The 53,284-nt window shown below is 71.3% G+C and carries 52 protein-coding genes and 2 pseudogenes; 29 read left to right on the plus strand and 25 right to left on the minus strand.

Features of this window, described 5'->3' with window-relative positions; genetic code table 11:
• The first annotated feature begins 183 nt into the window (after positions 1-183).
• A complete protein-coding gene (locus AB0G28_RS39285) occupies positions 184-1,314 on the plus strand; it encodes a hypothetical protein (protein WP_361101726.1) in 1,131 nt (376 codons plus the stop codon).
• 69 nt (positions 1,315-1,383) lie between these two features.
• Here AB0G28_RS39285 and AB0G28_RS39290 read toward each other — a convergent pair whose 3' ends face one another.
• Positions 1,384-2,352 (minus strand): R2-like ligand-binding oxidase, encoded by a 969-nt coding sequence (locus tag AB0G28_RS39290; protein ID WP_361101729.1) that lies wholly within the window; start codon positions 2,350-2,352, stop codon positions 1,384-1,386.
• Positions 2,349-2,948 (minus strand): TetR family transcriptional regulator, encoded by a 600-nt coding sequence (locus AB0G28_RS39295; protein WP_361101732.1) that lies wholly within the window; start codon positions 2,946-2,948, stop codon positions 2,349-2,351. The genes AB0G28_RS39290 and AB0G28_RS39295 overlap by 4 nt, the downstream gene beginning before the upstream one ends.
• 95 nt (positions 2,949-3,043) lie before the next feature.
• Here AB0G28_RS39295 and AB0G28_RS39300 point away from each other — a divergent pair.
• Positions 3,044-3,658: pseudogene (locus AB0G28_RS39300) on the plus strand (HAD family hydrolase); the annotation flags it as partial.
• Here AB0G28_RS39300 and AB0G28_RS39305 read toward each other — a convergent pair.
• Entirely contained in the window at positions 3,658-3,894 is a 237-nt protein-coding gene (locus AB0G28_RS39305; protein ID WP_361101735.1) for a hypothetical protein, read from the minus strand. The pseudogene AB0G28_RS39300 and the gene AB0G28_RS39305 sit on opposite strands and share 1 nt — an antisense overlap.
• Before the next feature lie 131 nt (positions 3,895-4,025).
• Between AB0G28_RS39305 and AB0G28_RS39310 the strand changes: the two genes are divergently transcribed.
• Positions 4,026-4,412: a cold-shock protein gene (locus tag AB0G28_RS39310; protein ID WP_007033367.1), complete on the plus strand. Its 387-nt coding sequence runs from the start codon at positions 4,026-4,028 to the stop codon at positions 4,410-4,412.
• Between the two features lie 263 nt (positions 4,413-4,675).
• On the opposite strand, the gene AB0G28_RS39315 is transcribed toward AB0G28_RS39310, so the two are convergent.
• From AB0G28_RS39315 to AB0G28_RS39325, 3 genes are read right to left on the minus strand one after another with little or no spacing between them, the layout of a single operon-like run.
• Positions 4,676-5,152, minus strand: coding sequence for a DUF2771 family protein (locus AB0G28_RS39315; RefSeq protein WP_361101738.1), 477 nt, complete (start codon positions 5,150-5,152; stop codon positions 4,676-4,678).
• A 9-nt stretch (positions 5,153-5,161) separates the two neighbouring features.
• The gene (locus AB0G28_RS39320; protein WP_361101741.1) at positions 5,162-7,030 is read right to left on the minus strand and encodes an MFS transporter; all 1,869 of its coding nucleotides are present in this window, start codon (positions 7,028-7,030) and stop codon (positions 5,162-5,164) included.
• A gap of 50 nt (positions 7,031-7,080) precedes the next feature.
• Positions 7,081-7,848 carry a glutaminyl-peptide cyclotransferase gene (locus tag AB0G28_RS39325; protein ID WP_361101744.1) on the minus strand — a complete coding sequence of 256 codons (768 nt, stop codon included), beginning with the start codon at positions 7,846-7,848 and terminating at the stop codon, positions 7,081-7,083.
• A gap of 51 nt (positions 7,849-7,899) precedes the next feature.
• Between AB0G28_RS39325 and AB0G28_RS39330 the strand changes: the two genes are divergently transcribed.
• Both AB0G28_RS39330 and AB0G28_RS39335 read left to right on the plus strand, forming a co-directional pair.
• The gene (locus AB0G28_RS39330) at positions 7,900-9,984 is read left to right on the plus strand and encodes a DUF3027 domain-containing protein (RefSeq protein ID WP_361101747.1); all 2,085 of its coding nucleotides are present in this window, start codon (positions 7,900-7,902) and stop codon (positions 9,982-9,984) included.
• Positions 9,965-12,787 (plus strand): molecular chaperone Hsp90, encoded by a 2,823-nt coding sequence (locus AB0G28_RS39335; protein ID WP_361101750.1) that lies wholly within the window; start codon positions 9,965-9,967, stop codon positions 12,785-12,787. The genes AB0G28_RS39330 and AB0G28_RS39335 overlap by 20 nt, the downstream gene beginning before the upstream one ends.
• Here the strand turns inward: AB0G28_RS39335 and AB0G28_RS39340 are convergent.
• Positions 12,784-13,011: a DUF2530 domain-containing protein gene (locus AB0G28_RS39340; RefSeq protein WP_361101856.1), complete on the minus strand. Its 228-nt coding sequence runs from the start codon at positions 13,009-13,011 to the stop codon at positions 12,784-12,786. The two genes, AB0G28_RS39335 and AB0G28_RS39340, sit on opposite strands and share 4 nt — an antisense overlap.
• Before the next feature lie 82 nt (positions 13,012-13,093).
• Between AB0G28_RS39340 and AB0G28_RS39345 the strand changes: the two genes are divergently transcribed.
• Positions 13,094-14,563 carry an NCS2 family permease gene (locus tag AB0G28_RS39345; RefSeq protein ID WP_361101859.1) on the plus strand — a complete coding sequence of 490 codons (1,470 nt, stop codon included), beginning with the start codon at positions 13,094-13,096 and terminating at the stop codon, positions 14,561-14,563.
• Here the strand turns inward: AB0G28_RS39345 and AB0G28_RS39350 are convergent, their stop codons facing one another.
• On the minus strand, positions 14,564-15,130 hold the full coding sequence (locus AB0G28_RS39350) for a hypothetical protein (RefSeq protein WP_361101753.1): 567 nt from the start codon (positions 15,128-15,130) through the stop codon (positions 14,564-14,566). It lies immediately after the preceding gene.
• 105 nt (positions 15,131-15,235) lie between these two features.
• Here AB0G28_RS39350 and AB0G28_RS39355 point away from each other — a divergent pair, with 105 nt between their 5' ends.
• Positions 15,236-15,667, plus strand: coding sequence for a MarR family transcriptional regulator (locus AB0G28_RS39355; protein WP_361101756.1), 432 nt, complete (start codon positions 15,236-15,238; stop codon positions 15,665-15,667).
• 116 nt (positions 15,668-15,783) lie between these two features.
• Positions 15,784-17,040 carry an MFS transporter gene (locus AB0G28_RS39360; protein WP_361101759.1) on the plus strand — a complete coding sequence of 419 codons (1,257 nt, stop codon included), beginning with the start codon at positions 15,784-15,786 and terminating at the stop codon, positions 17,038-17,040.
• 237 nt (positions 17,041-17,277) lie between these two features.
• Here AB0G28_RS39360 and AB0G28_RS39365 read toward each other — a convergent pair whose 3' ends face one another.
• From AB0G28_RS39365 to AB0G28_RS39385, 5 genes are all read right to left on the minus strand, one after another.
• Positions 17,278-18,090: an arylamine N-acetyltransferase gene (locus AB0G28_RS39365; RefSeq protein ID WP_361101862.1), complete on the minus strand. Its 813-nt coding sequence runs from the start codon at positions 18,088-18,090 to the stop codon at positions 17,278-17,280.
• 105 nt (positions 18,091-18,195) lie between these two features.
• Entirely contained in the window at positions 18,196-18,819 is a 624-nt protein-coding gene (locus AB0G28_RS39370; RefSeq protein WP_361101762.1) for a superoxide dismutase, read from the minus strand.
• 193 nt (positions 18,820-19,012) lie between these two features.
• Entirely contained in the window at positions 19,013-19,678 is a 666-nt protein-coding gene (locus tag AB0G28_RS39375; protein WP_361101765.1) for a biliverdin-producing heme oxygenase, read from the minus strand.
• Between the two features lie 63 nt (positions 19,679-19,741).
• Positions 19,742-20,341 (minus strand): TetR/AcrR family transcriptional regulator, encoded by a 600-nt coding sequence (locus AB0G28_RS39380; RefSeq protein ID WP_361101768.1) that lies wholly within the window; start codon positions 20,339-20,341, stop codon positions 19,742-19,744.
• Between the two features lie 16 nt (positions 20,342-20,357).
• Positions 20,358-21,857, minus strand: coding sequence for a glutamate--cysteine ligase (locus AB0G28_RS39385; protein ID WP_361101771.1), 1,500 nt, complete (start codon positions 21,855-21,857; stop codon positions 20,358-20,360).
• Between the two features lie 207 nt (positions 21,858-22,064).
• Here AB0G28_RS39385 and AB0G28_RS39390 point away from each other — a divergent pair, with 207 nt between their 5' ends.
• Genes AB0G28_RS39390 through AB0G28_RS39400 form a run of 3 tightly spaced genes read left to right on the plus strand, consistent with a single transcriptional unit; the run spans position 22,065 to position 23,907 of the window.
• Positions 22,065-22,871, plus strand: a complete 807-nt coding sequence (locus AB0G28_RS39390) for an RNA methyltransferase (protein WP_361101774.1) — start codon at positions 22,065-22,067, stop codon at positions 22,869-22,871.
• 30 nt (positions 22,872-22,901) lie between these two features.
• Entirely contained in the window at positions 22,902-23,522 is a 621-nt protein-coding gene (locus AB0G28_RS39395; RefSeq protein ID WP_361101777.1) for a DUF2537 domain-containing protein, read from the plus strand.
• A gap of 34 nt (positions 23,523-23,556) precedes the next feature.
• Entirely contained in the window at positions 23,557-23,907 is a 351-nt protein-coding gene (locus AB0G28_RS39400) for an MmcQ/YjbR family DNA-binding protein (protein ID WP_361101779.1), read from the plus strand.
• Between the two features lie 93 nt (positions 23,908-24,000).
• On the opposite strand, the gene sepH is transcribed toward AB0G28_RS39400, so the two are convergent.
• The 3 genes from sepH to AB0G28_RS39415 all read right to left on the minus strand — a co-directional run bounded on the left by sepH (position 24,001) and on the right by AB0G28_RS39415 (position 26,846).
• Positions 24,001-24,846, minus strand: a complete 846-nt coding sequence (gene sepH / locus AB0G28_RS39405; RefSeq protein ID WP_361101866.1) for a septation protein SepH — start codon at positions 24,844-24,846, stop codon at positions 24,001-24,003.
• 192 nt (positions 24,847-25,038) lie between these two features.
• Positions 25,039-26,187 carry an ATP-binding protein gene (locus AB0G28_RS39410; protein WP_361101782.1) on the minus strand — a complete coding sequence of 383 codons (1,149 nt, stop codon included), beginning with the start codon at positions 26,185-26,187 and terminating at the stop codon, positions 25,039-25,041.
• Entirely contained in the window at positions 26,184-26,846 is a 663-nt protein-coding gene (locus AB0G28_RS39415) for a response regulator transcription factor (RefSeq protein WP_361101785.1), read from the minus strand. The genes AB0G28_RS39410 and AB0G28_RS39415 overlap by 4 nt, the downstream gene beginning before the upstream one ends.
• Before the next feature lie 112 nt (positions 26,847-26,958).
• Here AB0G28_RS39415 and AB0G28_RS39420 point away from each other — a divergent pair, with 112 nt between their 5' ends.
• The 6 genes from AB0G28_RS39420 to AB0G28_RS39445 all read left to right on the plus strand — a co-directional run bounded on the left by AB0G28_RS39420 (position 26,959) and on the right by AB0G28_RS39445 (position 33,394).
• Positions 26,959-27,498: a hypothetical protein gene (locus AB0G28_RS39420; RefSeq protein WP_361101788.1), complete on the plus strand. Its 540-nt coding sequence runs from the start codon at positions 26,959-26,961 to the stop codon at positions 27,496-27,498.
• A complete protein-coding gene (locus AB0G28_RS39425) occupies positions 27,495-28,589 on the plus strand; it encodes a peptidoglycan-binding protein (protein WP_361101791.1) in 1,095 nt (364 codons plus the stop codon). The genes AB0G28_RS39420 and AB0G28_RS39425 overlap by 4 nt, the downstream gene beginning before the upstream one ends.
• A complete protein-coding gene (locus AB0G28_RS39430; RefSeq protein ID WP_361101795.1) occupies positions 28,586-29,272 on the plus strand; it encodes an ABC transporter ATP-binding protein in 687 nt (228 codons plus the stop codon). The genes AB0G28_RS39425 and AB0G28_RS39430 overlap by 4 nt, the downstream gene beginning before the upstream one ends.
• Positions 29,269-30,474, plus strand: coding sequence for an ABC transporter permease (locus AB0G28_RS39435; protein ID WP_361101798.1), 1,206 nt, complete (start codon positions 29,269-29,271; stop codon positions 30,472-30,474). The genes AB0G28_RS39430 and AB0G28_RS39435 overlap by 4 nt, the downstream gene beginning before the upstream one ends.
• Before the next feature lie 125 nt (positions 30,475-30,599).
• Positions 30,600-32,126 (plus strand): amidohydrolase family protein, encoded by a 1,527-nt coding sequence (locus AB0G28_RS39440; RefSeq protein ID WP_361101801.1) that lies wholly within the window; start codon positions 30,600-30,602, stop codon positions 32,124-32,126.
• A gap of 47 nt (positions 32,127-32,173) precedes the next feature.
• Positions 32,174-33,394, plus strand: a complete 1,221-nt coding sequence (locus AB0G28_RS39445; RefSeq protein ID WP_361101804.1) for a glycosyltransferase 87 family protein — start codon at positions 32,174-32,176, stop codon at positions 33,392-33,394.
• Between the two features lies 1 nt (position 33,395).
• Here the strand turns inward: AB0G28_RS39445 and serC are convergent, their stop codons facing one another.
• Positions 33,396-34,520: a phosphoserine transaminase gene (serC, locus tag AB0G28_RS39450; RefSeq protein ID WP_361101807.1), complete on the minus strand. Its 1,125-nt coding sequence runs from the start codon at positions 34,518-34,520 to the stop codon at positions 33,396-33,398.
• Positions 34,521-34,645: 125 nt separating this feature from the next.
• On the opposite strand from serC, the gene AB0G28_RS39455 reads away from it, so the two are divergent.
• Both AB0G28_RS39455 and AB0G28_RS39460 read left to right on the plus strand, forming a co-directional pair.
• Complete coding sequence (locus AB0G28_RS39455) at positions 34,646-35,533, plus strand: hypothetical protein (RefSeq protein ID WP_361101810.1); 888 nt, start codon at positions 34,646-34,648, stop codon at positions 35,531-35,533.
• Complete coding sequence (locus tag AB0G28_RS39460; RefSeq protein ID WP_361101813.1) at positions 35,530-35,847, plus strand: hypothetical protein; 318 nt, start codon at positions 35,530-35,532, stop codon at positions 35,845-35,847. Before AB0G28_RS39455 ends, AB0G28_RS39460 begins: the two co-directional genes overlap by 4 nt.
• A gap of 44 nt (positions 35,848-35,891) precedes the next feature.
• Here AB0G28_RS39460 and AB0G28_RS39465 read toward each other — a convergent pair whose 3' ends face one another.
• The 5 genes from AB0G28_RS39465 to AB0G28_RS39485 form a co-directional block, all read right to left on the minus strand.
• Positions 35,892-37,232 (minus strand): serine hydrolase domain-containing protein, encoded by a 1,341-nt coding sequence (locus AB0G28_RS39465; RefSeq protein WP_361101816.1) that lies wholly within the window; start codon positions 37,230-37,232, stop codon positions 35,892-35,894.
• Between the two features lie 211 nt (positions 37,233-37,443).
• Positions 37,444-38,064, minus strand: coding sequence for a response regulator transcription factor (locus AB0G28_RS39470; RefSeq protein WP_361101819.1), 621 nt, complete (start codon positions 38,062-38,064; stop codon positions 37,444-37,446).
• On the minus strand, positions 38,061-39,221 hold the full coding sequence (locus tag AB0G28_RS39475) for a sensor histidine kinase (protein WP_361101869.1): 1,161 nt from the start codon (positions 39,219-39,221) through the stop codon (positions 38,061-38,063). The genes AB0G28_RS39470 and AB0G28_RS39475 overlap by 4 nt, the downstream gene beginning before the upstream one ends.
• Positions 39,218-40,027 (minus strand): ABC transporter permease, encoded by an 810-nt coding sequence (locus AB0G28_RS39480; RefSeq protein WP_361101822.1) that lies wholly within the window; start codon positions 40,025-40,027, stop codon positions 39,218-39,220. Before AB0G28_RS39480 ends, AB0G28_RS39475 begins: the two co-directional genes overlap by 4 nt.
• On the minus strand, positions 40,024-40,863 hold the full coding sequence (locus AB0G28_RS39485; protein ID WP_361101825.1) for an ABC transporter ATP-binding protein: 840 nt from the start codon (positions 40,861-40,863) through the stop codon (positions 40,024-40,026). The genes AB0G28_RS39480 and AB0G28_RS39485 overlap by 4 nt, the downstream gene beginning before the upstream one ends.
• 215 nt (positions 40,864-41,078) lie before the next feature.
• Between AB0G28_RS39485 and AB0G28_RS39490 the strand changes: the two are divergent.
• Together AB0G28_RS39490 and AB0G28_RS39495 are read left to right on the plus strand one after the other, a co-directional pair.
• Positions 41,079-41,915, plus strand: a pseudogene (locus tag AB0G28_RS39490) (alpha/beta fold hydrolase); the annotation flags it as partial.
• A 29-nt stretch (positions 41,916-41,944) separates the two neighbouring features.
• Positions 41,945-42,532, plus strand: coding sequence for a TetR/AcrR family transcriptional regulator (locus tag AB0G28_RS39495; RefSeq protein WP_361101872.1), 588 nt, complete (start codon positions 41,945-41,947; stop codon positions 42,530-42,532).
• A 21-nt stretch (positions 42,533-42,553) separates the two neighbouring features.
• Here AB0G28_RS39495 and AB0G28_RS39500 read toward each other — a convergent pair whose 3' ends face one another.
• Complete coding sequence (locus AB0G28_RS39500) at positions 42,554-43,702, minus strand: citrate synthase 2 (protein ID WP_361101828.1); 1,149 nt, start codon at positions 43,700-43,702, stop codon at positions 42,554-42,556.
• Positions 43,703-43,990: 288 nt separating this feature from the next.
• Here AB0G28_RS39500 and AB0G28_RS39505 point away from each other — a divergent pair, with 288 nt between their 5' ends.
• Genes AB0G28_RS39505 through AB0G28_RS39530 form a run of 6 tightly spaced genes read left to right on the plus strand, consistent with a single transcriptional unit; the run spans position 43,991 to position 48,365 of the window.
• Positions 43,991-44,293: an urease subunit gamma gene (locus AB0G28_RS39505; protein WP_020641633.1), complete on the plus strand. Its 303-nt coding sequence runs from the start codon at positions 43,991-43,993 to the stop codon at positions 44,291-44,293.
• Between the two features lie 10 nt (positions 44,294-44,303).
• Complete coding sequence (locus tag AB0G28_RS39510; protein WP_020641632.1) at positions 44,304-44,609, plus strand: urease subunit beta; 306 nt, start codon at positions 44,304-44,306, stop codon at positions 44,607-44,609.
• Position 44,610: 1 nt separating this feature from the next.
• A complete protein-coding gene (locus AB0G28_RS39515) occupies positions 44,611-46,326 on the plus strand; it encodes an urease subunit alpha (RefSeq protein WP_361101833.1) in 1,716 nt (571 codons plus the stop codon).
• A complete protein-coding gene (locus tag AB0G28_RS39520; protein WP_361101836.1) occupies positions 46,326-46,997 on the plus strand; it encodes an urease accessory UreF family protein in 672 nt (223 codons plus the stop codon). Before AB0G28_RS39515 ends, AB0G28_RS39520 begins: the two co-directional genes overlap by 1 nt.
• Positions 46,987-47,676 (plus strand): urease accessory protein UreG, encoded by a 690-nt coding sequence (gene ureG / locus AB0G28_RS39525; RefSeq protein ID WP_361101839.1) that lies wholly within the window; start codon positions 46,987-46,989, stop codon positions 47,674-47,676. Before AB0G28_RS39520 ends, ureG begins: the two co-directional genes overlap by 11 nt.
• Positions 47,673-48,365 carry an urease accessory protein UreD gene (locus AB0G28_RS39530; protein WP_361101842.1) on the plus strand — a complete coding sequence of 231 codons (693 nt, stop codon included), beginning with the start codon at positions 47,673-47,675 and terminating at the stop codon, positions 48,363-48,365. The genes ureG and AB0G28_RS39530 overlap by 4 nt, the downstream gene beginning before the upstream one ends.
• A 106-nt stretch (positions 48,366-48,471) precedes the next feature.
• On the opposite strand, the gene AB0G28_RS39535 is transcribed toward AB0G28_RS39530, so the two are convergent.
• On the minus strand, positions 48,472-49,572 hold the full coding sequence (locus tag AB0G28_RS39535) for a lipase family protein (protein ID WP_361101845.1): 1,101 nt from the start codon (positions 49,570-49,572) through the stop codon (positions 48,472-48,474).
• Positions 49,573-49,664: 92 nt separating this feature from the next.
• Between AB0G28_RS39535 and AB0G28_RS39540 the strand changes: the two genes are divergently transcribed.
• Positions 49,665-50,375, plus strand: a complete 711-nt coding sequence (locus AB0G28_RS39540; RefSeq protein WP_361101847.1) for a TetR/AcrR family transcriptional regulator — start codon at positions 49,665-49,667, stop codon at positions 50,373-50,375.
• A gap of 42 nt (positions 50,376-50,417) precedes the next feature.
• Here AB0G28_RS39540 and AB0G28_RS39545 read toward each other — a convergent pair whose 3' ends face one another.
• Positions 50,418-52,088, minus strand: coding sequence for a hypothetical protein (locus tag AB0G28_RS39545; protein ID WP_361101850.1), 1,671 nt, complete (start codon positions 52,086-52,088; stop codon positions 50,418-50,420).
• A gap of 217 nt (positions 52,089-52,305) precedes the next feature.
• Between AB0G28_RS39545 and pdxH the strand changes: the two genes are divergently transcribed.
• Positions 52,306-52,983, plus strand: coding sequence for a pyridoxamine 5'-phosphate oxidase (gene pdxH / locus AB0G28_RS39550; protein WP_361101853.1), 678 nt, complete (start codon positions 52,306-52,308; stop codon positions 52,981-52,983).
• The last annotated feature ends 301 nt before the right edge of the window (positions 52,984-53,284 follow it).

Genomic DNA, 53,284 nt, shown 5'->3' on the forward strand with positions numbered 1-53,284 from the left:
CGACAAGTACGCCCTCACCTTCCTCGGCGGAATCCTCCTCGCCGCCGCGATCATGGTCACCCGCACCGCATCCCGCAATTAGGAGACACGCCCTAAACCGTCCGGCGGGTTCGGGCGTGGTCCTCTGGCGGCCGAGGGGGCGCTTCCACCCGGAAGCGACGGGGAGCCGCCGGAGGGGGAGTCATGCCGTCCTGCCTGAAGAAATCGCTCATCGTGGGGACGCTGCTCGCGTCGGCCGCGGTGGGACTGCCGGGGGTCGCGACCGCGACCACCGTCGCGCCGGTCGACCTGGGCACCCTGCCGGGTGACCAGTACAGCAGCGTGACCGCGATCAACGCCGGCGGCACCATGGTCGGCGACTCGTACCCGCGGGACGCGCGCCTGCGGTACCACCCGGTGAAGTGGGACCGCCAGGGCCGGATCAGCGCCCTGCCGACGCTGGGCGGCGAGCTGGGCGATGCGGTCGCCGTCAACGACGCCGGGGTAGCCGTGGGCTGGGCTTACGACGCGAACGACGACGTCCGTGCGGTCCGGTGGGCCCCGGACGGCTCGGTCTCCGCGCTGCCGTGGGCCGGGCCGTCCGACGCGGCCGTGATCAGCCGGACCGGCGTGGTCGCCGGCGGGGGGATCGGCCCGCAGGGCACCCGTGTTTCGATCCGCTGGTCCGAAACCGGCGTGGCCACCCGGCTCGCGGCGCTGCCCGGCGGCGGGCAGACCACCGTCACCGGGATCACTGGCGATGGCGCGCTGATCAGCGGAAACGCCTGGGACTCGGCAGGCAACCAGCACGCGGTCCGGTGGACCGCCACCGGCGCGATCACCGATCTCTCGCCGGGCAACCCCGGCGCTTCGGCTGTCGCGATCAACGACTTCGGGGTGATCGCCGGGACCGTCACCGAGGCCGGCTGGGCGGTCCCGGTCGCGTGGCAGCGGGACGGACGGCAGGTGCGGCTCGGCTGGCCGGCGCCACCGGCTTCCGCGAGCCCGCGCGCGATCAACCGCGTCGGGGTGGTCGTCGGCAGCGGGTACGTCGACTTCGCCGAAAACCGAGCCGTGCGGTGGACCGCGCGCGGGACCACCGTGCTGGAGAGCGCGCGGCGTTCGGAAGCGCTGGCGCTCAACGCGTCGGGCACGGCCGTCGGCAACGTCGAAGGGGTGGCGGCCCGCTGGGCCGCCGACGGTACCGAAACGATCCTCGGCACCCTGCCCGGCGGTGAGTACAGCTGGGCGACCGGGATCGCCCCGGACGGGACGATCGTCGGCCAGTCCGACCTGGAAAACGGCTGGCACGCGGTCTACTGGCCGGCGAGCTGACCGGGCGCAGGTCCGTGAAGGCCTCCTTACCGGCTCTTATGGCCGGGAAGGAGGCCTTCACGGATCACGTCAGGCGACCGCGGCGGCGGCCTCCGCGATCGCCTTGGCGTCCTCCTCACCGAACGTCTCCTCGAGGTGCTCGGGCGAGTAGTCGAGGTCGATCTGCTCCACCGGCATCCCGCGCGCCGACTCGATCGCGCCCAGCCGCCGCTGCGCGCGGTCGGCCGCGTACTGGACGATCTCCTGCGGGTCGTTGTCGAACGGCAGTTCCTCGAACTGGTCCTGCACCCACTGGATCATGTTGAGCGCGTGCGGCAGCAGCTCGCCCATCCGCTGCTGCACCGCGTCCCACAGGGAGTCGTCCGCGGCGACGTGCCGGCGGCACGTGAACGTGCCCCAGGCCATGTGGCGGCGCTCGTCGTCGCCGATGCGGCGGACCAGTTCCTGCATGCCCGGCAGGATGTCGTGCTGGGTGCAGATCAGCTGCCACGAGTAGTAGCCGGTCAGCGCGAGGCTGCCCTCGATGACGTGGTTGTACGTCACGCTCGCGCGGATCTGGTTGAGCGGGCTGGGATCGTCCTCAAGCGCCCGCAGCGACTGCGGCAGTTCTTCGTAGAACAGCTTGCGGTAGTGCGGGTTCTCGGCGACGAACGGGTGCAGGTCCTCGGTCAGCCCGACCGCGTCCATCCAGCGCCGGAACACCTCCGTGTGCTTGGCCTCCTCGAAGCAGAACTGCGTGAGGTACATCTCGTCGCCGAACCGGCCGGTCGCCGACATCGCCCGCATGAACGGCTGGATGTCCTCGGTGACGGCCTCTTCGCCGGCGATGAACTGCGCGACCAGGTACGTCGTGCTGCGTTGCTGTTCGGGGTTGAGCTTGTCCCAGCCCTCGCGTTCGTGGCTGAAGTCGATGTCGGCCGGGTTCCAGAACTTCTTGTTGCCCTTGACGAACAGCCGCAGCGGGAACGAGTCCCAGTTCAGCCCGCCCTTGCGCAGCGAGGAAAAGCCGGTCCGGAGCTCCGGGAGCGTGTCGGTCATCGTGTCACTCCATTGTGGACGAATTGGCGGATGGCGGGTGCGACGACCGCGGTGACGGCGTCCGCCGCCTCCGCCGCCGAGTGCGTCGGCAGGACCAGGTGCGACAGCGAAAGCCGCACGACGGTCTCCGCGAGCAGCGCGGCCGCCTCGGCGGGCAGGCCCGGTTCGAGCTCCCGGTACTGCTCGGCGGCGAGGTCCGCGGCCGCGGTGAGGATCGGCTCGCCCTTGGTCGTGAGCAGCGGCAGCAGGTCCTCGGCGGCTTCGGTGCCGAGCGCCGCCGCGACCAGGCGGTTCTCCCGCGCGTGCTCGATCGTGTAGACGACGGCGTGGTGGATGCCCGCCAGGAGCCCGTCCGCCGTTTCGAACCGCTGCCGGATCCCGTCGAGGAACTCCGACGCGGTGCGCAGCGCCACCGCCTGGGTCAGCGCCGCCTTGTTCCCGAACTCGTTGTAGACGGTCTGCCTGCTCACCCCGGCCCTGGCCGCGACGTCGGCCATCCGCAGGCCCGCGTGACCCCGGTCCGGCAGCAGGTCGGCGGCGGCGTCGAGCAGGGCTTCCCGGAGGGACGCCTTCGTCCGGTCAGTGAAGCTGGTCACACTCTCACCTTGACATAATTCGTCCCACTGTCAAGGCGCTGTACATGATCGGTTTACGTGTAAAACTGTCGGTGGTGGCCAGTAGCGTGTCAGGCGTGGGCATCACCGTGGGGTTCGACCTCGACATGACACTGATCGACGCCCGGCCGGGCATGGCCGCGGCGATGAACGCGCTGGGTGTCGAATCCGGCCTGCCGCTGGACGGCGAGGCCTTCGCGGCCAACCTCGGGCCGCCGCTCGACGACATCCTGCGCGGCTTCGAAGCGCCCGAGGAACGCATCCCCGGGCTCGTCGACCGGTTCCGCGCGATGTACCCCGAGGTGGTCGTGCCGAGCGCGGTCGCGCTGCCGGGCGCGGCCGAGTCACTCCGCGCGGTCCACCAGGCGGGCGGGCGCACGCTGGTCGTCACCGGAAAGTACGGGCCCAACGCCCAGCTGCACGTGGACGCGCTCGGCCTGGAGGTCGACGAGGTCATCGGCGAGCTGTGGTCGACGCAGAAGGCGGAGGCACTCCTGGCGCACGGCGCGCGGGTGTATGTCGGAGATCACGCGGGCGATGTCCGGGGCGCGCTCGCCGCCGGAGCGATCGCCGTCGGCGTCACCACCGGGCCGTGCGATCGCACGCTCCTGCTGAGCGAAGGAGCGGAGGTGGTGTTCGACTCGCTGACGGAGTTCCCGGAGTGGTTCGAGAAAACGTTCGCAGCCGTGCCCTAGTTCTTGGCCCGCGCTTCGAGGACCAGGGCGATCAAGCCGAGCAGCAGGCCCAGCGGCGTGATGACCCCGGCGGCGACCGACAGCCAGATCGGCAGGTTCTCCAGACCGGCGGCGAACATGATGAACACCGCCAGCACGGCGAGCATGCCGAGGCCGAACAACCCGATGCCGACGCGCATCAGGAACGGTTTGCCGGGAGCGGCCACGCCGGCCTCCTTCGTCGTGCTCTTCATGACGTATGAGGGTATCCGCCGGTATCGACTTCTCCCCAGGGCCTGTGGCGAGATACCCTTTCAGGAGCGCGCCCTGGGTACGCCCCGGGCGCGTTCGTCGTGAGCGGACAGCAGAAGGACTGGTGAGGGAAGTGCCGACCGGCAAGGTCAAGTGGTACGACGCGGAGAAGGGGTTCGGGTTCGTCACGCAGGACGGTGGCGCCGACGTCTACATTCGCAAGGCCGCGCTGCCGCAGGGCGTCGAGGGGCTCAAGGCCGGCCAGCGGCTGGAGTTCGGCGTCGCTGACGGCCGCCGCGGGCCGCAAGCGCTCTCCGTCCGGCTGCTCGACCCGCCGCCGTCCGTCGCCGAGGCGCGCCGCCGCCCGGCCGAGGAGCTGCACGGCCTGATCGAGGACATGATCAAGCTCCTGGAACTGAAGGTGCAGCCGGACCTGCGACGCAACCGCTATCCGGACCGCAAGCACACCAAGCAGATCGCCGAGATCATGCGCGCGGTCGCCCGGGACCTCGACCCCTGAGCCTGCGGGCTTCACATCGACGAGCGGCGGCCGGACGGCTCATGGCCGCGGCTGTCCCACGCCCGCACGAGCCAGGCCCCATACGCCCCAATGTGGCGTTCGGTGCGTTCAGCGCACCCAATGTGGCGTTCGGTGCGTTCAACGCACCCAATGTGGCGTTCGGTGCTCCTCCCATGCCCCCACCGCCACCCTCAATGGAGGTGCTTCGCGCCGCAGTGCCTATTCATGCAACCAACGCCACATTGGGGCGCTCGTGAGCCGGCCTAAGCCTCCAGCCGGAGGCCCCAGACGTCGCTGGGCAGCAGGCCGGACTCGCCGGTGTCGGCGTTGAGCACGGCCGTGTACTTCTGCACGTCCACCGCCGAGATGCGGTCGGCGGGCGTCGGCGGGGTGACCGTGTAGGCGTAGCGGTCCAGCGACGTGAACGGGATCGGGTCGCTCTGCTTGAACTCGCCCTGCGGGGTGACGTACTCGTAGACGATCTGCCACGGCGCGTCCGCGACCTCGCCGGGCACCGAGATCTGCACCGGCTTGCCCGGGCGGACCTTCAGCGTCTGCGTCGTGCCCGTCGCGCTGCACGGCTTCGCGAGCTTCTGCGAGTAGTCGCACGTGAGCACGGGCGTGGTGTTGATCGTGTGGCCGTCGGCGTAGAACGTGACCTCGGCCGGGCCGGGGGCCGAGCAGCCGGCCACCGCGAACCCACCGGCCGCAAGCAGGGCCACCACCCGGGAACGTCGCATGGCCGGAGCCTACCGGCGGGGTGCCGGGTCCCTGGGCAGGCCCTGGGCCGGGAAGCTGCCGGTCGGCTCGGGGCGCAGCGGCCGGTCGCCGCCGAGGCCCGGCACGAGCGAGCCGCCGCGGCGCACCAGGTACGTCTGCGTGAGGCCGACGGCCAGCAGGACCGTGATCACGAGGAAGCCGATCCAGTACGTCGGCGGCAGCAGCAGGCCCACCGCCCCGCCGAGGCACCAGGCCAGCTGCAGCACGGTTTCCGAGCGCCCGAACGCCGAAGCGCGCGACTCCTCGGGCAGGTCCTCCTGGATGACGGCGTCGAGGCTGATCTTCGCCAGCGCGCTGGCCGTCGCGCCGATCAGGCCGACGATCGCGGCCGTGGCCAGGCCGGGCAGGACCGTCGCGACCAGCGCGGCGAGCACGCAGCCCGCCACGCAGCCGACGATCACCTGGTCGGGACTGCCGAAGTGCAGGCGCGAGCCCAGCGCGTTCCCGAGGAACCCGCCGGCGCCGGCCGCGGCGCCGATCACGCCGAGCAGCAGCAGCTGCACGAACGGCGACTGCCCGCTGCCCTCGGTCTGCGCCTTGACCGCGAACGCGGCGAACATCATGAGGAAGCCGGTGAGCACGCGCACCGAGCCGTTGCCCCACAGCGCGACGACGATGTGGCGCCCCAGCGGCTGGCGGCGTTTCTTCTCCTTCGGGTGCGCCGAAAGCGACGTCGGGACCTCGCCCTCGGTCGCCTCCACCCAGGCCGGGATCCGCATCGACTGCACGGCGGCGGCGACGCAGATCAGCGCCGTGAACCACAGCGCGCCCGCCGAGCCGGTGATCGCGTTGACGCCGCTGGCCAGCGCGCCGAACACGCCCGCCGCGACCAGGCCGAACGTGGTCAGCCGGGCGTTCGTCTTGGAGAGCGTGATCTCCGACGGCAGCACCCGGGGCGTCACCGCGGCCTTGAGCACGGTGAACGACTTCGACAGCACCATCATCCCGAGCGCGGCCGGGTAGAGCAGCCAGTCGTCGAAGTGCAGCGCCATCACGACGGCCATCAGGCCCTGGCCGATCGACGACGCGCACATCGCCAGCCGCCTGCCGCGCTGCACCTTGTCGAGCGCGGGCCCGATCACCGGCGCGACCAGCGCGAACGGCGCGATCGTGATGAGCAGGTAGAGCGCCACCTTGCCCTTGCTCTCGCCGCTGGTCGCGGCGAAGAAGAGGGTGTTGGCCAGCGCGATCGCCATCGCCGCGTCGCTGGCGTAGTTCAGCATCACGGCGTACGTCAGCGAGGTGAGGCCGGACTTCTCGGCGCCGTCGGCCTTCGTCGCGCGCTGGAAGGCGTCGACGGCCTGGCCGGTCAGCTGACGGCTGCGCATCGCGGCGACCCGCGTGACGGTGATCTTCTTCGGCATCTTCGGCGTGCCACCCGGCGTCCGCGGTTCCTCCCGCGGCGGCGGCTCGGGCTCCGGCGGCCGCGGCTCGCCCGCGTAGCCGGCGGTGTCGTAGTGCTCGTACTCGCCGCTGCCGGGATGGCGTTCGCCCCGGTAGAAGCCGGGTGGCTCGCGGCGGACGGGTTCGGTGCGGTGCGGGTCGTAGGGCCGTGCCCCGCGCGGGGGCGGCGGCGGACGGTGCCCCATCGGCGCGGCGGCGGTCGGTGCCTCGTTCGCGTCCGGCCCCCGGTAGCGCGGGGCGGGCCGTTCGACGCGGGTCGGGGGCGGCGCGCTGTGGTGCTCGACGCGGGTGTGCTCCGGGCGTGGCGGCGCGGCGGCGTCCTGCCAGGACCTGGCCTGGGCCGCCCCGGGGTCCGGGGTCCAGCGCCGCTTGGACTTCCGGCCGCGCGGCTGACCCGGCGGGGTGCCGTCGGAGCGGGAGCCGAAGAGTGCCACGTCTCAATCCTGCCTTACCGAGGGCCGGTTCCGCCTGCTCATCCGTGCTTTCACGCCGGTGCCGGGACGAACCTCACGCGGAACGTGACCGGCCACTGCTTCCCCGTGAGGAGGAAATCACCGGTTCCGGGGATCGCGGCGATACCGTTGAGCACGTCCTCGGCGCCGGTCGCGTTCACCCGGGCACGCAGCTGACCAGCGTCGATGGTGCCGGTGACGCGTCCGGTCGCGGCGTCGACACGCAGGATGGTGTCGGTGTGCCAAACGTTTGCGTAGACGTCGCCGCCGACGCACTCGAGCTCGTTGAGCTGGTCGCGGCCGACGTCGACGCCACCGGTGACGGCGAAGGTCTTCGGGTCGCGGAAGGTCAGCCGCGCGGAGCCGTTGCTCATCACGAGCCGTCCATCGGCCTGGTGGCACAGCCCCCAGCCTTCGCCCTGGTAGGGCACGCGGCGGAGCTCGGCGAGGGTCTTCGAGTCGCGTTCGATGGCGAAGCCGTCCTGCCAGGTGAGCTGCCACAGTGTCGGCCCGAGCACGGTGACGCCCTCGCCGAAGACGGGTGAGGGCAGCGTGGCTTTCGCCGTCGGCGGCCCGCCGGCGGGGCCCGCGGTGAGCGTCGACTGCCCGGCGAGCCCGGTGCTCTCGTAGAGGGCGTCACCGGCGAATTCGAGGCCTTCGGTGAACGCGGCGGGGTCGTGCGGCAGGGTCGAGAGCACCTGGACGGTGAGGCGTTCGGGGCCGGGATCCGGCGCGGGGGCTGCGGCGCAGCCGCCGAGCGCGGCGGCCAGCAGCAGCGAGGTGATGATCGGCGTGCGCACGATGAACAGCCTGGCACGGGCGCCGCGGATGCGTGCGGCACAATTGGCCGCATGACTCTGCTGCTGACCCTGGACGACGGTTCCGTGCAGCGCAAACTCGCCGACGCGGTGGAGTTCGCGCGAGCCGCGGTGCTGGAGGACGCACCCGAGGAGCAGCTCGGCGCGCACGTGGGGGTCACCCGCGAGGACGCGGTCACGGCGAGTCACCTGTTCGAGGCCCAGGTGCCGGGTTACGGCGGCTGGCGCTGGTCGGTGACGGTGGCCCTGGCGGGCGACGACGAGCCGGTGACGGTCAGCGAGGTCGTGCTGGTGCCGGGCCCGGACGCGCTGATCGCGCCGCCGTGGGTGCCGTGGGAGCGCCGGGTGCGGGCGGGCGACCTGGGCGTCGGTGACATCTTCCCGACGGACGAGAACGACCCTCGGCTGGCCCCGGCGTACCTCCAGTCGGACGACCCGGCGGTGGAGGAGGTGGCGCAGGAGGCCGGTCTGGGCCGAGTCCACGTGCTGTCCCGCTTCGGCCGCACGGAAGCGGCGGCCCGCTGGCACGGCGGCGAGTTCGGGCCGAGGTCGGACATGGCCCGCAGCGCACCGGACGTGTGCGGGACGTGCGGGTTCTTCGTGCCACTGGCGGGTTCCCTGCGCGGGATGTTCGGGGTGTGCAGCAACGACATAGCCCCGGCGGACGGCCACGTGGTCGACGTGGAGTACGGCTGCGGAGCGCACTCGGAGGTGGAGGTCGAGCTGACGTCCTCGGTCCCGGTGGCAGAGCTGGTGTACGACGACTCCCTGCTCGACTTCGCCCCGGCCCCGGAGGTGGTGGAGACGGCGGCGGCCGAGCCGGAGACGGGGATCGCGGAGTCGGACGTGTTGCCGGCGGAGGTCGCGGAGCCGGAGATCGAGACGGCGGAGGTCGCCGAGCCGGTGGTGGAGCAGGCCGAGGTTGCGGAGCCGGTGGCAGCGGAGGTTGCGGAGCAGGCCGAGCCGGTGACGGCCGAGGCTGTTGAGGCGGCTGGTTTGGTGGCCGAGCCGCAGGTGGTGGAGACCGATGTGGCCGCCGAGCCGGTGGGGGCCGAGGCTGTTGAGGCGGCTGGTTTGGTGGCCGAGCCGCAGGTGGTGGAGACCGATGCGGCTGCCGAGCCGGTGGCGGCCGAGGTCGCTGAGTCGGCTGACTTGGCGGCCGAGCGGCACGTAGTGGAGACCGATGCGGTCGCCGAGCCGGTGGCGGCCGAGGCTGTTGAGGCGGCTGCGGTGGCGGAGCCTGCGCCGGGTGAGGCGGCCGGGGTGGTCGCCGAGCCGCGTGCGGTGGAGGCCGCTGAGCAGGTTGCGGCCGAGGTACCCGAGCCCGCGGAAGCGGAGCCGACGCAGGCCGAGGTGACCGACTCGCCCTTGGGGGCGCAGACCGAGCCTGTGTCGCCCGACGAGCCGGTGACCGCGGAGTCGGATGCGACGGAGGTCGATCCGGTTCCGGCCGAGGTGACCGACGTGGTGACTGAGCCGCGGGAAGCCGAGGCTGAGGTGTCCGCGCCTGCGGAGGCGGAGCCTGCAGAGGCCGAGGTGACCCGGCCGGAGGTTGCCGGGCCTGCGGAGCCTGCTCAGGCCGAGCCGACGCAGGCCGAGGTGGCCGAGCCACAGGAGGCCGCTGCTGCGGAGGTTGAGCCCGCTCAGGCCGAGGTGGTCCAGCCGGAGGAGGCCGAGGTCGCTGCGGCTGAGGTGCCGGAGCCTGCTGAGGCCGAGCCGACTCAGGCCGAGGTGACCGATGCGGTGGCTGAGCCGCAGGACGCTGAGGCTGACCTTTCCGCTCCCGAGGCGGAGCCCGAGTCGCGGGAAGCTGAAGGCGAGGTGGAGCCCGCTCAGGCCGAGACGGCCGAGCCGGAGGAGGCCGAGGTTGCCGCGGCCGAACCTGCCGCGGTGGAGCCGACCTCTTCGGTTACCCCGTCCGCCGAGGCGGAGGTGCCCGAAGCTGTCCTCACCGACAACGTGGTGACCGGCGCCGCGGACCTGCCGGCCGCGGACGAGGCGCCCGAGCCCGCCCAGGCCGAGCCCACTCAAGCCGAGGTGACCGATGCCGCTCCCAGTCACGCCGATGAGGCGCAGGCCCAAGTCGACGAAGTGACCGGTGACCAGCGCGACGCCTGAGCCGTCCGTGGCCGCCGATCCCTTCGGCACCGCGCGGCTCCGTGAGGCGACCCTGCGCTCCTGGCAGGACTCGCCCACCCGGCTCACCGAGGACACCAACGTCGAGCGCGATCTGCGCGTCGGCGCCTATCGGGATCGGCTTTTCGTCGAGCTCGCGCAGAATGCCGCCGATGCCGCTATGGCCGGCGGGGCGCCCGGGCGGGTTCGGGTGTCCCTTGTGGACTCCGAGCTCAGGTTCGCCAACACCGGCGCGCCGCTCGATGCGCGTGGGGTCGCGTCGCTCGCTTCGCTTCGGGCTTCCGGCAAGACCGGTGAGGCCGTCGGGCGGTTCGGGGTCGGGTTCGCCGCCGTGCGGACCGTTTCCGATGAACCCCGCGTCGTCTCCACCAGCGGTGGTGTCGTCTTTTCCGCTGAGCGCACCCGCCGAGCCGCCGGCATCGACGGGGAAGTTCCCGTTCTCCGGCTTCCGTGGCCCGTGCCCGCCGACGTTCCGGACGGCTTCGACACCGAAGTCCGGCTGCCGCTGCGGGACGACGTCGACGGTCCTTCTCTGCTTGACGAACTCGCGCGTGACGTCGCCGACCTCCTTCTCGCCCTTCCGTGGCTGGGCGAATTCGACGTCGACGGTCGTGTGTGGACACGGACGACCGACGGTGACGTCGTCGAAATCCGGGGTCCGCAAACGGAAACCCGCTGGCTGACCTATCGTGGCGACGTCGTGTGGGCCATCCCGGTCGGCGCCGATGGCTCGCCTAAACCGCTCGAAGAAGACGTCCTGCACGCGCCGACACCGACCGACGACGGGCTTTCGCTGCCCGCCCGGCTTCTTGCTTCGGTGCCCGTCGAGCCTTCGCGCCGTCGTGCGCTGCCCGGGCCCGAGTTGGCGAAAGCGCTTGAAGACGCCGCGAAGGAGTACGTCGGGCTCGTCCGGCTGCTGCCGCCGGAGCACCGGTTCGCGCTGGTTCCCGTGCCCGGGTTCCCGAAGTCTACTGTGGACGCGAAGCTGCGCGAAGAAGTGCTTGCCGGGCTGAGTGCCGAGCCTTGGTTGTCCACTCAGGACGGTAAGGAAGTCGCGGGTCGGCAGGCGAAGGTGCTCGACGTCGATGTCCCCGGCCTGTCGGAGCTTCTCGTCGATCTCATTCCCGGCCTGCTCGAAGGTTCCGCGCCCGCGCAAGTGCTGAAAGCCGTTGCGGCGCAGGTGATCGGCATCGAAGAGGTGTTGGAAACCCTCACCGGCGTTACTCGTGACCCCGGCTGGTGGCGAGACGTCTACGCGGCCCTGGCGATCGCCGTCGAGTCGCACGCGCTCGCCGCGGAACGGCTCGACGGTCTTCCCGTCCCGCTGTCGGACGGCCGGACGCTGCCGGGCGCCCGGGGCTGCCTGCTCGTCGAAGGGTCGGCCGAGCTGCTCGAGTTGCTGTCCGATGTGGACATCCCGGGGTTGCGTCTGGTGCATCCCGCCGCGTCGCATCCGCTCTTGGAACGCTTGGGCGCCAAGCATGCCGACGCTCGTGAGCTGCTCAACGCCGACCAGCTGCGTGACGCCGTCGAGCGCAGCGTCGAAGACGTCCGGTCCGGATTGGACGGTACGACGCTCGCCGGTGCGGTGCTGCGGCTGATCGCCGACTGCGGGGACGACGCTCCGGGCTGGGTGGGCGCGCTCGCCCTGCCTGGCACCGATACCTGGCGCCGCGCCGACGAACTCGTCCTGCCGGCGTCACCTTTGCTCGACATCTTCGACGAAGAGGTCTTCGAGGAAGACGGCGCGATGGACGTCCTCGACGAGGACTTCGCCGAGGACTGGCCGCAAAGCACGCTCCAAGCCGCCGGGGTGCTCGACTCGTTCGCGCTCGTCGTCGACGACGAACCGCACGAGCCCGACCACGACCTGCCCGACGAGGAAACCTGGTGGGACTCGCTGCCGGAGCCGCCGTCGACACTCGTCGCGATCCGGGACCTCGACCTCGTCGCCGACGACGCCTGGCCCGCGGCCCTGCGCCTGCTCGCCGCGCGACCCGAGACCTGGCACGCCCTGCGCGCGCCGCACGGCCACGCGGCCTGGTGGATCGCCCAGTACGCCGTCCTCGAAGGCGCCGCGCCGAACGAGTGGCGGCTGCCGGACGCCGATCTCGCCGGTCTCTTCGATGAGGTCCCCGATGTCGGTCTGAGCGAGGAGCTGCTCAAGGTGGCCGGAGTCCGGACCGACCTCAGCTTGTCCACAGTGGAGGAAGCGAACGACCTCCTCGGCCGGCTCGCCGATCCGGAACGCACGGTCTCGCCAGGGCTGGCGACGCGTGCTTACGACGCCGTCGTGGAGTCCGGGTTCGAGCCGCGTGCGCCCCGCGCCGTCCGGGCCGCGGACGGGTCCGTTGTGGACGACGCGCTGGTCCTCGACGTGCCGTGGGCGGCGGGTGCGCTCGAGCCGGCGGAGTACGTCGTCGCGCCCGAGGAGCCGGAACGCCTCGCGGAGCTGCTCGACCTGCCGCTCGCGAGCACCGAACCCGCCGAGGTGACCAGCGAAGGCGAGTACGCGCCCTGGGCCGAGCTGCCCGCGCTGAAGCTCGTCGCGGACCAGCTCGGCATCCGGCTGCCCGAGGGTGGCGTCCTGGTGCACGACCCGCTCACCGTGCGCATCCAGGACACCGAACACGACGTCCAGTGGTGGTCCGACGGCCGGCTGCACGCGGCCGACACCTCGGAAGGCCTGGCGCGCGCGTTCGCTTGGGCGACCGGGCGCTGGCCCGACCGCCATCTGATCACGGCCCTGCTCGACGATCCCTCGCCGCGGACGTTGCTCGCCTAAAGCCGCTGCGCGGACTTCGAGCCACGGCGGGCGGCGGCGCGCTGCCAGGCGATGATCGCCATGCCGACGAAGCCGAGCGCGAAACCGGACAGCGCCGTCTGCACCCACAGCCCCGAAGTCGTGAAGAACAGCACCACCAGCGCGACAGCCCAGGCCGAGGTGCCTACGATCACCACCGGTGTCAGGTCGGTCAGCCTCTTGGGCAGCTCCGGCGTGTGCCGCAACGAGCCCGTAACCTCCGGTGGATTGATCGGTTCACTCACGTGGTGAAGGGTACTCCGCAGCAGCGACAGAATGGGCAGGCGAATGGCGGAGCAGGAGACGACCCGCACCGGGACGTCCACACTGGACCGGTTCTTCAAGATCACCGAGCGGGGTTCGACCGTGTCGCGCGAGCTGCGCGGCGGGCTGGTCACCTTCGTCACGATGGCCTACATCGTGGTGCTGAACCCGCTGATCATCGGCAGCTTCTCGGTCGACGACGCGGGCGCGCACAAGGACGTCCTCGGCGGCATCCTGCCGGTGCCGCAGGTCGCCGCCGTGACCGCGCTCGTCGCCGGCGTGATGACCATCCTCATGGGCCTGATCGCGAACTACCCGTTCGCCATCGCGACCGGCCTGGGCATCAACAGCCTGGTCGCGGTCACCATCGCCCCGCAGATGACCTGGCCCGAGGCGATGGGCCTGGTGGTCATCGAGGGCGTGATCATCGTGCTGCTCGTGCTCACCGGGTTCCGTACCGCGGTGTTCCGGGCGGTGCCGGCCGCGCTGAAGTCCGCGATCGCCGTCGGCATCGGCGTGTTCATCTGCCTGATCGGCCTGGTCGACGCCGGGTTCGTGCGCCGGCTGCCGGACGCCGCGCACACCACCGTCCCGGTCGGCCTTGGCATCAACGGCTCGATCGCGTCCTGGCCGACCGCTGTGTTCGTCGTCGGCCTGCTCGTCACCGGCATCCTGGTCGCGCGCAAGGTCAAGGGCGCCATCCTGATCGGCGTGCTGGCGTCGACCGTGCTGGCCATCGTCGTCGAGGCGATCGTCAAGGCCGGGCCGTCGCAGGGCACGAACCCGAAGGGCTGGAACCTCGGCTACCCGGCCCTGCCGGACCAGGTGCTCGGCCTGCCGAACCTCTCGCTGGTCGGCGACGTCTCGTTCGGCGCCTGGACGCGGCTGCCGATCATCACCGTCTGCCTGCTGGTGTTCACGCTGGTGCTCGCCGACTTCTTCGACGCGATGGGCACCATGACCGGCCTCGCGAAGGAAGCCGACCTGCTCCCGAAGGACGGCCAGCTGCCCAACGTCGGCAAGGCGCTGTTCGTCGAGGGCCTCGCGGGCGCGGCCGGCGGGTTCGGCTCGGCCAGCTCGAACACGGTGTTCGTCGAGTCGGCGTCGGGCATCGCCGAGGGCGCGCGGACCGGCCTGGCGAACATCGTCACCGGCCTGCTCTTCATCGCCGCGATGTTCCTGACCCCGCTGTACCAGGTCGTGCCGGTCGAGGCGGCCGCCCCGGCGCTGGTCGTCGTCGGCGCGATGCTGATGTCGCAGGTCCGCGAGATCGACTTCACCGACTTCTCGATCGCGCTGCCGGCGTTCCTGACCATCGTCGTCATGCCGTTCACGTACTCGATCGCGAACGGCATCGGTGCCGGCTTCGTCAGCTACGTCGTCATCCGTGCGGCGACCGGCAAGGCGCGCCAGGTGCACCCGCTGATGTGGGTCATCGCGGTGGCCTTCGTCGCCTACTTCGCGGTCGGGCCGATCCAGGCGGCGTTCAAGTGATCAGCCGGGGGCGCTGACGTTCAACGCGGCGTCCAGCACACCGCGGTTGCGGTCGAACTCGGCGGGCGGCGCCTCGAAGCGGATCGTGACGAGGCTGTCGCCCGCCCCGAGCCCGACCACGGCGGCGCGGGTCGGGATGCCCTCGCGCAGGTACGTGTAGTCCCACTCCGCCGCGTCGTCGATCTCCTCGACGTGGACCGGCTTGACGTCCGACGGGTCGTGGTGCGCCTTCGCGGCGATGGCCGCCAAGCCGCTTCGCGCGTCTTCCTGCTCGATCGGCACGCGGTCGGTCTCCAGCAGGAGCTCGCCGTGGCGGTAGGTCGCGCGATCCCGCTCCTGATGCACGGCCCAGTCCGCCGGGACCGGGATCTCGATCGCCCAGCCGCGGCCGTTCGCCACGTCCGGGAACTGGTACGTCTGGAGCTTGCCCTCGATGATCGACGGCGAGGGCCGCGGAGGCGGCGGGGCGGCCGCCGGGGCGGCGTCGGAACCGCCCCACACCTGTGCCGCCACGATGGCCAGGACCGCCACGCCGACCACGGCGGTGCCCACCAGCTTCTTGTTCATCCGACCCCCAAGCTCTGTCCTCCGGAAGGACGCGCAGGGGTATTCCGGGTTGCCGGTTGATGAAGATCACCGTGCGGAAGAAGTTTCGTAAGGTATGCTAACTATATGTCCGGCGACACGCACGAACGCTCGTTGGCGAGCCGTCTGCGTCTCGCGGTGGTCCGGCTCAACCGCCGGCTGCGGGCACAGCGCATCGGGGACGACCTCACGCTGACGCAGGTCGCCGCGCTGTCCACCCTCCACAAGTGCGGTGCGCTGACCCCGGGTCAGCTCGCCGCGAAGGAAGGCGTCCAGCCACCTTCGATGACGAGGGTGATCGCCGCGCTCGAGGAGATGGGGTTCGTCGAGCGGCGCCCGCACCCGACCGATGGCAGGCAAGCCATCGTCGAGCTGTCCGAGAGCGGGCTGGCCTACGTTCGGAAGGCCATTTCCGTCCGGGAGGCGTGGCTGGACCGGCAATTGGCGGAACTCGGCGAGGAGGAGCGCGAAGTGCTCTCCAAAGCCGCCGAAATCATCGACAGGATGGCGGGGAACTAACCACGGTGACGGCCACGGGTAGCGAAACGAAGCGTTCGATCGAGACCACTGCTACCCGGGACACGGCACCACCGCCGTCCTCCTCGCCACCGTCTTCACCGAAGCCCCGCAGCGGGATGTTCGCCTCCCTCCGGGTCCGCAACTACCGGCTGTTCTTCACCGGTCAGGTCATCTCGAACATCGGCACCTGGATGCAGCGCATCGCCCAGGACTGGCTGGTGTTCACCCTCAGCGGCAACAACCCGATCGCCCTCGGGGTCGCGGTCGCGCTGCAGTTCACGCCGACGCTGTTCCTCTCGCTGTGGGCCGGCGTCCTGGCCGACCGCGTCGACAAGCGGCGGCTGCTGACCTGGATCCAGGCCGCGTCCTGTTCGCAGGCGGTCATCCTCGGCGTGCTCGACCTGAGCGGGATCGCCGCGCTGTGGCAGGTCTACGTCCTTTGCTTCACGCTCGGCGTGACGGCGGCGTTGGAAGTGCCGACGCGGCAGTCGTTCGTCGCCGAGATGGTGGGCCGCGACCAGGTCGCGAACGCCGTCGCGCTGAACTCGTCGATCTTCAACATGGCGCGGATCGTCGGCCCGGCGATCGCCGGGTTCGCGATCACCTGGATCGGTACCGGCTGGCTGTTCATCGCCAACGCGCTCAGCACGGTCGCGGTGATCGCCGGGCTGGTCCTGATGAACCCGGACAAGCTGTTCCGCGTCGCGGCCGTGCCGCGCGAGAAGGGCCAGCTGGCCGAGGGGCTGCGGTACGTGCGCCGCCGGTCGGACCTGATGACGGTGATGGTGCTGGTCCTGTTCGTCAGCACGTTCGGCATCACGTACTTCAGCTCGCTCCCGATCGTCGCGGCGAACGTCTTCCACACCGCGGCCGACGGCTACGGGCTGCTGTCGACGCTGGTCGCGGTCGGCACCTTCACCGGCGCCGTGATGTCGGCCCGCCGTGGCACCAAGGGGCGCCCGCGGGTCCGGCTGATGCTGGTGTCGGCCTTCTTCCTCGGCGTGTTCGAGCTGATCACGGCGTTCATGCCGACGTACCTGACGTTCGGCCTCGGCCTGATCCCGCTCGGCTTCGCCACGATGACGTTCCTCAACACGGCGAACGCGCTGGTGCAGACGTCGGTCAGCCCCGAGATGCGCGGCCGGGTGATGGGCCTGTACGTGCTCGTGCTGATCGGTGGCAACCCGATCGGCGGGCCGATGGTGGGGTGGATGGCCCAGGCGTTCGGGGGGCGGTCTCCGTTCGCCATCGGCGGGGCGGTTTCGGCGCTGGCCGCGGTCGTGTGCGCGGTCGTGCTGATCCGGCGCGGTGGTGTGTCGTGGCCGGTGCGGCGGAGGCTCGGGCTTCGGGTGCTGAAGCGTTCGAAGGTCTGACGAAGAGTAGTGGTTCGAGGCCATGGTGTGACCGTATCCCCGGGCACCGACAAAAAACGGCGATCCAAGGCGTTGGTGTCCCCCGGAAGAGTGAGATCGGAGTCTCCGCGACCCCGCTCTTGCCGAGGAAGGTGAGGTTAGGCTAACCTCATACACGTCCGCTTCGTGGTGGGAGCGGCAGTCAGTTCGGGAACGGACGGAGCCCCGGCCCTGGGAACCCCCAGGCCGGGGCTTCGTTCACGTCAGCGCAGTGTCCGGCTGGGGCGCGCCCCGAGTCAAGGGACTCTCACCCGGTGGAGTCGGCAGGCGCGTCAACGCGATCCCGAAGTACACGAGGTAGGCCGTGCGGATCGCCTCCGGGGTCGGCAGCAGAACCTCGTTCCGGACGCCGTCGACCGTCTCGACCAGCTTGTCGCCCGACAGCGTCACCCAGCCCTGGGACGTCGGGCGAGAGCACGTCAACGAGCGCGTGAAGTGCGATGACGGCGAGGTCGCCTGCCACCACGCCATCGGGACGAAGTCAGTCAGCGGGCGCGGCCGGCGCTCCAGGCGGTACTGCGGCTTGCCGTCCATGAGGACGTCGATGTCGCCGTGAGGCGCGTCCAGCAGCAGGAACTCGCCCTCGGGGTCGAGCTGGACGTCCACTCCGGACAGGCGCAGCGGGTGCCGGGAAAACCGGCCGAAGCCGACGTCCACCAGCCACTGCTCGTCCGCCAGGGAGACGACGATCGCCGCGTGGTCCAGGGGCGGGCCCGGGGTGCCGTCCGCGTGGAACACCTGCGCCGCGCGCAGGGAAGCGTCGTACCCCAGCGCGCGCAGCAGCGCCGCGAACAGGCCGTTCAGCTCGTAGCAGAATCCGCCGCGCCGCCGGCGGACGATCTTGTCGAAGAGGGCGTCCTCGTCCAGCGCGACGTGCTCGCCCAGGTGGATGCTCAGGTTCTCGAACGGGACCGCGGCCAGGTGGCGTTCCTGCAGGTGACGCAGGGTCGCGAGGTCGGCCGCCGCGGGCCGTGCCACGCCGAGCCGGGTCAGGTACTCGTCGACGTCCATGGGATCCACTCAAACACCTCGACCGCACTCGAGGTCAAGCTGTTTCCCCCGCTGACGAAAACGGGGCCCTCCCTGGGAGGGAGAGCCCCGTTGAACGCGAAAAGCTCAGCCGAGCAGCAGGCCGTTGCCGCCCGCGACGGCGTTGTCGAAGCGCTTGCTGATCTCCGCCCAGTTGAAGATGTTCCACAGGGCCTTGACGTAGTCCGGCTTCACGTTCTTGTAGTCCAGGTAGAACGCGTGCTCCCAGACGTCGACCAGCAGGATCGGCACGGTCGGCAGGATCAGGTTGTTGTGGTGGTCGCGCAGCTGCTGGGTGATCAGGGTCTTGCCGATCGGGTCCCAGGACAGCGCGCCCCAGCCGTTGCCCTGGATCGTGGTCGAGACGGCGGTGAACTGCGCCTTGAACTTGTCGAAGGAGCCGAACGCGTCGTCGATCGCCGCGGCCAGCTCGCCGGTCGGCTTGTCGCCACCTTCCGGCGACAGGATCTTCCACCACACGACGTGGTTGGCGTGGCCGGCCAGGTTGAAGGCCAGCGTGGTCTCCAGGCCGACGATCGAGCCGAAGTCGTTCGCTTCGCGGGCGGCTTCGAGCTTGTCGAGCGTGTCGTTCGCGCCCTTGACGTAGGTCGCGTGGTGCTTGCTGTGGTGCAGCTCGTTGATCTCGCCGGAGATGTGCGGCGCGAGGGCGCCGTAGTCGTAGTCGAGATCGGGCAGCTCGTAGCGGGCCATTGGCCCTCCTTCTGTCTTCGACACAAGTTTCCGGTACCGAACCTAGTAGCACACGCCCCTTCGCGGCGAGCGGGGGCGGGTGGCCGTCACACCGTGAGACGGCGGTCCGTCAGTGGCGTACCCCGTGGGCGCACCACCCGAAACCGAGCTTGCAACTTGAACTTAAGTCGAGGTCAACGAGCTGTGACGACGATCATTCCGCCACGCGGAACTCGTCGAGCCGCAGGGCCAGCTCGTCGAAGACGGCGACGTTGCATTCGAACGCCACCAGCGCCTCGCCGATCACCCGCGCGCGCTCGGCTTCGTCCCACGGCGCGGTGTCCAGCTTGGCGCGGTAGGCATCGCGGAAGCGAGGGGCGCTGCCGATCCCGTCGAAGTGGTAGAAGAGCGCGCCCGCCTCGGCGACGTCGTAGTTCTTCTCGAGCGTCCGCCGGATGGCCTGGCCGCCGGCGATGTCGCCGAGGTAGCGCGTGTAGTGGTGGGCGACGTACCCGCCCGCCCACGACGACGCTTCGCGGATCCGGTCGACGTATTCGCGAGTGGAGGCGAGCGGCGAGATCGTCGAGCGCCAGTCCGGGCCGACGAGGTGGGCGAGATCGCGCTCGAGGTTGGGCAGCCGCCGCAGCTCTTCGAAGACGAACTCGCCGCCGACCGGGTGACCGGCCATCGCGTCGCTCGCCGCCTCGATCGCGCCGTAGACGAAGTAGTACTGGACGGCCAGCTGCGTGTAGCCCTCCTGCGTCAGCTCCCCGCCGAGCAGGGCGCGCATGTACGCGGAGTAGTTCGCCCGGTCGTGGACTTCGAGCGTCGACGCCCGCAGCGCCGCCGAGAAGGGACGGGTGTCCGTGGTCACCGACATGGGCAGGCCTCCCGGCGATCGTTCTGACACGCTGTCAGAACGATGGTAGGGCACGAACCGGGTTCAGGCCACGGACGCCCCGACCGCCCGCAGCACGAACCGCACCGCCGCCTCGACGACCTCGCCGAGCTGGTCGGCGGGCCCGTCGACCAGGGTGCGGTTGCCCAGCGCCGCGGTGATCATCGGGATGAGGACGTCCGGGTCCTCGGCGGGCCAGCGCCCGAGGTCGACGCCGTCGGCGAGGATCGCGCGCAGCCGTCCGGTGATCGGGTCGGCGTGCGCGCTGATCCGCCGGTACGCCGCGGGCGCCAGTGCCGACGCGAGTGCCGTGCCCGGCGGCAGGTGGTACTCGGCCAGCACACGCAGCTGCAGCCGGACGAAGGTGGCCAGCTGGTCGACCGGATCTGTCTGGGCCTCGACGGCTTCGGTCAGCCGCGTGACGTACCGGGCGGCCTCGTCCTCGACGAAGGCGACGAGCAGGCTTTCCTTGTCGGGGAAGTGGTTGTAGAGCGCGGTCCGGCCCACGCCGGCCGCCGACGCGACGCCGGCGAGCGTGATCGCGTCGAAGCCGCGCTCGTACAGCTGGGCGCGCAGGACGTCGAAGACCCTGGCCCGCACCTCGCGCCGGTGCGCCTCGAGCGACTCACCGAGAATCTTCGGCATCCACCCAGGCTAGCCGTCAATCATCGACCGGCCAGGTGTGCACCGGTTCACCCGCCTCCGACAGCTCCAGGTAGCGCCCGAGCATCACGGCGAGCGCGGCTTCGCGGTCCATCCCGCGCTCCTGCGCGCGCAGGACGCAGTCGCGCTGCCAGGTCGCCCCGGTCCGCCGCGCGAGGCAGCGGCGCTCGATGATCCCGAGGTAGCGCTCGCGGGCCTCGTCGGAGACGTCGGAGCGGCGCAGCCCCTCGTGGGCGAGCGGCAGCAGCACGCGCAGCGCCAGCTCGTCGGGCGGGATCCAGCCGATGCCCGGCCAGTACAGCTGCGCGTCGAAGCCCCGGCGCGCGCCCGCGTAAAGGTTTTCCTCCGCGGCCTGGAAGGACATCTGGCTCCACACCGGGCGTTCCGCGTCGGCGAGCGCGCGCTGGGCGCCGTAGAAGAACGCCGCGTTCGCCACCGTGTCCACGACCGTCGGGCCCGCCGGCAGCACCCGGTTCTCCACGCGCAGGTGCGGCAGGCCGTCGACGACGTCGTACACCGGCCGGTTCCACCGCCAGATCGTGCCGTTGTGCATGCGCAGCTCGGTGAGCTTCGGCGCCTGGCCCCCGTCGAGTGCTTCGATCGGGTCCTCGGTGTCGGTTTCCGGGAGCAGGCCGGGGAAGTACCGGACGTTCTCCTCGAACAGGTCGAAGATCGACGTGATCCACCGCTCGCCGAACCACACCCGCGGCCGCACGCCCTGGTTCTTCAGCTCTTCCGGCCGGGTGTCGGTCGCCTGCAGGAACAGCGGGATGCGCGTCTCGTGCCAGAGCGCCTTTCCCAGCAGGAACGGCGAATTCGACGCGAGCGCGATCTGTGGCCCGGCCAGGCACTGCGCCGCGTTCCAGTGCGCGGCGAACTCTTCCGGCGCGACCTGCAGGTGCAGCTGGACGCTGGTGCACGCGGCCTCCGGCAGGATGGATTCCGCGTAGCTGCGCAGGCGTTCGGGGTGCTGCCCCGGCAGCGGCGCGCCTTCCATGGCGAGGACCGTGCGTTCCCCGCGTGCGGCGAAGATCTGGTCGTTCAGGGTCGCGTAGCGGGCCTTGTTGGTGAGCCACTTCTGGTCGAAGTGCTCGTGCTTCAACGTCGGCAGGATGCCGATCATGGCCAGCGACGACCCGGTGTCGCGGGCCTTCGCCGCCGCGGTGTCGAGGTACGCGCGAAGATCGGTTTCGAGCTGGAGGGCCGAATCGCCCGCGAGCGGCCGCGGCGGGACGTTCAGCTCGATGTTGTGCTGGCCCAGCTCGGTGGTGAACGACGGGTCGTCCAGCGCCTCCAGCACCGCGGTGTTCGTCATCGACGGGCGCAGGTCCCGGTCGACCAGGTTGAGTTCGACTTCGAGCCCGATGTTCTTGCGGGGAAACGAGAAACTGCCGTCGGTGAGCATGCGGGCCAACGTGTCCAGGCAACGCTGCACCTTGCGGCGGTACCGTCCTCGGTCCAGCGTGTTGAACGGCTGAGCCGCGAGGTCCATCCCCATGACCATCCCTGCTTTACGTCGGCGTGGACAGGACGTGTTCAGGCCCCGGCGGACAACCGTGTCACAGCCGGTGACCCCGGGCTAGCGGCCAAACTGGTGCTCTCCGTCACGGGTGGTTAACCGAAAGCAAAATGGCCCGTTCGCACTACCGCTCGGTCGACGTTCGGACCAGCCGGGCGACCGGCAAGCGGGTGACAGACTGGGCGGATGGGCGTGATCCACATCGATGACTCCGGCGACCCCCGGGTCGACGATTTCCGCGACCTGTCCACAGCGGACCGCCGTCCCGACCGGCCCGGCGGCCGGGGGCTCGTCGTCGCCGAGGGCACCGTCGTGGTGTCCCGGCTGCTGGCGTCCCGCTACCCGGTACGCGCGCTGCTGGGCGTCGAACGGCGGTTCGCCGAGCTGGCGGACGAGCTCGCCGGGATCGACGCGCCGCAGTACGTCGCTTCCGCGGAGACCATGGCCGACGTGGTCGGGTTCCACCTGAACCGGGGCATCCTGGCGGTCGCCGGCCGGCCGGCGCCGCTGACGGTGTCCGAGGTCGTGGCCGGCACCGGCCCGGTGGCCGTGCTGGAGGGCGTGGGGGACCACGAAAACCTCGGTGCGCTCTTCCGCAACGCGGCCGCGCTCGGCGTCGGCGGTGTGCTGCTCGGGCCCGGCTGTTCCGACCCGCTGTACCGGCGCAGCGTGCGCGTGTCGATGGGCCACGTCCTGCGCGTGCCGTTCGGACACCTGGCGGACTGGCCGGGCGGGCTCGACGACCTGCGGGCGCGCGGGTTCTCGGTCGCGGCGTTCACCCCGCGGCCGGGCTCGGTCCCGCTGCCCGAGCTGCGGCAGCTCGCGCCCGGACGGGTGGCGTTGCTCTTCGGCGCCGAAGGTCCCGGGCTGACCGAAACGGCGCTCGCGGCGGCTGATCACGCCGTCCGGATACCCATGCCGGCCGGAGTCGATTCACTGAACATCGCGACGGCCGCCGCCGTGGCCTTCTACGAACTGGCCCGGGGCGGCTAAGGTTCGGAGTTCCAGGCGAGAAAGGACACCATGGAGCTGCGGATCCGCGGCGAGCGCGCCGTGCTGGCCGGTCCCGGCGGGGAGCACGCGCGCGAGGTGGACCCGCACAAGCTCGCGATCGGCGCCGAGCTGGCGCAGGCCCTGCACGAATGGGCGCGCGTGGCGTCCGCCGTCTCGGCGGATTCCGCCGGCTCCGGCGGGGAAGCCGCCGCGGTGGTCTCGCAGCGCGGCCGTCAGCTGGCCGGCAGGCTGGCCTCGGTGATGGGCACGGCCGTGCGGTTCGTGGACCCGGTGACCGGCGCCGACACGGTCGTCGAGCCGCCCCCGCGCGCGGCGAAGGCGGCCCACCGGTTCGTCCGGACGGTCCTCGGGCCGCCCGGCCCGCCCGGCGAGCCGACCCCGTGGCTGACCGGCCTGACGGTGTCGGCGTTCATCGCGGCCGTGGTGGTCGTGGCGATGCTGGCACTGGCGACGTCGCTGGCCCGCGAGACCAACGGCTGGCTGGCGCTGGTCGGTTCGGTGATCGTGACGGCCGGGATCGCGCCGTCGCTCTGGCTGATCCGCCGCACCCCGATCCTGCGCTGGGCCGCGTATGGCGCGGCGGGCGGTGTCGTGCTCGCGTGGTTCGGCGTGCTGGTGATCGCTTTCTAGCGTTCTTTTCGGCGTGACGCCGTAACCTTGCCGGATGCGGCAGCTGGACGCGTTGCGGAAGTTGTGCCTGGCGTTGCCCGAAACGACCGAGCGGCTCAGCCACGGCGAGCCGGCGTGGTTCGTCCGCGGCAAGAAGACCTTCGTGATGTTCGCCGACCGCCACCACGACGACATGCTCGCCTTCTGGTGCCCCGCGCCGCCCGGTGCGCAGGAGGAGCTGGTGCGCACCGAGCCGGAGCGGTTCTTCCGGCCACCGTACGTCGGGCACCGCGGGTGGCTCGGCGTGCGGCTGGACGTCGACGTCGACTGGGCCGAAATCGACCGGATCGTCCGCGAGGCCTATCGGCAGGTGGCGCCGAAGACCCTGGCCGCGCTGGTGGACTAGCGCGCCCCAATGTGGCGTTCGGTGCGTCCAACGCACCCAATGTGGCGTTCGGTGCGTTGGACGCAACCAACGCCACATTGGGGCGTTTGGGACTCAGCCGCGCTGGGAGCGGACGCCGAGCAGCACGTCCTCCCAGGACGGCACGATCGGGTGGTTCTTCTTGGTCTTCGGCCGCGGCTCGGGTACCGCCGTGTCCTCGTCCGGGTCCGCCGGGACGCGCGGGATCTCGCGCGTGTCGTCGTCGGGATCCGGCTCGGCCGACGGCAGCTGCGCGCGCTCCGGTTCCACCGAGTCCAGCGTCGGCTGGAACTCCGTTTCGCGGGCCGGGTCGAGGGCGCGGACCGTGCGGGGCGGGCGGTAGGCGTTGGGGTCGAGGAGGACCTCGGCGTTCTCGTCCAGCGCCGTCACCGTGCCGCCGTGCGCGCCCGGCGAGAACGCCCAGTGCGCGCGGTTGTCCGACCGGCCGGCCTTCCACTGCAGCACGACGACCCAGCGGCCGTCGTCGCCCTTCCAGGAGTCCCAGGTGGCCTGGGAGTAGTCGTGGCCGCGGACGCCGAAGCCGTACGCGACGACCTCGCCGAGCGTCTGGACGTCGGGGCCGTCCTCGCGGACCGGGTGGGCGCTCTGCGCGAGCTCCGCGGTGCGCGAACGCTCCAGCAGCACCGGGTACGCGAAGCGTTCGACGCGCTGCACCGAGACACCGGCGCTGCTCGCGACCTGCTCGACGGACTCGCCGGCGCGGATTCGCGCCTGGATCTCGCGTGGCCGCATCTGGCTCTCCAACTCGATTTCGATCTGGCCGAGGCGGGTGATGTCACCCCGCGCCGCCGCGCGCAGTCGCTCATCAGCCGGGAGCAGGAAGCGAGTACGGCTCGCCGGGTCTTCGAGCACGATGGACTTCCCGTCCTCGTGCAGTCCGACCACTCGCAGCGCCCGCATTGTTCTCGCCTCCCCGATCTTCTTCACCGTTGTGGGTACCCACGTTAGAACGGCGCGTCGGCTTGACGTGCGAGGCGCGCCGAGTCCGCGTCGAACTGCCCACTGTTCACTTAGCGACCCGCAAACTATCGACCTCGCAGGTCGGCGGCAATGGGGTGACACGCCGGATACGCAACGTCACGATCGAGTGGATCAAGCGGGCGGCAGCCGGATGGTCACGACGAGTCCCCCGCGCCGCCCCGGCTGGGCTTCGGCGACACCACCGTGGGCCTGGGCCACCGAGCGGACGATCGACAGCCCGAGGCCGGCGTTGCGGGTGTCCCCGGTCCGCTCCGCGCCGCCCACCCGCCGGAACGGCTCGAACAACGTCGGCACTGCTTCCGGCGGTACCACCGGACCCGAGTTCCGCACCTCCACCGCCGGGTCCCCGCGCACTTCGACGTAGACCCAGCCCCCGGAAGCGTTGTAGGTGATGGCGTTGACGACGAGGTTGGTCAGCAGCCGTTCGAGGAGCACGGGGTCGCCGGTCACCGTGCGCCGCCGCAGCCGCGTCTCGACCGTCACCCCGGCCGACGAAGCCTGCGCCGCGGTGGCCCGGACGACCGCCGCGGCGACCTCGTCGAGGCGCACCGGCGTGCGCGAGGTCAGCCCGCGGTCGCTGCGGGCCAGGACCAGCAGCCCCTCGATCATCCGTTCGCTGCGTTCGTTGGTGTGCAGCAGGTGCGTGCCGAGCTTGCGCAGCTCGGGGGAGACGTCGGGGTCGGCCATCGCGACCTCGATCAGCGTCCGCTGCACCGCCAGCGGCGTCCGCAGCTCGTGGGACGCGTTGGCGACGAACCGCTTCTGGCTGTCGAACGACTCCGCCAGCCGGTCGAGCATGCCGTCGAACGTGTCCGCCAGCTCCTTCAGCTCGTCCGGCGGGCCTTCGAGGTTGATCCGCCGGTCGAGCTTGCCCGCCTCCAGCCGGCGCGCGGCCGAGGTGATGTCGTGCAGCGGCCGCAGCGCGCGGCCCGCCATCAGCCAGCCGAACAGCACCGCCAGCGCCGCCGTGGCCACCAGCGCGATCGCCGAGCCGACCAGCAGCGTCGACAGCGTCGAGGAGCGGTACTCGACCAAGGATCCGCTGACCAGCTGTATCGCCGGCGCGGGCGAGAGGGTGTCCAACCGCTGCGCGACCCCGAAGGCCGCGTCGCCGGCCACCGTCGTCGAGGCGAACCGGGCTGGGTCCGGCAGCGTGCTCTGCACCAGCAGGTAGTTGATCACCACGAGGACCAGCCCGGCGAGCAGGAACAGCCCGCCGTACCAGGCCGTCAGCTTCGTCCGGACGGACAGGCCGTTCACGGCGTGCCGAACCGGTAGCCGGCGCCGGGCACGGTCTCGATCACCGGCGGGTCGCCCAGCTTGCGCCGCAACGTCATCACCGCGACGCGCACGGCGTTGGTGAACGGGTCCGCGTGCTCGTCCCACGCCTTTTCCAGCAGGTCCTCGGCGCTGACCACCGCGCCTTCGGCCCGCATGAGCACCTCCAGCACGGCGAACTCCTTCGGCGAGAGCAGCAGGAACCGGCCGTCGCGGGCGGCCTGGTGCCGCGGGAGGTCGAGCACGACGCCGTCGCGTTCGAGCACCGGCGGCAACGCGGGCCGCGCGCGCCGGGACAGCGCCTGGACCCGGGCGACCAGTTCGGCGAACGCGAACGGCTTCGTCAGGTAGTCGTCGGCGCCGAGACCGAGGCCGGCCACGCGGTCGGTGACGTCGGCCGCCGCGGTGAGCATCAGCACCCGCGCCTCGCCGCCCGCCTTCACCACGGCCGCGCAGACCTCGTCGCCGTGCACCTTCGGCAGGTCGCGGTCGAGGACCACGACGTCGTAGCCGTGCACGCCGACCCGTTCCAGGGCCTGCGCGCCGTCGTAACAGACGTCGACGGCCATCGAGAAGCGCCGCAGCCCCTCCGCGACCGAGTCGGCCAGCAACCGCTCGTCCTCCACCACCAGCACCCGCACCGGCCCAGTCTGCGCCGGAGGGTCATAAGGACGGCATAAGCGACTTCGCTTAGCGCGCCGGAATCCCCCGATCCGTAGACCTGACACCCAACCGGAGGAAAGGAGCGAGCCGATGCGGATACGGATGGTCGTCGCGGCGCTCGGGACGGCCCTGCTGCTCGGGGGCTGCGGCGCGAAGGCGGACGACGGGGCGAAGGTCGCCTCGATCTCGACGCCGTCGAAGACGGGCGGGCCCACCGCGGCCGACAACAGCGGCAAGAGCGACGAGGACAAGATCCGCGACTTCGCCAAGTGCATGCGCGAGCACGGCGTCGACATGCCTGACCCCAAGCCGGCCGGTGACGGCGGGGGCATGGCGATCACCTTGGGTGGCAAGGACGGTGACACCGTGAAGCTCGACGGCGCGCAGCAGGCGTGCAAGCACCTCCTGCCCAACGGCGGCGAGATGAAGCCGATGAGCGCCGAGCAGCTCGACAAGGCCCGCAAGCAGGCGAAGTGCATGCGCGAGCACGGCATCGACATGCCGGACCCGGATCCGAGCGGCAAGGGCGCGACGCGGATCGGCGGCCCGGGTGACGACCCGAAGAAGTTCGAAGAGGCCGCCAAGGCGTGCGGCATGGGCATCTCGGGCCGCGTCGAGGCGGGCAAGTGAACGAAGTGACGCATCTCAAGCCCCGCCGCCGGGGCCGGACGCGCTGGTTCGTCGCGGCCGCCGTCCTCGTCGTTGTGCTGGGCACCAGTTCCGTCGTGATCCTGACGCGGGTGTCGAGCGCGACGCCCGTGCAGGAGGCGGCGCCACCGCCGGTCGAGACCACCGAGGTCGTCAAGACCGACCTCAGCGAAGAGGAGGAGGCCGACGGCACGCTCGGCTACGGCGACGAATCGACCGTCGCGGGCCGCAAGCCCGGCACGATCACGTCGCTGCCCGAGGCCGGCGCCACGATCACGCGCTGCAAGCCGGTGTACGGGGTGGACGCGAAGCCGGTGCCGCTGTTCTACGGCACGCTGCCGTTCTACCGCGACCTCGCCGAGGGCGCGGCCGACGGCGCCGACGTCAAGCAGCTGGAGGAGAACCTCAAGGCGTGCGGCTTCGGCGGCTTCGGCACGCCGGACAAGAAGTTCACGTCCGCGACGGCGGCCGCGCTGAAGAAGTGGCAGAAGTCGCTGGGGCTGGAGCAGACCGGCACCTTCGGCCAGGGTGACGTCGTGCTCGCGGCGGGCGAGCTGCGGGTGTCGGCGCTGGGCGCCAAGCTCGGCTCACCCGCACAGGGCGAGGTGCTCAAGACGACGGGGACCGTCCGTTCGGTGCAGGTCAAGCTGGACGCGGCCAAGCAGAACCTCGCCCAGCAGGGCGCGCGGGCGTCGGTGACGATCAACGGCAAGACGACGACCGGCACCATCACCGACGTCGGGCGGACCGCCGTCGACGGCAAGGACGCGGCGGGCCAGGACGACGGCAAGCCCAAGATCACCGTGACCGTCCGGCTCGACGACCCGGCCGCGGCCGGCACGCTCGACTCGGCGCCGGCGACCGTCCGGTTCACCAAGGACGTCCACAAGGGCGTGCTCGCGGTGCCGGTCGGAGCGCTGCTCGCGCTCGCCGAAGGCGGATACGCGGTCGAGGTCGACGAGAACGGCAAGCGCCGGTACGTCGCTGTCCAAACCGGACTGTTCAGCGGCGGGAAGGTCGAGGTCACCGGGTCCGGCCTGACCGAGGGCATGCGGGTGGTGACGACGTCGTGACACCGGTGCTGCGCGTGCACGAGGTCACGCGCACCTACCCCGGAGGCGTCGCCGCGCTCGACGGCGTCTCGCTCGCCCTGGAAGACGGCGAGATGGTGGCGATCGTCGGGCCGTCCGGCTCCGGCAAGTCCACCCTGCTGCACCTGATGGGCACGCTCGACCGGCCGTCGTCGGGACGGGTGGAGCTGCGCGGCCACGACGTCGCCACGCTGCCCGACCGCAAGGTCTCGGCGCTGCGGTCCCGCTGGATCGGGTTCGTGTTCCAGCAGTTCTTCCTCGACGAAGGGATGAGTGCGGTGGACAACGTGTGCACCGGCCTGCTCTACGCCGGGGTGCCGCGGCGACGGCGGCGCGCGCGGGCGCTGGCGGCGCTCGACCGGGTCAAGCTCGGGCACCGGGCGTGGCACCGGCCCGGCGAGCTGTCCGGCGGCGAACGCCAGCGCGTCGCGATCGCCAGGGCGGTGGTCAACGACCCGGCGATCCTGCTGGCCGACGAGCCGACCGGCAACCTCGACACCGGCACCGGCGCGTCCGTGCTCTCGCTGCTCGGCGAGCTGTCGGCGGACGGGACCACGATCGTGGTGATCACCCACGACCGGGAGATCGCCGCGGGCATGCCGCGCCGGATCGAGCTGCTCGACGGGCACCTCCGGCTGGACACCGGCCTGGTGGGTGCGCGATGACCATGGTGAAGCTGCCCGAGCCGGCCCGGCTCAAGCCACCGGACGTCGTCGCGCTCGGCGCCCACGGCATGCGCACGCGGCCGGTGCGCGCGGTGCTGTCGGCGCTGGGCATCGCGATCGGCGTCGCGGCGATGGTGGCGGTGCTGGCGATCCCGGCGTCGGGCGCGCAGGCCCTGCACGACCGGCTGGCCGCGCTCGGCACCAACCTGCTCACCGCCGGGCCCGGGAAGACGTTGTTCGGGGACAACGCGACCCTGCCGGACGCGGCCGTGCCGATGGCCAAGCGGATCGGGCCGGTGCAGGCGGCCGCCGGTACCGGGACGACGTCGGCCAGCGTGCGGCGCAGCGACAAGATCGCGGCGGACGACACGTCCGGGCTCGCCGTGTACGCGGCTCGCCCGGACCTGCTGGGCGTGCTGGGCGGGCGGGTGCGCGTCGGTGCCTTCCTCGCGACGGGCAACCAGGACTACCCGGTGACGGTGCTCGGCTCGCAGGCCGCGGCCCGGCTCGGCATCGACCACATCGACCCGGCGCACCCGCCGCAGGTCCTGATCGGGACGCAGTGGTTCACGGTGACCGGGATCCTCCCGCCGATGCCCCTCGCCCCGGAGATCGAGCGGTCGGCGCTGGTCGGCTGGGACGTCGCGAAGCGGCTGCTCGGGTTCGACGGCCATCCGTCCACTGTGTACGTACGCGCGGAGGAATCCAAAGTGGACAGCGTGCGGTCGGTGCTGGCCGCGACGCTGAACCCGCAGGCGCCGAACGAGGTCGAGGTGCGCCGCCCGTCCGACGCGCTCGCCGCGCAGAAGCTGACGGACACGACCTACAGCGCGTTGTTCCTCGGCCTCGGCGGAGTCGCGTTGCTGGTCGGCGGGGTCGGGGTGGCGAACACGATGGTGATCTCGGTCCTGGAACGACGGCGTGAGATCGGCCTGCGCCGCGCGCTCGGGGCGACGAAACGCCAGGTCCGCGGGCAGTTCCTGGCCGAGTCGGTGCTGCTGTCGGGGCTCGGCGGGCTGGCGGGGGTGCTGGCCGGGGTGCTGGTGACGGCGGGGTACGCGCTGAGCCAGGGGTGGCCGGCGGTGCTGCCGTGGCCGGCGCTGGCCGGCGGCGTCGGCGTGGCGGCGCTGGTCGGGGCGGTCGCCGGGGCCTACCCGGCGATGCGCGCGGCCCGGCTCGCACCCACGCAAGCGCTCGCCTGAGGGGCCGGCTGCCGGGTGGGGGCCCGGCAGCTTGGCCGCATGGCAGCCCGGCACTCTGGGAGATCCGCCACCACCCGGGCTCCGGTTGAATGGACGGACGGATCCTCACCGGAAGGGCTGCCGTCGTGGTTCGAGTCGAGGCGAACAGGCGTGACTTCCTTCGCTGGCTGGCCACGGCCGGTGCGGGGCTCGCCGCCGCCGGGATCGTCCCGGCCTGCTTCGCGCAGGAGGCCGCCGCGGCCGGCACGGACGTCGTCGTGGTGCTCGGGGCGACCGTCGTCGACGGCACGGACGGGCCGCCCCGGCCACACTCCGCGGTCGTGCTCACCGGGGACCGGATCGCCTGGGTCGGCCCGGCCGCCGACCTGCCGCCCCTGGACGGCGCCCGGGTCGTCGACGGCCGGGGCCGGCACCTCGTCCCCGGGCTCTGGGACACGCACACCCACGGCATCGACTACGAACAGCTGTGGCCGCCGATGTTCCTGGCCAACGGCGTCACCGGCATCCGCGAGATGCAGGGGTACGCCGAGAACCGCGTCACCCGCGGCAAGATCGCCCGCGGCGAGCTGCTCGGCCCGCGGGTGGTGCTGGCCAGCTCGATCGTCGACGGCCCGGTGTCGCTGCTCGGCCCGCCGGTCACCCGGGTCGCGAACGCCGAGGAGGCCCGGGCGGCGGTCCGGACCGCCGCGGCCCAGGGGTCGGACTTCGTCAAGGTGTACTTCTACCTGCCGCGGGACGCCTTCGCCGCGATCGCCGACGAGTGCCGCCGCCTCGCCCTGCCGTTCGCCGGGCACTGGCCGTACCGGATCCGCCAGCTCGACGCCGCCCGGGCCGGGCAGCGCAGCTTCGAGCACCTCTTCGGCTCGCCGATCGCGACGTCCGGCCGCCGCGACGAGTTCCTCGCCCGCCTCGACGCGACGCCGTTCGACCCGAAGGCCCCACGCGACTTCTTCAACCTCGCGCGCGAGCTCGACCGGCAGGCCACGCTGGCCTACGACCCGGCGACCGCGGACCACTACTTCGCGGGTCTCAAGGCTTTCGGCAGCCGGCTGAGCCCGACGTTCGCCGTGAACCGGGTGATTTCGCGGCCGGCCGAGACGTACGCGCACGATCCCCGGCTCAAGTACCTCTCCGCGGACATCCGCGCCTACTGGGCCGACCGGCTCCCGTTGTTCGCCCCCGGCACACCGGAGCAGATCGCGCAGCAGGATGCCTACTTCGACGCGCAGCTGCGGCTCGTCGGGGAGGCCCACCGCGCCGGGGTCGGGATCCTCGGCGGGACCGACTGCCAGAATCCGTACGTCTTCCCTGGGTTCAGCCTGCACGACGAGCTGGACTTCCTGGTCGAGGCCGGGCTGAGCCCGCGGCGGGCGCTGCGGGCGGTCACCCGCGACGCGGCCGCGTTCCTCGGCCGCGCGGACACCGACGGCACGATCGCCGCCGGCAAGGTCGCCGACCTGGTGCTGCTGGACGCCGACCCGCTCGCCGACATCCGCGCGGTCCGGCGGATCGACACCGTCGTCACCGCGGGCCGCGTCCTCGACCGGGCCACGCTCGACCGCATGCTGGCCGACGTCGAAGCCGCGGCGAACCGGCCGGTGGCGGCCGCGAACGCCAGGTCACCGCGGTTGCCGGTGCACGGCTGCTGCTGAGCGCCCGGTAATCTCGGCCGGTCGAAGACCTGGTTCGAGGGGGACGCGTGGGGTTTTTCAGGGGCCGGAGACTCGCGTGGTCGCTCGCGGTGCTCGAAGTCGCCGCCGTCGTCACGGTCCTCGTGCTGAAGCGGTTCGACGGCCTCGACCTCGAGGTCTACCTGGGTGGCGCGAAGGCGCTGGCGGAGCAGGGTTCGCCGTACGACGCCTGGGTGCCGACCACGCACCAGATCCTGCTGCCGTTCACGTACACGCCGTTCGCCGCCGCGGTGTTCCTGCCCGGCACGCTGCTGCCGTTCGCGGTGACGATGAAGCTGCTCAGCATCGCGTCGATCGTCGCGACCGGCGTCGTCGCCTACCTCTACGTCGCCACGCTCAACGGTTCGCTGACCGACCCGGCGAACGTCCGCGGCCGGGCGGTGGCCGCGCTCGTCGCCATCGGCGCGCAGCTCGCCGGGGCCCTGCTGGAACCGGTGCGCTCGACGCTGGGCTTCGGGCAGATCAACGCGTTGCTGATGGTGCTGGTGGTGCTCGACGTCCTGCTGCCCGGCGAGCGGAAGCGGACGAAGGGCCTGCTCATCGGCGTGGCCGCGGCGATCAAGCTGACGCCGGCCGTCTTCGTCGTGTACTTCCTGGTTCGCCGCGACTTCCGGGCGGCCGCGCGGGTGGTGGGCGGGTTCGTCGCGGCCGGGGCGCTGCTGTGGCTGATCCGGCCGTCGGCGTCGTTCACCTACTGGACGAAGCTCGTGTTCGACGCCGGCCGGATCGGCGGGGTCGACTACGTCGGCAACCAGTCGCTGCACGGGCTGACCACGCGTGCGGGCCTGCCGGAAATCGTGTGGGTGCTGGCGGCGCTCGCCGTGATGGCCGTGGTCGCGGTGGTCGTCGTGCGGGCCGAGCCGGTGCTCGCGCTCACCGCGTGCGCGCTCGGCGGGCTGCTGGTGTCGCCGATTTCGTGGACCCACCACTGGACGTGGTGCGTGCCGATCCTGGTCCTCGCCGGCTGGTACGCGTGGCGCTTCGACGGGGCGGTCCGGTGGGTGGCGGCCGCGGTCGTCGTCGCGGGACTGGCGTTGTTCATCGCCGGCCCGATGTGGTTCGCCCCGCGCCCGGCGCCGTCGCCGGGCTGGTGGCTGGCGACGGAGTCCTACGAGCTGTTCGGCCTGGCCCTGCTGGTCCTCGCCGCCTTCGCCGCACCCCGCCTGAAAGCCGTGAAGGCCTCCTTACCGGCCATAAGAGCCGGTAAGGAGGCCTTCACGGACGTCTGACTCAGCCCAGGCGCTCGACGACGTACTCGATGGCCTGCGTGAGCTTCGAGACGTCGTCCGGGTCGATGGCCGGGAACAGGCCGACGCGCAGCTGGTTGCGGCCCAGCTTGCGGTACGGCTCGGTGTCGACGATCCCGTTGGCGCGCAGCACCTTCGCGACCGCGGCGGCGTCCACCTCGTCGCTGAAGTCCACCGTGCCGACGACCTGCGAGCGCAGGTCCGGGTCCTTCACAAACGGCGTGGTGTAGCTCGTCTTCTCGGCCCACTCGTACAGCCGCGACGACGAGTCCTTCGTGCGCGAGGTCGTCCACTCGAGACCGCCCTGGCCGTTCATCCACTCGATCTGCTCGGCGAGCAGGAACAGCGTGGCCACGGCCGGGGTGTTGTACGTCTGGTCCTTGCGGGAGTTGTCCAGCGCGGTGGTCAGCGACAGGAACTCGGGGATCCAGCGGTCGCCGCCGCCGATCTCGCCGATCCGCTCGACCGCGGCCGGGGAGGCCAGCGCGATCCACAGCCCGCCGTCCGCCGCGAACGACTTCTGCGGCGCGAAGTAGTAGACGTCGAAGTCCTCGGCCTTGACGGGCAGGCCGCCGGCGCCGGAGGTGGCGTCGATCGCGACCAGCGCGCCCTCGCTGCCTTCGGGACGGCGGACCGGCACGGCCACGCCGGTGGACGTCTCATTGTGCGCCCAGCCGACCAGGTCCGCGCCGGCTTCGTAGGCGATGTCCGGGGCGCTGCCCGGCTCGGCCTTGACGACGATCGGGTCGGCCAGGAACGGCGCGCCCTTGGTCACCGTGGCGAACTTCGAGGAGAACTCGCCGTAGGTGAAGTGCTGCGCGCGCTCGCGGACCAGGCCGAAGGCGGCCGCGTCCCAGAACGCCGTGGTGCCGCCGTTGCCGAGGATCACCTCGTAGCCCTCGGGCAGGGAGAACAGCTCGGACAGACCGGCCCGGACGCGCCCGACGAGGGACTTGACCGGCTTCTGCCGGTGCGACGTGCCGAGGTAGGTGGAGCCGGACTCCGCCAGCGCACTCAGCTGTTCGGCGCGGACCTTCGACGGGCCGCAGCCGAAGCGGCCGTCGGCCGGCTTGAGGTCGGCGGGGATGGTCAACTCAGCGTCGGTCATGTGGCCAGTCTCTCAGGTCGGGACGCGGCTGGTGAAGGTGGTGCTGACCTGTCCGGTATGTGGAACTGACGACACGGAAACCCGCTGGCGCCCCTGGGTAGGTTCTTTCCGGGGAGGGAGATCCGATGTCCGACGAACGGTGGCGGCCGCGCTGGTGGCTGCTGGGCAACTACGGCGTGATCGTCGTCGTGCACCTGGTCGCGAGCGGCGGCTGGACGATGACCACCACCGTCATGGCGCCGATCTCGCTGGCGCTCACCCTGGTCATGGTGTTCGTCCGGCGGCTGCCGTGGTGGCTCACCGGCGACGCGTTCAAGGGCGGCCGGATCCTGCGCCTGGCCGGCATCGCGGGCCTGCTCCTGCTGGACGCCGTGATCGTGGCCGCGCTGGTGGTGCACCCGCCGCACGGCGACGACGTCTTCAACGCCGGGGTGGTCGTCGCGATCTTCTTCGGCGGGACGGCCGTCGGCTTGTACTGGCTCCTGCCGAAGCGGCCGATGACGCGGCGCTCGGCGCTGCGGTGGCGGTACCGGATCGCCACCGCGTCGATGTGGGCGACCGCCGTCCTGACGCTCGGTGGCGAGGTGGCGGCCATCGTCACGGTCGGCGGCTGGCTGCCGTGGGTGCTGCCGGTGGCGGGCCTGGTGGCCGTGCCGGCGATCGCGGCGTGGCGCTCGGACCTCGGCGTCGCGGCTCGCTGCCTCGCGAGCGACTCCTGGACGCCGGTCGCGGCCGCCGCGTTCGACGTGCGTCCCGGCGAACCGGTGAACGGCTGGGCGGTGCTGCCCGGGGACGTGCGGATCCGGTTCCACCTGCCCTCGGTGCCCGCCGACATCGCCGCCGAGCTGGCCGGCCGTCGCCGCCTCTGGCTGGCCGGGTGGCCGTCGGAGGACCTCGTGACCGGCCTTCCGGAGGGCACCAGCTACGCCGTCGGGCTCATCGGGGTGCACCGCCGTGGGGGTAAAAACACGGTTACGCACGGGCCCGCGGCGTCGGTATCTTCGCCGTCGTGACGACTCTGCAGCAGAGCTTCCCGGTGCCGCCCGACGCGCTGTGGACCGCGCTGCCCGCGGGGATCCAGGCGATCGGCGGGAAGACGCCGTTCTACGACCCGCAGCGCGGAACCGTCATGTGCCGCACGGGGATGAGCTTCCTGAGCTGGGGCCAGATCGTCAACGTGACGGTTTCGCACGCGCCGTCCGGCTCGGCGCTCACGATCGTGACGACGCTGAAGCTCGGCGTCTTCGACTGGGGTGAGGGCAAGCGCCTCGCCCGCCGGTTCGCGGCCGCCGTCGCCCACGCGGCCGGCACCGCCGCCCTGACCTGAGGGCCCCGCTCACCACCCTGGGGGTGTGAGCGGGGCCCCCTTGGTCATCGCCAGCCTTCGACGCCGCCCGGCACCGGCGCGGCCGGGTCGTACGGCGTCCGGGTGAAGAGGAACGTCGCCAGGTCGAGGTGGGTGGCGACGCCCTCGGCGTTCCGGCCCACTTCGAGCGTCTCGCCGGCGTAGTAGCCGTCGAGGCCGCGGTAGGTGTCCTGTCCGGTCGCGGCGAAGCGCGAACCGCGGCCGCCGCCCTCGACCGGCGCCAGCAGGAGCAGCCCGTCGCCCTGGATCCGCAGGTGGTACGGCGTCGGGCCCCAGTGCCAGAGCCCGGTCAGCGCGAGCAGCCCGGGGTCGACCGCGGACGGCAGCCACTCGGCGGGCACCCGCGGCTCCAGCTCGTCGGTCATGGTGATGAGGTCGAGGCAGAGCTGCGTGATGCCGACGCCGGCCGTCGAGTTGACGAGCACCAGCGCGCCGGTTCCCGCGGCCGGGTCGGCGAGGGTGACGGCGAGGAACCCCGGCATCGAGCCGGTGTGCCCGGCCAGCCGCCGTCCCTGGTAGCGGACGAGCATCAGGCCGAGGCCGAACCCGGTCGTCCAGACCTCGCCGTCGTCGACGGTGACCATGGTCCGCATCTCCTCGAGCGTCGACGGCGCGAGCACCTCACCGGTCGCGCCGCCGAGGAACGCCGTCCAGCGGCCGAGGTCGTTCGCCGTCGACCACAGCTGCCCGGCCGGGGCCATCGCGCCCGCGTCCGGGCTCGGCTCCGGCAGCAGGACGTCGGCGAACGGGTGCACCGCGAAGCCCTCGGCGTGCGAGCCGGCCGGGTGCGGGGTGGTGCGGGACATCCCGAGCGGGCCGAGGACCTCCTCCTCGAGCACGGCGAGCCAGCTCTTGCCGCGGTGGCGAGCGAGCAGTTCGCCGAGGACGCCGTAGCCGACGTTCGAGTAGTGGAACCGCGCGCCCGGCCGGTGCTTGGTCGCGCCGACGTCGAGGCTGCTCACCAGCGCGTCCCAGTCGGCGCCGGGCGTCCGCTCCCACCACTGGCCGGGCGACTCGGCCGTCAGGCCGGAGGTGTGGGACAGCAGCTGGGCGACGGTGACGCTGCCGAAGGGCGTGCCGGGGACGTGCTTTTCGAGGGGGTCGTTGAGGTCGAGGCGGCCTTCGTCGCGCAGCCGCATGACGGCGGTGGCGACGAGGGTCTTGGTGATCGAGCCCAGCCGGTACTGGACGTCGGTCCCGGGCGTCTCCCCGCCGACGCGCCCGCGGCCCCCGGACCAGACGATCTCCCCGTCCCGCACGACGGCGGCGACCAGCGACGGAGCCCGGCAGGCCGCCTGCTCGCGGGCGATCCGGCGGAACAGGGCGTGTTCGGTCGACTCAAGCATGGACGCATTCTGCCGCGCACCCCCACACCTCCCCGACGACGGCGTGCGCAAAGCGGCATCACCCGTGATCGAGAAGGCATCACTCGTGATTGAAGGGGCATCACGCGTGTCTGGAGGGGCATCGCGGCGATGCCCCTGGAATCACACGTGATGCCCGTGGAATCACGGGTGATGCCCCTCCGATCACGCGTGGTTCCCCTCCGGGCACGGGTCAGGTGAGGAGGTTTCGGGCCATGGCCGTGGTCACCGCGGCCGTGCGGTCGGAGACGCCGAGTTTGCCGAAGACCCGCAGCAGGTGGGTTTTCACCGTGGCTTCGCTGATGTGCAGGGCTCGGCCGATGTCGGCGTTGGTGCTGCCCTTCGCGACCAGCCGCAGCACTTCCACTTCGCGCGCCGAGAGCGGTTGCGGCTCAGGGTTGCGGACCCGGTTGACCAGCTTCCCGGCCACCGACGGTGCCAGGACCGTCTCCCCGCGCGCCGCCGCGCGGATCGCGTTCGCCAGTTCCGTGCGGGACGCGTCCTTCAGCAAGTAGCCCGACGCGCCGGCTTCCACCGCGCGGAGGATGTCGGCGTCCGTCTCGTACGTCGTGAGCACGACGATCCGGCGTCCCGGCCGGTCACGCAGGATCCGTTTGGTGGCGCCGACGCCGTCGAGGCCCGGCATGCGCAGGTCCATCAGCACGACGTCGGGCTCGGCGACGCGGTCGAGGGCGACGGCCTCGTCGCCGGAACCCGCTTCGCCGACGACCGTCAGGTCGGCTTCGGCTTCGAGCATGCCGCGGAGTCCTTCGCGGACGACGGGGTGGTCGTCGACGAGCATGACGCGGATCAAGCCGGCACCTCCAGGGTGAGTTCGGTGCCGCTGGGGCCACTCCGGACGCTCAGTCTGCCACCCACCTGCTCGGCGCGGGACCGCATGCCCCGCAACCCGAAGCCGGTGACGTCGTCGGGGTCGAAGCCGTCGCCGTCGTCCCGTACGGACAGCCGCACCGCACCGTCCACAACGGACAATCGCACCGACACCGCCGACGCGGCCGCGTGACGGCGGACGTTGTTCAGCGCTTCCTGTGCCCCGCGCAGCAGGACGACTTCCGCCGCCGTGCCGAGCGTGGGCAGCGAACCGTCCACTTCGTACCGGACCGCGATGCCGGCCGAATCGGCGAGCCGGTCGGCCTGCCGCCGCACGGCGTCGACGAGCGACCCCGACGTGAGATCCGCCGGGGCCAGCGCGGCGACCATCGCGCGTGCCTCGGCGAGGTTCTCCCGCGCCGTGCGCGCGGCCAGTTCGACGTGCTGCCGCGCCGCGGCCGGGTCGGTGTCCAGTTCGGACTCGATGGCCTGGGCGAGCGTGACGATGCTGGTGAAGCCCTGCGCCAGGGTGTCGTGGATCTCCCGCGCGAGGCGTTCGCGCTCGGCCGCGGTGCCCGCTTCCCGGGAGAGCCGGGCGACTTCCGCTTGGCTGGCCTCCAGCTTGGCGATCAGGTCGGCGCGCCCCCGGCTCTCTTCGATGACGTGCCCGATGAACTTGCCGCACAGCACACCGAACACGACGAGGATCGCCGTCATCGGCAGCAGGATGTGCAGTGTGGGGCCACGGAATCCGTTGTTCACGATGGTCGACGCGGGGTTGAGCAGGATCGCCACCGTGGTGAAGACCGCCGCCGGCCGGAACTCGAGCGTCGAGAACAGCAGCGGGCAGGCCATGAACAGGATGAAGCCCGACGAACTCGCGGCGAACAGGGCGATGGCCACCAGCACCAGCACGATGACCGCGAACACCCACCGCGGCCCGGCCGGCGAGTCGTCGTCCCGGACGACCCGCCGGCCCCACAGCAGGTAGGACAGCGCGAGGGCGGTGAGTGCCCCGACCGCGACCGCCGCCCGGACCGGGTCCTCGTCGTCGAGGATCACCAACGTCGTCGTGGCCACGTAGGCCACCGCGAAGAGGATCTCCCAGAGCCAGTTGAACCGGTCCCAGGCGTCCTTCACTTCGCGTCGGTCCACCGGAACGTCAGCCGGGCCAGCACCGCCCCCACCACGCACCAGATCCCCAGCACCAGCGCCACCCGCGGAAGTTCCCATGCCCCGGCCATCTCCATCCTGACGGCGCCGTCCGGCAGGAACACCGACCGGAACCCCTGGCAGATCCACTTCAGCGGGAAGAACGACGCGATGTCCACCATAACTTTCGGCAGGCTCGTGATCGGCGAGACGAACACGCCGGAGATGAACTGCAGCACCAGGTAGAGCATCTGCACGATGGCGACCGCGCCGTTGGTGGACTTCGCGAGCGAGCTGATCGCGATGCCGAGCAGGGTGCACGAGACGATGCCGAGCGCGAACACCCACAGCAGCGTCAGCCACTTCGCCGGGTCGGACGGCAGGCGCAGCCCGAAGAGCAGGATGGCGACGGCGACCATCAGCACCGTCTGGGCCAGGCTCGACACCGCGACCAGCACCATCTTGCCGACGAAGTACGACGCGGCCGGCATCGGCGTGCCGCGCAGGCGCTTGAGCGCGCCGGTTTCGCGGTCGGCCGAGATGCCGGTGGCGATGCTGTTGAACGACGTCGACACGATGCCGGAACCGATCATCCCGGCCGCCAGCACCTGCCCCGAGGTGACGCCGCCGAACTTCGTCGGACCGTCCAGGATGGACCCGAGCAGGATCATCAGCACCGCGGGCAGGGAGAAGGTGAACACCACCTGTTCCTTGTGCCGGAAGAACTGCCGCAGCTCGGTGCCGCCGCGGGCGAGCCCGAGCGACAGCGGGCCGGGCAGCGTCAGGGTCGTCATGCCTTGTCTCCGATCAGGTCGAGGTAGATGTCCTCCAGGCTCGGCCTGGTCACGGTGAGGTTCGCCAGTTCGCGCCCGCCCGCCGCCAGTTCGGTGACGAGCTTGGTCGGGTACGCGGTGCGCTCGACGTGCTCACCGCGTTCGTCGACCCAGCGCACGGTGGCTTCGGCGGCAGCACGCCCGCCCAGGTTGCGCGGGGTGTCCTGGGCGACGATTTCGCCGCGCGCGATCACCGCGACGCGGTCGGCGAGCGCTTCGGCCTCGTCGAGGTAATGGGTGGTGAGGAGGATGGTGGTGCCCTCCGCGGCGAGGTCGCTGATCAGCGACCAGAACTGGCGGCGCGCCTCGGGGTCGAAGCCGGTGGTCGGCTCGTCGAGGAAGAGCAGCTCGGGCCGGCCGATGATGCCGAGCGCGACGTCGACGCGCCGGCGTTGCCCGCCGGAGAGCGACTTCACCCGCGCCTTGGCCTTCTCGGTCAGCCCGACCTTCTCGATCACCTCGTCGGGATCGCGCGGGTCGGGGTAGTACTTCGCGAAGTGCCGGACGGTCTCGGCGACGCTCAGTTCGGCGGCGTCGGTCGCCGTCTGCAGGACGATGCCGAGGCGCGCCCGCCAGGCGCGGCCGGCCTTGCCGGGGTCCTCGCCGAGGACGGTGACCTCGCCGTCCGTCCGGCGGCGGTGGCCTTCGAGGATCTCGACGGTCGTGGTCTTCCCGGCGCCGTTCGGGCCGAGCAGGGCGAACACCTCGCCCGGCGCGATGTCCAGGTCCAGTCCGGCCACCGCGAGGTGGCCGGGGTACTGCTTGCGCAGGCCGCGCACGCTCACTGCTGGGGTCATGGGTACAGCGTGGTCGCCGCAGGTGGCGAATCCGACCAACAGGCGGCTGAATCCGGCTGTCCATCGAACGGTGGACACGAGCGCGTGGTTCCACGGGAAACCACGAAAACGCTGTCATACAAGCAAAAATCCGAACATCCGAGCTTGCGGAACCGCCGCGCGGGTGAAGCCGCTGTTGACAAGTTGTCTAACATGACAAGATGTCTCACAAGTGGGTGACCGGCAGCGACGGCGTTCGCCTCTCCGTGACCATCGACGGCCGGGACGACGGGCCCACGGTCGTGCTCGTGCACGGCTATCCGGACAACAGCTCGATGTGGGACGGGGTAGCCGCCGAGCTGGCCGCGAAACACCGCGTCGTCACCTACGACGTCCGCGGCGCGGGACGCTCCGACAAGCCGGCGGGACGCGCGTCCTACCGGCTGGACCAGCTGGCCGACGACCTGCGTGCCGTCGTCGACGAGGCGCAGCCGACCGGCAAGGTGCACCTGGTCGCCCACGACTGGGGCTCGATCCAGGCGTGGCACGCCGTCACCGGAGAGGGCCTTCGCGGGCGCGTCGCTTCCTACACGTCGATCTCCGGGCCGAGCCTCGACCACGCCGGCGCGTGGTTCCGCGCCCAGCTGCGCCGTCCGACGCCGAAGCGGCTCAAGAACGCCCTTCGCCAGTTCCTGCACTCGTGGTACATCCTGGCGTTCCAAGTGCCGTTCATCCCGGACCTGCTGTGGCGCACCGGCTTGCTGGGCAAGCAGATCCAGCGCATGGAGCCCGACGCGGCGCCGCCGGAGAAGTCCGACGGCCTGCACGGCCTGAAGCTCTACCGGGCCAACATGTTCACGCGCCTGTCGCGCCCCGAACCGCGTCCCGCCGACGTCCCGGTGCAGGTGCTGGCGCCGACCGGGGACGCCTACGTCACGACGCCGCTGCAGACCGAGATCGGCCACTGGGTGCCGGACCTGCGGATCCGCACGATCGACGGCACGCATTGGGTGACCAGGGCGCGGCCGGACGTGGTGGCCGCCGCGGCCGTCGAGCTGATCGAGTACGCCGAGCCGTCGTGAGCGAACGCCGACCGCGGCGGATGTCGCCGCAGGCCCGCCGGGACGACCTGATCCGCGCCGCACTCGACCTGTTCGGCTCGCGGGCGCCGGAGCTGGTGACGGTGGACGACATCGTCGCGCGCGCCGAGGTGTCGCGGCCGCTGTTCTACCGGTACTTCCCGAACCTGCGCGAGCTGCAGGTGGAGGCCCTGCGCACGGTCACCGACGGCCTGATCGACGGCCTCGCCGGGCTCGAGGAGGGCCCGCCGGAGGTACGGCTGCGCGCGGCCGTCCGCGGCCTGATCGACGTCGCCGACCACTACCGCGCGGGGTACATCGCCTTGCTGCGCAGTGGATCCGTCATCGCCACTTCGGAGACGGACGCGGCGATCGACGAGGTCCGCAACCGCGCGGTGGCCCTGATCCTGGACGCTCTCGGCGTCACCGATCCCTCACCCCTGCTCTCGCTCACGCTGCGCTGCTGGACAGCCGTCGTCGAGGGCGCGCTGCTGAGCTGGCTGCAGGAGCACACGATCCCACGCGAAGCCCTGGACACGTGGCTCGTCGACCAGCTCACGGCGATGCTCGGCACCACCGCCGCCCACGACAAAGCCGGAGCTTTCACGTGAAAGCTCCGGCTCGTGCCGGGGTCAGTGCTTGGTGACCAGTTCCCAGCCCTCGACGTCCTCGGGGCTGCGCGGCGCCGGGCCGACGTACTTGGCCGACGGCCGCACCAGGCGTCCGGTCCGCTTCTGCTCCAGGATGTGCGCGGCCCAGCCGGCGGTGCGGGCCGAGCTGAACATCGCGGGCATCATGTGCGGCGGGACCTGGGCGAAGTCCAGGATGACCGCGGCCCAGAACTCGACGTTGGTCTCGATCGGGTGATCCGGACGCCGCTCGCGCAGCTCCTTCAGTGCCGCCTGCTCCAGCGCGGCGGCCGCCTCGTAGCGCGTCGCGCCGAGCTCCTGGCAGGTGCGGCGCAGCACGCGCGCCCGCGGGTCCTCGGCGCGGTAGACGCGGTGGCCGAAGCCCATCAGGCGTTCCTTGCGGTCGAGGATGCCCTTGACCAGGCCTTCGGGGTCGCCGGTGCGCTCGACCTCTTCGATCATCGGCAGCACGCGCGCCGGGGCGCCGCCGTGCAGCGGGCCCGACATCGCGCCGATGGCGCCGGACATGGCCGCCGCGACGTCCGCCCCGGTGGAGGCGATGACGCGGGCGGTGAAGGTCGACGCGTTGAGGCCGTGCTCGGCGGCCGACACCCAGTAGGCGTCCAGGGCCTTGACGTGCGCGGGGTCCGGCTCGCCGCGCCAGCGGACGAGGAACCGCTCGGTGATCGAGTGGGCCTCGTCGACGCGGGTCTGCGGCACGGCGGGCTGGCCGATGCCGCGCGCCGACTGGGCGACGTAGGACAGGGCCATCACCGAGGCACGCGCCAGCTGTTCGCGGGCCTCTTCGTCGGTGATGTCGAGCAGCGGGCGGTAGCCCCAGATCGGCGCGAGCATGGCCAGCGCGGCCTGCACGTCCACCCGGACGTCACCGGTGTGCACCGGCAGCGGGAACGGCTCGGCCGGCGGGAGGCCGTGACCGAACCGGCCGTCCACGAGGAGGCCCCACACGTCACCGAAGGTCACCTTGCCGGCGAGGTCCTCGATGTCGACGCCGCGGTAGCGCAGCGCACCGCCGTCCCGGTCGGGTTCGGCGATTTCGGTGTGGAAGGCGACGACGCCCTCCAGACCCGGTCGGAAGCCGTCGTCGGGTTGGCCGGACGGCTGTGGCTTGCTGATCGTGGAGGTAGTCACTGTTACGCGAAACCTTTCGGTGCGCTTTTTCCCCGGCTGGTTGTGCTGGTCGCGCGGTTGCGGGAAGCGCACGGAACGCGCGCCACATCGCACGGATGGATAGACCTTGCTCTCTTGACCGGCCACTGGCAATCGAAAGATGCGGTGGTTTCGGTCACGATTACGAGAACGATTCAGTCACCGAGGCCTCCCGTCAGGAGAATTTTCACCACTCAGTGTGACGAAGACCAGGTAAATCCTGTGTTTCCGAACCCGGCGCCGCCGCGTTCCGGGTGATAGACCTAGCGCATGCACCTCAGCCCGCAGGAGCGCGACAAGCTGCTCATCCACGTGGCGGCCGACGTCGCGCGGAAGCGGCTGGACCGTGGCGTCCGGCTCAACTACCCGGAGGCGGTCGCGCTGATCACCGACCACGTCCTCGAAGGCGCCCGCGACGGCCGCACGGTCAGCGAGCTGGTGGCCAGCGGCCGGACCGTGCTCTCCCGGGCGCAGGTGCTCGACGGCGTGCCCGAGATGGTCGACTCCGTCCAGGTCGAGGCCACGTTCCCGGACGGCACGAAGCTCGTCACCGTGCATGACCCGATCGTGTGAGAGGCAGCCGATGCACCCTGGCGAGATCATCCCCGGCGACGAGCCGGTCGAGCTGAACCCCGGCCGCGCGCGCGTCCGGCTCCTGGTCCGCAACCTCGGCGACCGGCCGGTGCAGGTCGGTTCGCACTACCACTTCGCCGCGGTCAACCCCGGGCTCGAGTTCGACCGCGACGCCGCCCGCGGCCACCGGCTCGACGTGCCCGCGGGGACGTCGGTGCGGTTCGAGCCGGGCGTCGAGCGCGAGGTCGACCTGGTGCCGCTGGCCGGAGCCCGCCGGGTGCCCGGACTCCGATCCGAGTTCGCAGGGGAGTTCTGAAGTGCCGCAGATCGACCGCGAGCGCTACGCCGAGCTGTTCGGCCCGACCACCGGCGACCGGATCCGGCTCGCCGACACCGACCTGCTGATCGAGGTCACCGAGGACCGTTCGATGGGCCCCGGCGGCGCCGGCGACGAGGTGCTCTTCGGCGGCGGCAAGGTCATCCGCGAGTCCATGGGCCAGGGCACGGCGACCCGCGCCGAGGGTGCTCCCGACCTGATCATCACCGGTGCGGTCATCCTCGACCACTGGGGCGTCGTCAAGGCCGACGTCGGCGTGCGCGACGGCCGGATCGTCGGCATCGGCAAGGCGGGCAACCCGGACACGATGGACGGCGTCGACCCGGCGCTCGTCATCGGGCCGTCGACCGAGGTGCTGTCCGGCAACGGCAAGATCCTCACCGCCGGCGGCATCGACTGCCACGTCCACTTCATCTGCCCGCAGCTCGTCGACACGGCGCTGGCGTCCGGGCTGACCACCTTGGTCGGTGGCGGCACCGGTCCCAACGAGGGCACCAAGGCCACCACGGTGACGCCCGGTGCGTGGAACCTGGGCCGCATGCTGTCCGCCATGGACGGCTACCCGATCAACGTCCTGTTGCTGGGCAAGGGAAACACCGTCCGGCACGAGGCGCTGCGCGAACAGCTGGCGGCCGGCGCGGGCGGGTTCAAGCTCCACGAGGACTGGGGGACGACCCCGGCGGCGATCGACGCGTGCCTGACGGTGGCCGACGAAGCCGGGGTCCAGGTGGCGATCCACACGGACACGCTGAACGAGGCCGGGTTTCTGGAGTCCACTGTGGACGCCATCGGCGGGCGTTCGATCAACGCGTACCACACCGAAGGCGCCGGCGGCGGGCACGCGCCGGACATCATCCAGGTCGTCTCGCTGCCGAACGTGCTGCCGTCGTCGACCAACCCGACCCGCCCGCACACCGCCAACACCCTCGACGAGCACCTCGACATGCTGGTGGTCTGCCACCACCTCAACCCGTCGGTGCCCGAGGACCTCGCCTTCGCCGAGAGCCGCATCCGGCCGACGACGATCGCGGCCGAGGACGTGCTGCACGACATGGGCGCGATCTCGATGATGAGCTCCGACTCGCAGGCGATGGGCCGGATCGGCGAGGTCATCATCCGGACGTGGCAGACCGCGCACGTGATGAAACGCCGTCGTGGCGCATTGCCCGGCGACGGTGCGGCCGACAACCTGCGTGCGCGTCGCTATGTCGCCAAATACACGATCAACCCGGCCATCGCGCACGGCATGGAGACCGAGATCGGCTCGGTCGAGGTCGGCAAGCTCGCGGATCTCGTCCTGTGGGAGCCGAAGTTCTTCGGCGTCCGCCCGCACGTCGTGCTGAAGGGCGGCTTCCCGGCGTGGGCGGCGATGGGCGACGCGAACGCGTCGATCCCGACGCCGCAGCCGGTGCTGGCGCGGCCGATGTTCGGCGCTTCGATCGGCGCGGCGCTGAGCCTGCACTTCGTCGCACCGTCCGCTTTGGACAGCGGGCTGCGGGAGACGTTCGGCATCACGCGGCCGCTGGTCGCGGTGTCGAACATGCGTGCGCGGACCAAGGCGGACATGGTGCTCAACGACGCGACGCCGGACGTCCGCGTCGAGCCGGACAGCTTCGCCGTGCACGTCGACGGCGAGCTGATCGAACCGCAGCCGGTGACGGAACTGCCGATGGCGCAAAGGTACTTCTTGTTCTGATGGACCTTTCGGCACTGATCCTCGCGGACTCCCGCTTTCCCGGCGGTGGGCACGTCCACAGTGGTGGTTTGGAGGAGGTTGTCGCGCGGAAGCTGGTGACGTCCGTGCGTGATCTGCCGGGATTCCTTTCCGGACGGTTGCGGACCGCGGGTTTCCTGGCGGCGGTTTTCGCCGCTGCGTCCACGCATGCGGCTGTCACGCGGGGAAAGTGGTCCGTCTTGGACCGTGAGCTGGACGCGCGCACTCCATCACTCGCGCAGCGCGAGGCCTCCCGGGCGCAAGGCCGCGGGACCGCGCGGGCCGGACGGATCGCGTGGCCGTCACCGGTGCTCGATGCGTTGCTGACCGAGACTCCGCGGCCACACCATCCGATCGTGCTGGGTGCGCTGGTCGGCGTCGCCGGTGGCTCGCCGTACGACGCCGCGATGGCGGTGGCCTATTTGTCGGTGAGCGGTCCGGCGAGTGCGGCGGTGCGGCTGCTCGGGCTGGATCCCTTTGCCGTCAACGCCGTCGTGGCGCGGCTCGACCTGCACTCGGTTTGTGCGGAGGCGGCGGCCGTGGCGGGGGACGACCCGGCGTCGCTGCCGTCGCCGGGGTCGCCCGCGTTGGATCTGTTCGCCGAGGCGCACGCCCGGCATCACCAGGAAGAGGTGCGTCTCTTTGCCAGCTGAAGGCCACGGCCACGGTCACTTCCACGAGGTCAACTTCGACCCGACGGCCACCGAACCCGACCACTACGACGCGGCACCCACCGCGGGCCGCGCGTACCGGATCGGCATCGGCGGCCCGGTCGGCTCCGGCAAGACGGCGCTGACCGCGGCGCTGTGCCGCGCTTTGGGCGACGAGATCGACCTCGCCGTGGTGACGAACGACATCTACACGACCGAGGACGCGGACTTCCTGCGCCGGGCCGGTGTCCTCGACCCGGCGCGGATCGAGGCGGTGCAGACGGGCGCGTGCCCGCACACGGCGATCCGCGACGACATCACCGCGAACCTCGACGCCGTCGAGCGGCTGGAAGAGAAGTTCCCCGGCCTGGACCTGGTGATCATCGAAAGCGGCGGCGACAACCTGACCGCGGTGTTCAGCCGCGGCTTGGCCGACAGCCAGATCTTCGTGGTCGACGTCGCCGGTGGCGACAAGGTGCCGCGCAAGGGCGGCCCCGGCGTCACGACGGCGGACCTGCTGGTGATCAACAAGATCGACATCGCGCACCTGGTCGGCGCGGACATGGAGGTGATGACGTCGGACGCGCACCGGATGCGCGGCTCGCTGCCGGTCATCACGCAGTCCCTTGTGGACACTCCGGACGCGCCGGCGGTCGCCGATTGGGTGCGTTCGCTGCTGTGAAGGCCCACGCCCGCCTGACCGCGTGTTTCGACGGCTCGCGCACGGTGCTGCGGGAGCTGCGGTCGATGGCGCCGCTGACGTTGTTCCCGCGGCGGCGTTCCGGTGCGACGGCGGTGGTGCACCTGGTCAACTCGGCGACCTCGCCGTTGGGTGGCGACGACCTGCTGCTCTCGGTGCGGGTCGGCCCGGGTGCGTCCCTGCGGATTTCCGGCGTCGCGGCGACGCTGGCCCTGCCCGGCCTCCACGGCGAAGGTTCCCTGTCCACAGTGGACGTCGTGGTGGAGGAGGGCGGCTCGCTGGAGTACCTGCCGGAGCCGACGGTGATCACCGCACGGGCGCGGCACACCGCCGCGTTCCGGGCGGCGCTGGCGTCCGACGCGTACCTGCACACGCGCGAAGTGCTGGTGCTGGGGCGGGCCGGCGAGAGCCCCGGGACGCTGACGTCCGCCCAGCACGTCACGCGGGGTTCGGTGCCGGTGCTGCGTCAGACGCTTTCGATCGGGTCGGCGCTGGACGGGAGCCTGGCGGTGCTGGCGGGCCGCCGGGTGCTGGCGACGGACCTGGTGGTCGGCGGGCCGGAACTGCCGGCGGCGTCGGGCGAGTGGTGGTCCCGCAGCCCCCTCGCCGCGGGCGGCACCCTCGTGACTTCCCTGGCCCCGGACGCCGTCACGGCCCTGGCGCCGCTCTGAGCAGCCCCCGATTTCCACGCTACCCGAGGGCACCGACAGTTCCGTCCAGGTCCGTGAAGGCCTCCTTCCCGGCTCTTATGGCCGGGAAGGAGGCCTTCACGGCTTTTCAGAACTTCGTGCCCAGCCAGGTCATCGCGACCGGGCCGCCGATCGAGACCCCGCCGATGTGTTCCAGCAGCGGGAACTCCTGCCAGGTGACCGCCGCGCCCAATGCCTGCCAGCGGTCCCGCAACGCCGTTCCGACGCTGAAGGGAATCAGCTCGTCGAGTGTCCCGTGGTAGAGGTAGACCGGTGCTTTCGGCTTCACCGTGCCCAGGTAGTTCTCCGCCAGCCGGGCCTGCCAGTGCGGCTCGTGGATCGGGTCCGGCACCGTCACGAAGTCCCGCAGGTGGGCGAACGGCGCCGCCGCGCCCAGCTCGATCGTGCACGCCTGCGACACCTGGGCCACCGCCGCGCGGCCGCGGTCGTTCAAAATGGACTCGAACGGCACGTCCGGGTACGCCGCCGCGAAACCGGTTGCCGCGCCGAGGACCAGGCCGAACGCCGGGCCGCCGTCGTTGGCCGCGAACACCGCGTTCAGGTCCGCCGGGACCCCGCCGGCCGCCACCCCCACCACGTTCAGTTCCGGTGCGTACGTGCCCTGCAGCTCGGCCGCCCAGGCCGCCGCCTGGCCGCCCTGCGAGTAGCCGAAAACGCCCACCGGGCCGGCGGGGGACAGCCCCGCACCGGTCACCCGGGAAGCGGCGCGAGCCGCGTCGAGCACCGCCCGGCCTTCGGACTGCCCGACCGCGTAGGTGTGCGTTCCCGGCGTGCCGAGGCCTTCGTAGTCGGTGACCACGACGGCCCAGCCCTGCGACAACGCCTGCGCCAGCAGCGCGCTCTCGTTCTCGATGCCGTGGGCGAGGAGGTTCGACGGCGCGCACTGGTCGCCGAGGCCGTGCGTGCCCACCGCGTACGTGATCAGCGGACGCGGGCCGCCGCGCAACCACGGCGTCGGCGGCACGAGCAGCGTGCCGGAGACGGCGTCCGGCTCGCCGGTCGCCGATGTCGAGCGGTAGAGGAGGTGCCAGGCCTTGACCGGGGCGGGGAACGGGCCGACGAACACCGTCGTCGGCCGCGCTTCCAGGAGGACCCCCGGATCCGCGTGCGCCGCGGGTGCGGCCGTCACGAAAAGGAGGGCGACAGCGACCAGTAACCGACGAAGCATCATTGCCTCCGGCTGTTTTGGTAATCGAAGTTTTCACAAACTAGCCAGCCCCAGTAGGATCTGGCAATCCCTCAGAAGGAGGAGACGAACCGGTGGCTCGCACGTACGGCGGCGTCGCACCCGAGCAGCGTCGCGCGGACCGCCGGGAGCGGCTGCTCACGGCCGGCCTCGAGCTGTTCACCTCGGCCGGCTTCCGGCACACCAAGATCACCGAGGTGTGCGCGCGGGCCGGGGTGTCGACGCGGAACTTCTACGAAGAGTTCTCCGGCAAGGAGGACATGCTGCGCACCCTCCACGACCGGATCAACAGCCTCGCGCTCCACCACGTCACGGCCGCGCTCGACAAGGTCGCCGATGCCGACGCCATGACCCGGATCGCCACGCTGCTCGACGTCTTCATCGACACGGTCACCGTGGACCCCCGGCTGCCGCGGCTCAACTACGTCGAGGCGGTCGGCGTCAGCGCGGAGCTGGAGCAGCAGCACCAGATCTGGGTCGACCGCTGGGCGACGTTCATCGAGACGGAGGCGCGCCGCGCCGCGCGGCACGGCGTCGCGCCCGACCGCGACTACCGGCTGACGGCGATCGCGCTGGTCGGAGCGGCCACCGGGCTGCTGCGCGAGTGGCAGGCGCACGAGCCGCCGCTGCCGGTGGAGGACGTCGGCGCGGAGCTGCGCGCGCTGATGCTGGCGGCCATCATGCGGCCCGGAAAAATCTTGGAAAAGCCGGGCAACCCCGGCGCACCCACCGGCGTGGAACAGTCGAGCCGGGAGGGGGAATTGGGGGGAAGCCGGCTCACGTGAGGGCCCTTGACCGGCGACGCCGGGTAAGGGCCCTCACGGACATCACGCAGTGCGGACGGTCGGCAGGCCGAGCGAGACCGGGCCGGACGTCTGGCAGACGTCGTGGCACGTGTTGTCGAGCGTGCAGCAGAGCGAGCAGATCGGGCCGTCCTGCTTCGCGCAGTCCGCGACGTCCGGCAGCTCGTACGGATCACCGCAGGCCGAGCAGGTGTGCGTCGCGCGCAGGTCGACGTCCTTGTCCGGCCCGGCGACCGTGTTCGGCCGCGCGAGGTAGTACTTGCCTTTCGTGGCCACGGCCAGCACCGGCACCAGGACGACGGCGATGACCAGCGCGAGCAGCGGGCTGAACGCGGCCAGGAACTGCCCGAACGCGCCGAAGTACGCCACGATCGACACCGCCGACGCGACGACCATCGAACCGAACCCGACCGGGTTGATCTTGTGCAGGTAGGCCCGCTTGAACTCGATGTAGCGCGGCGAGAGCCCCAGCGGCTTGGCGATCACCAGGTCGGCGCAGACGGCACCGATCCACGCGATGGCGACGTTCGAGTAGAAGCCGAGGATCTTGTTCAGGAAGCCGAACGCGCCGAACTCCATCAGTGCGAGCGCGATCCCGCAGTTGACCAGCACGTACCAGACCCGGCCGGGGTGCTTGTGCAGCACGCGGGAGAAGAAGTTCGCGAACGACAGCGAGCCGGAGTAGGCGTTGGTGGTGTTGATCTTGATCTGCGAGACGACGACGAACAGCGCGGCGAACGTCAGTGCCACCGGCCCGAGCGCCGGCTTCACCGCTTCGAGGTACGGCGCGATCGGCTCGAGCGCGTGCGTCTTTCCGACGACACCGAGCGCGAGGAACGCCAGCAGCGCGCCACCGATCTGCTTCGCGGCGCCGAGGATCACCCAGCCGGGGCCGGCGGCGAGCACGGCGGCCCACCACGCCCGCTTGTTCTCGGCCGTCTTCTCCGGCATGAACCGCAGGTAGTCGGCCTGCTCGCCGATCTGCCCGATCAGCGACAGGGCGACGCCCATGCCGAAGCCGAACCCGATCGCGGAGAACCCGGCGCCGGCGCCCTCGGTGCCCCCGAAGTGGGTGAACTCGGCGAACTTGCCGGGCTCCCGGACCAGCACGACGACGAACGGCAGCACCAGCCCGGCGATCCACAGCGGCTGCGTCCAGGTCTGCATCTTCGCGACCGCGCCCATGCCGTAGAGCGCGAAGGGCAGGACGATGAGCGTCGCGAGCAGGTAGCCGATCGGCAGCGGGATGCCGAGGGCGAGCTCGAACGCCTGGCCCATGATCGAGCCTTCGAGCGAGAAGAAGATGACCGTGAAGCTCGCGTAGACCAGCGACGTCAGCGTCGACCCGAAGTAGCCGAAGCCGGCTCCGCGGGTCAGCAGGTCCATGTCCACCCCGGACTTCGCGCAGGCGGCCGCGATGGGCACGCCGGTCACGAAGATGACGACGGCCGCGGCGAGGATGGCCAGCACACCGGACGTGAAGCCGTAGGAGAGGACGATGCTGGCGCCGATCGCGAAGTCGGCGAGGTAGGCGATGCCGCCCAGCGCCGTCGTCGCGACCACGAACGGGGACCATTTCCGGAACGAGTGGGCGGCGAAGCGCAGTGAGTAGTCCTCGCGGTTCTCGTTGGCCGCGAGCGGGGCGTACCGGCGTTTCGGCGGGGTCTTTTCGGCGTTCGACAGCGTCTCGGTCATGCCTGCCTCCGAGGTGGTGGGGAACGGGCCGAAGGTAGGTCTTTCCTGTATCGATCCTGGTCCAGCGGGTAACGCGGGGGTTACGGCTTGTTGTCCTGCGGTTACGGCCCGGGGTGGCGGGTGTCACCGTTCTGTGGGTTCCGCCGCAGCTCGGAAGGCCCTAACGTGCTCAGAGCCGAAGTCGACTGATGCCCCGACCGGGCGTGGAGGTTTGGCGATGATGCCGGAGATCAAGGACCAGGTGGAAGACGCCGTCGTGCGCCTGCCGGGGATGCGCGTCGCCTACGACGGCGCGGCGTTCGACGAATCCGCGTTGGCGGCCACCTGGACCGATCAGCTGCAGGGCTGGCTGAACCAGGCCGTCGCCGCGGGAATCCCCGAGCCGAACGCGATGGTGCTGGCGACGGCGGACGCGGAAGGCCGCCCGTCGTCCCGAACGGTGCTGTGCAAGGGCCTCGACGAGCGCGGGGTCGTGTTCTACACGAACTACACGTCGGCGAAGAGCCACGACCTGACGGCGACTCGCTATGCGTCGGTGACGTTCCCCTGGTACGCGCTGCACCGCCAGGTCCATGTGCGTGGTGAGGTCGAGAAGGTCGGGGTCAAGGAGACCGCCGAGTACTGGGCCCAGCGTCCCCGTGGTTCCCAGTTGGGGGCGTGGGCTTCGCCGCAGTCGCGGGTGGTCGACGGCCGGCGGGCGCTGGACAACGCGCTGCACGGGATCGAGCGGCGGTTCGCGGACGTCGAGCGGATTCCGGCGCCACCGCACTGGGGTGGGTGGCGGATCCGGCCCGATCTCGTGGAGTTCTGGCAGGGGCGGGAGGACCGGATGCACGACCGGTTGCGGTATGTGCGGACCGATGACGGGTGGCACGTCGAGCGCGTCGCGCCCTGAGTTTTCTTTGCTGGTGGTCCGCCACCCCGAAGCCCGATTGTGACTACGGACGGTAGTACCGCGTCAAGGCGGGAAAGCGTGCCTTGACCCGGCACTACCGTCCGTGTTTTCGGCTTCGTATCGGGGTTGCGGGAGGGGCCTGGGCGGTGGTCGGCTGTGCTGTCAGCGTGCGGTTCACGCCGGTGAGCCCCAAACGCCCCAATGTGGCGTTGGGTGCGTTGGATGCACCCAATGTGGCGTTCGGTGCGTTGGACGCAACCAACGCCACATTGGGGCGCTTCTGTCCGGGCGAGGTAAATCA

The sequence above is a fragment of the Amycolatopsis sp. NPDC021455 genome, assembly GCF_040640995.1.
Classification (GTDB): Bacteria; Actinomycetota; Actinomycetes; order Mycobacteriales; family Pseudonocardiaceae; genus Amycolatopsis.

What these genes read in the sequence shown, in the direction of transcription:
- AB0G28_RS39420 (WP_361101788.1), top strand. Translation starts at nt 26,959, where the DNA reads ATGCGGATACGGATGGTCGTCGCGGCGCTCGGGACGGCCCTGCTGCTC.
- AB0G28_RS39480 (WP_361101822.1), bottom strand. Translation starts at nt 40,027, where the DNA reads ATGACGACCCTGACGCTGCCCGGCCCGCTGTCGCTCGGGCTCGCCCGC.
- AB0G28_RS39545 (WP_361101850.1), bottom strand. Translation starts at nt 52,088, where the DNA reads ATGACCGAGACGCTGTCGAACGCCGAAAAGACCCCGCCGAAACGCCGG.
- AB0G28_RS39505 (WP_020641633.1), top strand. Translation starts at nt 43,991, where the DNA reads ATGCACCTCAGCCCGCAGGAGCGCGACAAGCTGCTCATCCACGTGGCG.
- AB0G28_RS39435 (WP_361101798.1), top strand. Translation starts at nt 29,269, where the DNA reads ATGACCATGGTGAAGCTGCCCGAGCCGGCCCGGCTCAAGCCACCGGAC.
- AB0G28_RS39350 (WP_361101753.1), bottom strand. Translation starts at nt 15,130, where the DNA reads ATGAACAAGAAGCTGGTGGGCACCGCCGTGGTCGGCGTGGCGGTCCTG.
- serC (WP_361101807.1), bottom strand. Translation starts at nt 34,520, where the DNA reads ATGACCGACGCTGAGTTGACCATCCCCGCCGACCTCAAGCCGGCCGAC.
- AB0G28_RS39520 (WP_361101836.1), top strand. Translation starts at nt 46,326, where the DNA reads ATGGACCTTTCGGCACTGATCCTCGCGGACTCCCGCTTTCCCGGCGGT.
- AB0G28_RS39390 (WP_361101774.1), top strand. Translation starts at nt 22,065, where the DNA reads ATGGGCGTGATCCACATCGATGACTCCGGCGACCCCCGGGTCGACGAT.
- AB0G28_RS39380 (WP_361101768.1), bottom strand. Translation starts at nt 20,341, where the DNA reads ATGCCGAAGATTCTCGGTGAGTCGCTCGAGGCGCACCGGCGCGAGGTG.
- AB0G28_RS39290 (WP_361101729.1), bottom strand. Translation starts at nt 2,352, where the DNA reads ATGACCGACACGCTCCCGGAGCTCCGGACCGGCTTTTCCTCGCTGCGC.
- AB0G28_RS39510 (WP_020641632.1), top strand. Translation starts at nt 44,304, where the DNA reads ATGCACCCTGGCGAGATCATCCCCGGCGACGAGCCGGTCGAGCTGAAC.
- AB0G28_RS39395 (WP_361101777.1), top strand. Translation starts at nt 22,902, where the DNA reads ATGGAGCTGCGGATCCGCGGCGAGCGCGCCGTGCTGGCCGGTCCCGGC.
- AB0G28_RS39365 (WP_361101862.1), bottom strand. Translation starts at nt 18,090, where the DNA reads ATGGACGTCGACGAGTACCTGACCCGGCTCGGCGTGGCACGGCCCGCG.
- AB0G28_RS39455 (WP_361101810.1), top strand. Translation starts at nt 34,646, where the DNA reads ATGTCCGACGAACGGTGGCGGCCGCGCTGGTGGCTGCTGGGCAACTAC.
- AB0G28_RS39360 (WP_361101759.1), top strand. Translation starts at nt 15,784, where the DNA reads ATGTTCGCCTCCCTCCGGGTCCGCAACTACCGGCTGTTCTTCACCGGT.
- AB0G28_RS39315 (WP_361101738.1), bottom strand. Translation starts at nt 5,152, where the DNA reads ATGCGACGTTCCCGGGTGGTGGCCCTGCTTGCGGCCGGTGGGTTCGCG.
- AB0G28_RS39305 (WP_361101735.1), bottom strand. Translation starts at nt 3,894, where the DNA reads ATGAAGAGCACGACGAAGGAGGCCGGCGTGGCCGCTCCCGGCAAACCG.
- AB0G28_RS39535 (WP_361101845.1), bottom strand. Translation starts at nt 49,572, where the DNA reads ATGCTTCGTCGGTTACTGGTCGCTGTCGCCCTCCTTTTCGTGACGGCC.
- AB0G28_RS39355 (WP_361101756.1), top strand. Translation starts at nt 15,236, where the DNA reads ATGTCCGGCGACACGCACGAACGCTCGTTGGCGAGCCGTCTGCGTCTC.
- sepH (WP_361101866.1), bottom strand. Translation starts at nt 24,846, where the DNA reads ATGCGGGCGCTGCGAGTGGTCGGACTGCACGAGGACGGGAAGTCCATC.
- AB0G28_RS39385 (WP_361101771.1), bottom strand. Translation starts at nt 21,857, where the DNA reads ATGGGGATGGACCTCGCGGCTCAGCCGTTCAACACGCTGGACCGAGGA.
- AB0G28_RS39375 (WP_361101765.1), bottom strand. Translation starts at nt 19,678, where the DNA reads ATGTCGGTGACCACGGACACCCGTCCCTTCTCGGCGGCGCTGCGGGCG.
- AB0G28_RS39465 (WP_361101816.1), bottom strand. Translation starts at nt 37,232, where the DNA reads ATGCTTGAGTCGACCGAACACGCCCTGTTCCGCCGGATCGCCCGCGAG.
- AB0G28_RS39370 (WP_361101762.1), bottom strand. Translation starts at nt 18,819, where the DNA reads ATGGCCCGCTACGAGCTGCCCGATCTCGACTACGACTACGGCGCCCTC.
- AB0G28_RS39400 (WP_361101779.1), top strand. Translation starts at nt 23,557, where the DNA reads ATGCGGCAGCTGGACGCGTTGCGGAAGTTGTGCCTGGCGTTGCCCGAA.
- AB0G28_RS39495 (WP_361101872.1), top strand. Translation starts at nt 41,945, where the DNA reads ATGTCGCCGCAGGCCCGCCGGGACGACCTGATCCGCGCCGCACTCGAC.
- AB0G28_RS39285 (WP_361101726.1), top strand. Translation starts at nt 184, where the DNA reads ATGCCGTCCTGCCTGAAGAAATCGCTCATCGTGGGGACGCTGCTCGCG.
- AB0G28_RS39345 (WP_361101859.1), top strand. Translation starts at nt 13,094, where the DNA reads ATGGCGGAGCAGGAGACGACCCGCACCGGGACGTCCACACTGGACCGG.
- AB0G28_RS39330 (WP_361101747.1), top strand. Translation starts at nt 7,900, where the DNA reads ATGACTCTGCTGCTGACCCTGGACGACGGTTCCGTGCAGCGCAAACTC.
- pdxH (WP_361101853.1), top strand. Translation starts at nt 52,306, where the DNA reads ATGATGCCGGAGATCAAGGACCAGGTGGAAGACGCCGTCGTGCGCCTG.
- AB0G28_RS39485 (WP_361101825.1), bottom strand. Translation starts at nt 40,863, where the DNA reads ATGACCCCAGCAGTGAGCGTGCGCGGCCTGCGCAAGCAGTACCCCGGC.